This window comes from Amycolatopsis sp. lyj-346, assembly GCF_046548975.1.
Classification (GTDB): Bacteria; Actinomycetota; Actinomycetes; order Mycobacteriales; family Pseudonocardiaceae; genus Amycolatopsis.
The window spans coordinates 55,477-111,015 of sequence record NZ_JAJPWT010000004.1 but is presented as its reverse complement, the minus strand read 5'-3'; the positions used below and the strand labels follow the sequence as shown (position 1 = coordinate 111,015).

At 70.9% G+C, this 55,539-nt stretch carries 57 protein-coding genes (2 of these 57 cut by a window edge); 31 read left to right on the top strand and 26 right to left on the bottom strand.

From position 1 onward, the window contains the following. From ACLJQE_RS15505 to ACLJQE_RS15490, 4 genes are all read left to right on the top strand, one after another. Positions 1–29: the final stretch of a methyltransferase gene (locus ACLJQE_RS15505; protein ID WP_410639911.1), read on the top strand. Its footprint begins 1,474 nt before the window's first position; 29 of the gene's 1,503 nt are visible here — the last part of the coding sequence; its start codon lies off the left edge, out of view; it ends in the stop codon at positions 27–29. Next, complete coding sequence (dtd, locus tag ACLJQE_RS15500) at positions 26–451, top strand: D-aminoacyl-tRNA deacylase (RefSeq protein WP_410639910.1); 426 nt, start codon at positions 26–28, stop codon at positions 449–451. The genes ACLJQE_RS15505 and dtd overlap by 4 nt, the downstream gene beginning before the upstream one ends. Positions 452–738: 287 nt before the next feature. Further along, on the top strand, positions 739–1,776 hold the full coding sequence (locus ACLJQE_RS15495) for a sigma-70 family RNA polymerase sigma factor (protein WP_410639909.1): 1,038 nt from the start codon (positions 739–741) through the stop codon (positions 1,774–1,776). 819 nt (positions 1,777–2,595) lie between these two features. Then, a complete protein-coding gene (locus ACLJQE_RS15490; protein WP_410639908.1) occupies positions 2,596–4,248 on the top strand; it encodes a fumarate hydratase in 1,653 nt (550 codons plus the stop codon). A 49-nt stretch (positions 4,249–4,297) separates the two neighbouring features. Here ACLJQE_RS15490 and ACLJQE_RS15485 read toward each other — a convergent pair whose 3' ends face one another. The 5 genes from ACLJQE_RS15485 to ACLJQE_RS15465 form a co-directional block, all read right to left on the bottom strand. Next, a complete protein-coding gene (locus ACLJQE_RS15485; protein ID WP_410639907.1) occupies positions 4,298–4,954 on the bottom strand; it encodes a hypothetical protein in 657 nt (218 codons plus the stop codon). Positions 4,955–5,152: 198 nt separating this feature from the next. Continuing rightward, positions 5,153–5,710, bottom strand: a complete 558-nt coding sequence (locus ACLJQE_RS15480; RefSeq protein WP_410639906.1) for a hypothetical protein — start codon at positions 5,708–5,710, stop codon at positions 5,153–5,155. Between the two features lie 112 nt (positions 5,711–5,822). Beyond that, complete coding sequence (locus ACLJQE_RS15475; RefSeq protein WP_410639905.1) at positions 5,823–6,338, bottom strand: hypothetical protein; 516 nt, start codon at positions 6,336–6,338, stop codon at positions 5,823–5,825. Between the two features lie 55 nt (positions 6,339–6,393). After that, positions 6,394–6,774 (bottom strand): DoxX family protein, encoded by a 381-nt coding sequence (locus tag ACLJQE_RS15470; RefSeq protein WP_410639904.1) that lies wholly within the window; start codon positions 6,772–6,774, stop codon positions 6,394–6,396. A gap of 65 nt (positions 6,775–6,839) precedes the next feature. Continuing rightward, a complete protein-coding gene (locus ACLJQE_RS15465) occupies positions 6,840–7,613 on the bottom strand; it encodes a GntR family transcriptional regulator (RefSeq protein WP_410639903.1) in 774 nt (257 codons plus the stop codon). Positions 7,614–7,693: 80 nt separating this feature from the next. Here ACLJQE_RS15465 and ACLJQE_RS15460 point away from each other — a divergent pair, with 80 nt between their 5' ends. Both ACLJQE_RS15460 and ACLJQE_RS15455 read left to right on the top strand, forming a co-directional pair. Continuing rightward, a complete protein-coding gene (locus ACLJQE_RS15460; RefSeq protein ID WP_410639902.1) occupies positions 7,694–8,911 on the top strand; it encodes an APC family permease in 1,218 nt (405 codons plus the stop codon). A 125-nt stretch (positions 8,912–9,036) separates the two neighbouring features. Beyond that, complete coding sequence (locus ACLJQE_RS15455; protein WP_410639901.1) at positions 9,037–9,843, top strand: S1 family peptidase; 807 nt, start codon at positions 9,037–9,039, stop codon at positions 9,841–9,843. 51 nt (positions 9,844–9,894) lie between these two features. On the opposite strand, the gene ACLJQE_RS15450 is transcribed toward ACLJQE_RS15455, so the two are convergent. Continuing rightward, entirely contained in the window at positions 9,895–10,995 is a 1,101-nt protein-coding gene (locus tag ACLJQE_RS15450; protein ID WP_410639900.1) for an NAD(P)H-dependent flavin oxidoreductase, read from the bottom strand. 12 nt (positions 10,996–11,007) lie between these two features. After that, positions 11,008–12,627: an acyl-CoA synthetase gene (locus ACLJQE_RS15445; RefSeq protein ID WP_410639899.1), complete on the bottom strand. Its 1,620-nt coding sequence runs from the start codon at positions 12,625–12,627 to the stop codon at positions 11,008–11,010. A gap of 62 nt (positions 12,628–12,689) precedes the next feature. Between ACLJQE_RS15445 and ACLJQE_RS15440 the strand changes: the two genes are divergently transcribed. From ACLJQE_RS15440 to ACLJQE_RS15425, 4 genes are all read left to right on the top strand, one after another. Further along, complete coding sequence (locus ACLJQE_RS15440; protein ID WP_410639898.1) at positions 12,690–13,478, top strand: crotonase/enoyl-CoA hydratase family protein; 789 nt, start codon at positions 12,690–12,692, stop codon at positions 13,476–13,478. 81 nt (positions 13,479–13,559) lie between these two features. Further along, positions 13,560–14,537 carry a Zn-ribbon domain-containing OB-fold protein gene (locus ACLJQE_RS15435; protein ID WP_410639897.1) on the top strand — a complete coding sequence of 326 codons (978 nt, stop codon included), beginning with the start codon at positions 13,560–13,562 and terminating at the stop codon, positions 14,535–14,537. Between the two features lie 7 nt (positions 14,538–14,544). Next, positions 14,545–15,558, top strand: coding sequence for a thiolase domain-containing protein (locus ACLJQE_RS15430; RefSeq protein WP_410639896.1), 1,014 nt, complete (start codon positions 14,545–14,547; stop codon positions 15,556–15,558). Continuing rightward, entirely contained in the window at positions 15,555–16,718 is a 1,164-nt protein-coding gene (locus tag ACLJQE_RS15425) for a thiolase domain-containing protein (protein ID WP_410639895.1), read from the top strand. Before ACLJQE_RS15430 ends, ACLJQE_RS15425 begins: the two co-directional genes overlap by 4 nt. Before the next feature lie 93 nt (positions 16,719–16,811). On the opposite strand, the gene ACLJQE_RS15420 is transcribed toward ACLJQE_RS15425, so the two are convergent. From ACLJQE_RS15420 to ACLJQE_RS15410, 3 genes are all read right to left on the bottom strand, one after another. Continuing rightward, positions 16,812–17,831: a YhjD/YihY/BrkB family envelope integrity protein gene (locus tag ACLJQE_RS15420; RefSeq protein WP_410639894.1), complete on the bottom strand. Its 1,020-nt coding sequence runs from the start codon at positions 17,829–17,831 to the stop codon at positions 16,812–16,814. Positions 17,832–17,880: 49 nt separating this feature from the next. Continuing rightward, positions 17,881–18,672, bottom strand: a complete 792-nt coding sequence (locus ACLJQE_RS15415) for a transglutaminase-like domain-containing protein (protein WP_410639893.1) — start codon at positions 18,670–18,672, stop codon at positions 17,881–17,883. Positions 18,673–18,821: 149 nt separating this feature from the next. Further along, the gene (locus tag ACLJQE_RS15410; protein WP_410639892.1) at positions 18,822–20,048 is read right to left on the bottom strand and encodes a cytochrome P450; all 1,227 of its coding nucleotides are present in this window, start codon (positions 20,046–20,048) and stop codon (positions 18,822–18,824) included. A gap of 231 nt (positions 20,049–20,279) precedes the next feature. On the opposite strand from ACLJQE_RS15410, the gene ACLJQE_RS15405 reads away from it, so the two are divergent. Continuing rightward, positions 20,280–21,437, top strand: a complete 1,158-nt coding sequence (locus tag ACLJQE_RS15405) for a steroid 3-ketoacyl-CoA thiolase (protein ID WP_410639891.1) — start codon at positions 20,280–20,282, stop codon at positions 21,435–21,437. On the opposite strand, the gene ACLJQE_RS15400 is transcribed toward ACLJQE_RS15405, so the two are convergent. Continuing rightward, positions 21,434–21,820, bottom strand: coding sequence for a RidA family protein (locus tag ACLJQE_RS15400; RefSeq protein WP_410639890.1), 387 nt, complete (start codon positions 21,818–21,820; stop codon positions 21,434–21,436). The two genes, ACLJQE_RS15405 and ACLJQE_RS15400, sit on opposite strands and share 4 nt — an antisense overlap. Positions 21,821–21,884: 64 nt before the next feature. Between ACLJQE_RS15400 and ACLJQE_RS15395 the strand changes: the two genes are divergently transcribed. Then, positions 21,885–22,682, top strand: a complete 798-nt coding sequence (locus tag ACLJQE_RS15395) for an alpha/beta fold hydrolase (protein WP_410639889.1) — start codon at positions 21,885–21,887, stop codon at positions 22,680–22,682. A 14-nt stretch (positions 22,683–22,696) separates the two neighbouring features. On the opposite strand, the gene ACLJQE_RS15390 is transcribed toward ACLJQE_RS15395, so the two are convergent. Next, positions 22,697–23,899, bottom strand: coding sequence for an amidohydrolase family protein (locus ACLJQE_RS15390; protein ID WP_410639888.1), 1,203 nt, complete (start codon positions 23,897–23,899; stop codon positions 22,697–22,699). A 73-nt stretch (positions 23,900–23,972) separates the two neighbouring features. Next, positions 23,973–25,166, bottom strand: a complete 1,194-nt coding sequence (locus tag ACLJQE_RS15385) for a M20 metallopeptidase family protein (protein ID WP_410639887.1) — start codon at positions 25,164–25,166, stop codon at positions 23,973–23,975. Between the two features lie 68 nt (positions 25,167–25,234). Here ACLJQE_RS15385 and ACLJQE_RS15380 point away from each other — a divergent pair, with 68 nt between their 5' ends. Further along, positions 25,235–26,299, top strand: coding sequence for an Lrp/AsnC family transcriptional regulator (locus ACLJQE_RS15380; protein WP_410639886.1), 1,065 nt, complete (start codon positions 25,235–25,237; stop codon positions 26,297–26,299). A gap of 936 nt (positions 26,300–27,235) precedes the next feature. Here the strand turns inward: ACLJQE_RS15380 and ACLJQE_RS15375 are convergent. The 4 genes from ACLJQE_RS15375 to ACLJQE_RS15360 form a co-directional block, all read right to left on the bottom strand. Then, the gene (locus ACLJQE_RS15375; RefSeq protein WP_410639885.1) at positions 27,236–28,162 is read right to left on the bottom strand and encodes an SCO0930 family lipoprotein; all 927 of its coding nucleotides are present in this window, start codon (positions 28,160–28,162) and stop codon (positions 27,236–27,238) included. Between the two features lie 40 nt (positions 28,163–28,202). Then, positions 28,203–29,663, bottom strand: a complete 1,461-nt coding sequence (locus tag ACLJQE_RS15370; protein ID WP_410639884.1) for a DUF1996 domain-containing protein — start codon at positions 29,661–29,663, stop codon at positions 28,203–28,205. A 275-nt stretch (positions 29,664–29,938) separates the two neighbouring features. Then, a complete protein-coding gene (locus ACLJQE_RS15365; RefSeq protein WP_410639883.1) occupies positions 29,939–30,727 on the bottom strand; it encodes a zf-HC2 domain-containing protein in 789 nt (262 codons plus the stop codon). 7 nt (positions 30,728–30,734) lie between these two features. Next, a complete protein-coding gene (locus ACLJQE_RS15360; protein WP_410639882.1) occupies positions 30,735–31,295 on the bottom strand; it encodes a sigma-70 family RNA polymerase sigma factor in 561 nt (186 codons plus the stop codon). A 240-nt stretch (positions 31,296–31,535) separates the two neighbouring features. Here ACLJQE_RS15360 and ACLJQE_RS15355 point away from each other — a divergent pair, with 240 nt between their 5' ends. The 12 genes from ACLJQE_RS15355 to ACLJQE_RS15300 all read left to right on the top strand — a co-directional run bounded on the left by ACLJQE_RS15355 (position 31,536) and on the right by ACLJQE_RS15300 (position 41,765). Beyond that, positions 31,536–32,120 (top strand): hypothetical protein, encoded by a 585-nt coding sequence (locus ACLJQE_RS15355; RefSeq protein ID WP_410639881.1) that lies wholly within the window; start codon positions 31,536–31,538, stop codon positions 32,118–32,120. Next, positions 32,104–32,895 (top strand): DUF4142 domain-containing protein, encoded by a 792-nt coding sequence (locus ACLJQE_RS15350; RefSeq protein WP_410639880.1) that lies wholly within the window; start codon positions 32,104–32,106, stop codon positions 32,893–32,895. Before ACLJQE_RS15355 ends, ACLJQE_RS15350 begins: the two co-directional genes overlap by 17 nt. Next, the gene (locus tag ACLJQE_RS15345) at positions 32,888–33,505 is read left to right on the top strand and encodes a ferric reductase-like transmembrane domain-containing protein (protein WP_410639879.1); all 618 of its coding nucleotides are present in this window, start codon (positions 32,888–32,890) and stop codon (positions 33,503–33,505) included. Before ACLJQE_RS15350 ends, ACLJQE_RS15345 begins: the two co-directional genes overlap by 8 nt. A 1-nt stretch (position 33,506) precedes the next feature. Next, the gene (locus ACLJQE_RS15340) at positions 33,507–33,737 is read left to right on the top strand and encodes a ferredoxin (protein ID WP_013224408.1); all 231 of its coding nucleotides are present in this window, start codon (positions 33,507–33,509) and stop codon (positions 33,735–33,737) included. Continuing rightward, a complete protein-coding gene (locus tag ACLJQE_RS15335; protein ID WP_410639878.1) occupies positions 33,730–35,163 on the top strand; it encodes an NAD(P)/FAD-dependent oxidoreductase in 1,434 nt (477 codons plus the stop codon). Before ACLJQE_RS15340 ends, ACLJQE_RS15335 begins: the two co-directional genes overlap by 8 nt. Positions 35,164–35,478: 315 nt before the next feature. Further along, positions 35,479–35,922: a helix-turn-helix transcriptional regulator gene (locus ACLJQE_RS15330; RefSeq protein WP_410639877.1), complete on the top strand. Its 444-nt coding sequence runs from the start codon at positions 35,479–35,481 to the stop codon at positions 35,920–35,922. A gap of 10 nt (positions 35,923–35,932) precedes the next feature. Continuing rightward, entirely contained in the window at positions 35,933–36,343 is a 411-nt protein-coding gene (locus tag ACLJQE_RS15325) for a VOC family protein (RefSeq protein ID WP_410639876.1), read from the top strand. A gap of 82 nt (positions 36,344–36,425) precedes the next feature. Further along, positions 36,426–36,683 (top strand): AraC family transcriptional regulator, encoded by a 258-nt coding sequence (locus ACLJQE_RS15320; RefSeq protein ID WP_410639875.1) that lies wholly within the window; start codon positions 36,426–36,428, stop codon positions 36,681–36,683. A gap of 5 nt (positions 36,684–36,688) precedes the next feature. Next, positions 36,689–37,102, top strand: coding sequence for a VOC family protein (locus ACLJQE_RS15315; RefSeq protein WP_410639874.1), 414 nt, complete (start codon positions 36,689–36,691; stop codon positions 37,100–37,102). 24 nt (positions 37,103–37,126) lie between these two features. Next, positions 37,127–39,508 (top strand): ATP-binding cassette domain-containing protein, encoded by a 2,382-nt coding sequence (locus tag ACLJQE_RS15310; RefSeq protein WP_410639873.1) that lies wholly within the window; start codon positions 37,127–37,129, stop codon positions 39,506–39,508. A gap of 169 nt (positions 39,509–39,677) precedes the next feature. Beyond that, positions 39,678–40,694 carry a fatty acid desaturase family protein gene (locus ACLJQE_RS15305; protein WP_410639872.1) on the top strand — a complete coding sequence of 339 codons (1,017 nt, stop codon included), beginning with the start codon at positions 39,678–39,680 and terminating at the stop codon, positions 40,692–40,694. Between the two features lie 9 nt (positions 40,695–40,703). Then, entirely contained in the window at positions 40,704–41,765 is a 1,062-nt protein-coding gene (locus ACLJQE_RS15300; RefSeq protein WP_410639871.1) for an MBL fold metallo-hydrolase, read from the top strand. A 158-nt stretch (positions 41,766–41,923) separates the two neighbouring features. Here ACLJQE_RS15300 and ACLJQE_RS15295 read toward each other — a convergent pair whose 3' ends face one another. From ACLJQE_RS15295 to ACLJQE_RS15270, 6 genes are all read right to left on the bottom strand, one after another. After that, the gene (locus ACLJQE_RS15295; protein ID WP_410639870.1) at positions 41,924–42,523 is read right to left on the bottom strand and encodes a hypothetical protein; all 600 of its coding nucleotides are present in this window, start codon (positions 42,521–42,523) and stop codon (positions 41,924–41,926) included. A 141-nt stretch (positions 42,524–42,664) separates the two neighbouring features. Beyond that, the gene (gene hsaB / locus ACLJQE_RS15290) at positions 42,665–43,204 is read right to left on the bottom strand and encodes a 3-hydroxy-9,10-secoandrosta-1,3,5(10)-triene-9,17-dione monooxygenase reductase subunit (RefSeq protein WP_410639869.1); all 540 of its coding nucleotides are present in this window, start codon (positions 43,202–43,204) and stop codon (positions 42,665–42,667) included. Beyond that, positions 43,201–44,112 carry an iron-dependent extradiol dioxygenase HsaC gene (gene hsaC / locus ACLJQE_RS15285; protein ID WP_410639868.1) on the bottom strand — a complete coding sequence of 304 codons (912 nt, stop codon included), beginning with the start codon at positions 44,110–44,112 and terminating at the stop codon, positions 43,201–43,203. The genes hsaB and hsaC overlap by 4 nt, the downstream gene beginning before the upstream one ends. Further along, positions 44,112–44,957, bottom strand: coding sequence for a 4,5:9,10-diseco-3-hydroxy-5,9,17-trioxoandrosta-1(10),2-diene-4-oate hydrolase (hsaD, locus tag ACLJQE_RS15280; RefSeq protein ID WP_410639867.1), 846 nt, complete (start codon positions 44,955–44,957; stop codon positions 44,112–44,114). The genes hsaC and hsaD overlap by 1 nt, the downstream gene beginning before the upstream one ends. Then, complete coding sequence (gene hsaA / locus ACLJQE_RS15275; protein ID WP_410639866.1) at positions 44,957–46,120, bottom strand: 3-hydroxy-9,10-secoandrosta-1,3,5(10)-triene-9,17-dione monooxygenase oxygenase subunit; 1,164 nt, start codon at positions 46,118–46,120, stop codon at positions 44,957–44,959. Before hsaA ends, hsaD begins: the two co-directional genes overlap by 1 nt. A gap of 33 nt (positions 46,121–46,153) precedes the next feature. Beyond that, entirely contained in the window at positions 46,154–47,755 is a 1,602-nt protein-coding gene (locus ACLJQE_RS15270; RefSeq protein ID WP_410639865.1) for an FAD-binding protein, read from the bottom strand. A gap of 123 nt (positions 47,756–47,878) precedes the next feature. On the opposite strand from ACLJQE_RS15270, the gene kstD reads away from it, so the two are divergent. From kstD to ACLJQE_RS15240, 6 genes are read left to right on the top strand one after another with little or no spacing between them, the layout of a single operon-like run. Further along, complete coding sequence (gene kstD / locus ACLJQE_RS15265; protein WP_410639864.1) at positions 47,879–49,543, top strand: 3-oxosteroid 1-dehydrogenase; 1,665 nt, start codon at positions 47,879–47,881, stop codon at positions 49,541–49,543. Next, on the top strand, positions 49,540–50,676 hold the full coding sequence (locus ACLJQE_RS15260) for a Rieske 2Fe-2S domain-containing protein (protein ID WP_410639863.1): 1,137 nt from the start codon (positions 49,540–49,542) through the stop codon (positions 50,674–50,676). The genes kstD and ACLJQE_RS15260 overlap by 4 nt, the downstream gene beginning before the upstream one ends. Continuing rightward, entirely contained in the window at positions 50,673–50,930 is a 258-nt protein-coding gene (locus ACLJQE_RS15255) for a hypothetical protein (protein WP_410639862.1), read from the top strand. Before ACLJQE_RS15260 ends, ACLJQE_RS15255 begins: the two co-directional genes overlap by 4 nt. Beyond that, positions 50,923–51,954: a 2Fe-2S iron-sulfur cluster-binding protein gene (locus tag ACLJQE_RS15250; RefSeq protein WP_410639861.1), complete on the top strand. Its 1,032-nt coding sequence runs from the start codon at positions 50,923–50,925 to the stop codon at positions 51,952–51,954. The genes ACLJQE_RS15255 and ACLJQE_RS15250 overlap by 8 nt, the downstream gene beginning before the upstream one ends. A gap of 9 nt (positions 51,955–51,963) precedes the next feature. Further along, complete coding sequence (locus tag ACLJQE_RS15245) at positions 51,964–52,812, top strand: MaoC/PaaZ C-terminal domain-containing protein (protein WP_410639860.1); 849 nt, start codon at positions 51,964–51,966, stop codon at positions 52,810–52,812. 56 nt (positions 52,813–52,868) lie between these two features. Further along, positions 52,869–53,321, top strand: coding sequence for a riboflavin kinase (locus ACLJQE_RS15240; protein ID WP_410639859.1), 453 nt, complete (start codon positions 52,869–52,871; stop codon positions 53,319–53,321). A 304-nt stretch (positions 53,322–53,625) separates the two neighbouring features. Here the strand turns inward: ACLJQE_RS15240 and ACLJQE_RS15235 are convergent, their stop codons facing one another. The 3 genes from ACLJQE_RS15235 to ACLJQE_RS15225 all read right to left on the bottom strand — a co-directional run. Continuing rightward, a complete protein-coding gene (locus ACLJQE_RS15235; RefSeq protein WP_410639858.1) occupies positions 53,626–54,174 on the bottom strand; it encodes a DUF5134 domain-containing protein in 549 nt (182 codons plus the stop codon). An 88-nt stretch (positions 54,175–54,262) separates the two neighbouring features. Beyond that, complete coding sequence (locus ACLJQE_RS15230) at positions 54,263–55,432, bottom strand: lipid-transfer protein (RefSeq protein ID WP_410639857.1); 1,170 nt, start codon at positions 55,430–55,432, stop codon at positions 54,263–54,265. Further along, on the bottom strand, positions 55,429–55,539 hold the final stretch of the coding sequence (locus tag ACLJQE_RS15225) for a MaoC family dehydratase (protein ID WP_410639856.1). 276 nt of this gene lie beyond the right edge of the window; 111 of the gene's 387 nt are visible here — the last part of the coding sequence; the start codon falls outside the window, past its right edge; it ends in the stop codon at positions 55,429–55,431. The genes ACLJQE_RS15230 and ACLJQE_RS15225 overlap by 4 nt, the downstream gene beginning before the upstream one ends.

The following is a 55,539-nucleotide window of genomic DNA, read 5'->3' as shown; positions in this document are numbered from 1 at the left end:
ACGGCATGCTCGTCCCGGCGGACCGGTGAGGGCCGTCGCGGCCCGCGTCACGCGGGCGGACGTCACCGTCGACGGCGAAGTCGTCGGCGCGATCGACGAGCCGGGTTTGCTTGTACTGCTGGGAATTCACGTCGACGACGACACCGCGAAGGCCGTCACGATGGCTCGCAAACTGCACGAACTGCGCGTGCTGCACGACGAGGAATCATGCGCCAGCGCGAATGCGCCACTGCTCGTGGTGAGCCAGTTCACGCTCTACGGCGACACGAAGAAAGGACGGCGGCCGTCGTGGACGCAGGCGGCCCGGCCGGAGGTCGCCGAACCGTTGGTGGACGCCGTCGTGGCCGAGCTGCGCGGCCGCGGCGCCACTGTGGCCACCGGCCGGTTCGGCGCGATGATGGCGGTCTCCAGCGTCAACGACGGTCCGTTCACGATTGTCGTAGAGGTCTAGACCATCCCGTCCGGTTCACTTCCTGACCGGATTCATATGGGATTCTCAGGTTTCCCCGTCACGGAACGTTCTCAGCAAAAGCTCAGCAATGGTTCAGCAACCGGATCGCTCCCGCAGCCGTCTTCTTCTATGACGAGCCGGGAACGTTTTGGGAACCCGGAGCGTTGTGCCAGATGTCCAGCCAAGCCGGCCGGACCGGCGTACCGGGATCCACAGGCCCCGGTCCGCGGGTACGCACCCGGTGGACGACCGCAGCAGCACGTTCAGCCCGTGACCGGGGAGGCAGAATGTCAGTCCAGACTCTCGAACGCGAGTCACGCGGGATTCGCGAGCGCATCCCGGCTCAGACGGTGTCGTCGCCAGAGGAGCCGCTGAGCGTGGGGACGCTCACCGACGCCGACCTCGACGCCCAGAGCCCCGCCGCCGACCTCGTCCGCGTCTACCTCAACGGCATCGGCAAGACGGCGCTGCTGTCCGCGGCCGACGAGGTCGAGCTGGCCAAGCGCATCGAAGCCGGCGTGTTCGCCCAGCACATGCTGGACACCGCCGAGCAGCTCACGGCCAAGCGCCGCACCGAGCTGGCCGCGCTGGTCCGCGACGGCCACGTCGCCAAAAACCACCTGCTGGAGGCCAACCTCCGCCTGGTGGTCTCGCTGGCCAAGCGCTACACCGGCCGGGGGATGCCGCTGCTCGACCTGATCCAGGAGGGGAACCTGGGCCTGATCCGCGCGGTGGAGAAGTTCGACTACTCCAAGGGGTTCAAGTTCTCGACCTACGCCACTTGGTGGATCCGGCAGGCCATCACCCGGGGGATGGCCGACCAGGGCCGCACCATCCGGCTGCCCGTCCACCTGGTGGAACAGGTGAACAAGCTGGCCCGCATCAAGCGCGACCTGCACCAGCAGCTCGGCCGCGACGCGACGCACGAGGAGCTGGCCGCCGAGTCCGGCATCCCGGCGCACAAGATTTCGGACCTGCTGGACCACTCGCGTGACCCGGTAAGCCTGGACATGCCGGTCGGCGCCGAGGAGGACGCCCCGCTGGGCGACTTCATCGAGGACTCCGAGGCGACTGACGCCGAGAGCGCCGTGATTTCGGGCCTGCTCCAGGACGACCTGCGCCGGGTGCTGGCCACGCTGGACGACCGCGAGCAGCACGTGATCCGCCTGCGCTACGGCCTCGACGACGGCCAGCCGCGCACGCTCGACCAGATCGGCAAGCACTTCGGGCTGTCCCGCGAGCGCGTCCGCCAGATCGAGCGCGAGGTCATGTCGAAGCTGCGCCAGGGCGAGCGCGCGGACCGGCTTCGCGCGTACGCCAGCTGATCGGTTCCACGTTTCTCGTCCGAGGGCGGGTGCACATCGTGCACCCGCCCTCGGTCATTTCGGCACGGCGCTGACCAGGCATTCGGCCGGGCGTGAAAATTTTCCACGAAAGCCGGGTTTCGTCGCCGACAAGCCTGGGTAGCAAACCTCCGCCAGCACCCATTCGGCGGCGTTGACTTATGACCTGCGTCACGACAGCCTCGATTGAGGCGGCCACCGAGCGATCAGTGCCGGCGCAGGCCTCGCGACCGGGTGTGCACGCATCCGGGAGCTTTCCCCGGGAGGTCGGGTCCGTCGGGGTGGACCCGGCCTCCCGACCAGCTTCCGCGGCGCACCCGGCCGGTCAAGTCCGGTACCCGGACGGTTGGCTCGCGCACTCAGAGGGTCGGCTCACGTGCCCGGCCAGTCGGCTCGCGTACCCAGACGGTCGGCTCACGTACCCAGAGGGTCGGCTCGCGCACTCAGAGGGTCGGCTCACGCACCCAGAGGGTCGGCTTACGTACCCAAACCGGTCGGCTCACGCATCCAGGCCGCCAGGCCGCACTCACGGGGGCGGGCCGCGTACCCAGGCAGTCGGGCTGCGTACTCAGAGGGTCGGACGGTCGGGTCATCGCGCGTTGTCCACAACTTGGCGGTCTTGTGGACCGGCAAGCGCCGATCGCCGTTTTCCCGGCTTTCCCGTCGGGCGGCGCCGATACGCTGGACCCGGGGGGCGCCCCCGGCGGGTGGGGTGGCCCACAGTGACCGGGTGCTTCTGTCCGGTGCCCGCCTCGCCTGCGTAGGGTGGACCGATCCCGGAGCTGGCAAAGGAGCCTGGCAGTGCCGTCCACCACGTTTCAGCACACCGAAGTCCTGCCGCTGGGCAAGGACACCACCACCGAATACCGGCTGGTCACCGACGAGGGCGTCGAGACCGTCGAAGCCGCCGGGCGGACCTTCCTGAAGATCGACCCGGAAGCGCTCACCACGCTGGCCCGCACCGCCATCACCGACATCCAGCACCTGTTGCGCACGTCACACCTGCAGCAGCTGCGGGCCATCGTCGACGATCCCGAAGCGAGTGGCAACGACCGGTTCGTCGCCATGGACCTGCTGCGCAACGCCGCCATCTCGGCCGGGGGTGTCCTTCCCATGTGCCAGGACACCGGGACCGCCATCGTCATCGGCAAGCGCGGCGAAGGCGTCCTCACCGGCGGTGACGACGAGCGTGCCCTCTCACAGGGGATCTTCGACGCCTACCAGCAGCTGAACCTGCGGTACTCGCAGATGGCGCCGGTCAGCTTCTGGGACGAGCGCAACACCGGCACCAACCTGCCCGCGCAGATCGAGCTGTACCACAAGGAAGGGGACCCGTCCTACGAGTTCCTCTTCATGGCCAAGGGCGGCGGCAGCGCCAACAAGACGTTCCTCTACCAGGAAACCAAGGCCATCCTGAACCCGAAGCGGCTCGCGCGGTTCCTCGACGAAAAGCTGCGCAGCCTCGGCACCGCCGCCTGCCCGCCCTACCACCTCGCGATCGTCGTCGGCGGGATGTCCGCGGAGTTCAACCTCAAGGTCGCGAAGCTCGCCTCCGCGCGCTACCTCGACAACCTGCCGCAGGAGGGCTCCGAACTCGGCCACGCCTTCCGCGACCCGGACCTCGAGCAGCAGGTGCTGGAGATGACCCGGCAGTTCGGCATCGGCGCGCAGTTCGGCGGGAAGTACTTCTGCCACGACGTCCGCGTCATCCGGCTGCCGCGCCACGGGGCGAGCTGCCCCGTCGGCATCGCCGTCTCGTGCTCGGCCGACCGGCAGGCCAAGGCCAAGATCACCGCCGACGGCGTGTTCATCGAACAGCTCGAGCGCGATCCGGCCCGCTTCCTGCCCGACGTCACCGAGGAAGACCTCTCCGACGACGTCGTCGCCGTCGACCTCACCCGGCCGATGGCCGAGATCCGCGCCCAGCTTTCGCAGCTGCCGGTCAAGACGCGGCTTTCGCTCACCGGGCCGCTGGTCGTCGCGCGGGACATCGCGCACGCCAAGATCGCCGAGCGCCTCGAGGCCGGCGAGGAGATGCCGGGCTACCTGAAGGACCACCCGGTCTACTACGCGGGCCCGGCGAAGACGCCCGAGGGCTACGCGTCCGGTTCGTTCGGCCCGACCACGGCCGGGCGGATGGACTCCTACGTCGAGCAGTTCCAGGCCGCCGGCGGCTCACTCGTCATGCTGGCCAAGGGAAACCGCTCGAAGCAGGTGACGAACGCGTGCCAGGCGCACGGCGGGTTCTACCTCGGCTCCATCGGCGGCCCGGCCGCGCGGCTCGCGCAGGACTGCATCAAGAAGGTCGACGTCCTCGAGTACGCCGAGCTCGGCATGGAAGCCGTCTGGAAGATCGAGGTCGAGGACTTCCCGGCGTTCGTCGTGATCGACGACAAGGGCAACGACTTCTTCGCCAGCACCGGGGATCCGGTGCTGCAGATCAGCTTCCGTTAGCCCACCGGGAAAGGGGACACCGGCCCGCCGCCGGTGTCCCCTTCCTCCCTCAGCCGACGCGCTCGATCCGCGCGCGCCGGATGAGGAACTTCCCGGGTTCCCGGACCTGTTCGAAGGCCGCGTTGTTGAGCAGCGTGCAGCTGCCCGACACCGACGTCACCTCCACCGTCGTGGCCTTCGAGTTGTCCAGGTTGGTCACCTTCAGCTTCGTCCCGGCCGGGAACTGGTTGCTCGACGCGGCCGGCGCGCCGCCCTCGCCCGAGAGCGTCACGGTCGAACCGGGGCACACGACCTCGCCCACCGCCGCACCCGCGTCGGCAGCCGGCTGCTCCTGCGGCCCGGGCGCCTGGTCCTGGCCCGGTGCGTTGCCGGCCGGCGCCGGGGCCGCCTGGCCGTTGCCCGCCGCGACGTTCGCCGTGCAGCCCGCCACTTGCCGCCGCTGCTGGATCAGGTCCACCACCGCCTGCCGGTTGGCGATCCGCGCGGCCGACTGCGCGTCCGGGTTCGCCTGCTGGCCCGCGATGAAGTTCAGGTTGTTCTGCAGTGCGGTGTCGAGTCCCCCGCAGTTCTCCTTGGGCGCTTCGGCCGCGTTGCCCGCGGGACTGCTCAGCGCGATGGCGGTCGCGGTGACGGCGGAAACACCCAGCAACGCGGCCAGTCCGACGGTCGCCTGCTTGCGGTGCCTGCCACTGCTCAACCGGGGCATGGGCCCCTCCTCTCTGATCGCCACCTCACCGGGGGACACGGCCCGGTCACGACGGCGGTTCAGCGGGAGCCCTGACAATTTTCGACAACTTCGACGAAGCGGACCACGGGCAGCCCGTGGTCCGGACCACCGGACGGCGACCGTCCACTGCGGACAGCACGCGGCCCCCGGGGAGCTTCCCCGGGGGCCGCGCGGCGCTTACTTCGGCGGCGTGCTCTTCAGCACCACCGTGCGCTGGTCCAGCGGCGCGGCCAGCGCCACGGAGATCACCGGGTACCGGATGTCCATCGTGCACATCTGATTGGTCTGGGCCTTCGTCTCGGTCAGGTTGACGACCACGCGGTCACCCGCCTGCTCGGCCGCCTCGCCGAGCGCGTGGCCGCAGCCGCCTTCCTGGGCGCGGATGTTGAGGACGGTGCCGCCGTTGGCCGTCCACACCTCGCGCGGGAACCCGGCGGGCAGCGCGGTCGCGTCGATCTTGGCCGCCGGCACCGGGGTGCTGCCTTCGGGCACGGTCAGCCGGGGCTTGCCCGGCGGGTTGGCCGTCGGCGGGGCCGGCTGCACCGATTCGCTCGGCGACGGCGACGGCGACGGCGACGGCGACGGCGACGGCGACGGCGTTTCCGGTGCGGGTGCGGGTGCCGACACGCTGCCGGTCGAACCCGCGGGCTGGCTGGTGGGCATGCTTCGGTCGGCGCAGGCCGTCACCATCAGCAGGAGCGCGCCTGTCCCGACCACCTTCGCTGAGTACCTCATGTCCCCAAGACGGAACGGGGACGGTCCGGGGTTGCATCGATCGAGCCCCGGACATGGTCTGGGAGGGCCACCCCCGGGCATCCCGGGGTGGCCCTCCCAGCGTCCGTGGCGGTCAGCCCTGGCGGAGGACGACCGTGCGCGTGCCCAGTGGTGCCGCGAGGGCGAGGGGCAGCTTGATCTCCCTGAGGTAGTCCGGGCACATCCGGCCCTTGGGGGCGGGCTGCACGGCGATCAGCACGACCACCTGCTGCGCGGTCTGCTCGCCGACGTGGGCCGAGATGCGGCGGCAGCCACCCTCCTCGGCCTGCAGGACCAGGGTCTGCCCGTCGAGGCTCCGGGTGAGGCTGCGCGGGTAGCCCTCGGGCAGCTCGCGGGCGTCGACCTGCGTCTCGGCGATGACGTCGTCGCCGGGCGCGATGCCCTGCGTCGGCCGTCCGACCGTCTGCGACGGCGGCGGGCCGAGCGTGGGCGTCACGGTCCCCGGCACGCTCGCCGACGTGGTAGGCGCCGTGGGCGTCTCGGGCGCCGAGCCGGTGCCCGCCGGGGCCCCGGCGCCGGAGTTCGCGGCGCAGGCCGTCGCCGCGAGCAGCAGCAGGCCCGCGCCCAGCAGTTTCACCGTGGTACGCATACCTGCCAGACGGCAGCGCACCCGCGCCGGGTTGCACCGGGGCCGCAACGCGTCCTCAGAGCCGGCCCGCGGCGACGAAGACGCACACGGCCAGCAGCACGACGTTGACCCCGACGTTGCGCCACTCGGCCGCCTTGTGCTGCACGATCGCCAGCCTGCCGTGCATCGCCATCGCCCCCACCATCACCACGGCCAGCCCGACGGCCGCCCAGCCGGTCAGGACCGGGGCGATGCCCAGCAGCAGCGGCAGGATCAGGCCGGCCGCGGCGAGGATTTCGCAGATCGCGGCGAACCGGACCACGGGCAGCGGGTACGCCGCCGCTCCGGTCTGGCCGGTTTCGAGCATCCGCTGCTGCGACATCGTCGACTTGAGCGCGCCCGACACGGCGAAGATGACGGCCAGCAGTACCTGTCCGGTCCACAGTGCGATGTTCATTTCGTTCCTCCCAGTTCGCTTGGTCGCGGAAGGAACGAGGACGGCACGCAAAACGTGACAGCTCCTCAGCCGCCGGATCGCCCGAGCCTCGTCGTGAAGCTCAGCCGGTCGCCGCGGTAGAGCGACCGCACCCGCGAGAACGGCGCCCCGTCCGTGCCCCACGAGACGCGGTGGGTCAGCAGCATCGGCAGTGCCGGGTTCGTCCCGATCAGCAGCGCCTCACGCGGGGTGGCCAGCACCGTCTCGACCCGCTCCTCCGCCCCGTCGAACACCGCGCCGAGCTTCTCGGTGAGGCACGCGTACAGCGACTGCCCGGGGCCGAACACGGCGAGGAGGTCCGGGAACCGCGACGCCAGGAGATAGGTCGACTCGAGCCCGACGCGTTCCTCGTCGGCCAGCAGGACGCGCTCGAGGTGGAACACTTCGGCGTCCGACGTCACCTGCAGGTCGGCCGCCAGCGCGCTGCCCGCCGGGCGCCGCTCCAGGGTGATCGGGGTGCGGCCCGGCCGGACGCACTGGCGTCCCTCCGCGTCACTCGCCTGAGCCAGCGGCTGGACGAGCTTCGGGCCGGCGATGTAGGTGCCGCTCCCCTGGCGGCGGCTGAGCCTGCCCTCGAGGACCAGCTCCGCGACCGCTTGCCGTACGGTCGCCCTCGACACTTCGAACCGTTCGCACAATTCCCGTTCCGTGGGCAGTACCGCACCTTCGCCGAGTTCCGCGATCACCGCCAGCAGTTCGACCTTGACCGCGTAGTAACGCGGGACACGGCCGTGTTCCGGAATCCCGTCGAGGACGGGACCGTCGGCGGACAGGCGGTAATGGCGCGAAGGGGCAGGCACGGAATCGACCCTATTCGGTTCCTCCTGCGCCGTGGTTCGCTGTGGCACGCAACACGGTCTACGCCTGGAGGATCACCCGGATGCCCTCGACTTCCCTCAACCGCCGCCTCGGCCTCGCCGACGCCGTTTTCCTGGGCCTGGGCTCGATGATCGGGGCCGGCGTGTTCGCCGCGTTCGCCCCGGCGGCGCGCGCCGCCGGGGCCGGATTGCTCATCGCACTGGTCCTCGCGGCCGCGGTCGCCTACTGCAATGCGATGTCTTCGGCGCGGCTCGCCGCGATTCATCCCGAATCCGGCGGCACCTACGTATACGGCCGGGAAAGGCTCGGTGAATTCTGGGGATACCTCGCCGGGTGGGGATTCGTCACCGGGAAGACGGCCAGTTGCGCCGCAATGGCGCTGACCGTCGTCGCCTACGCCGCGCCCGGGCTCGGGCAGCCGTGGCGGAGCCTCCTCGCCGTCGCGGTGGTCGCCGCACTGACCGCCGTCAACTACTTCGGCGTGCACCGGTCGGCGCTCGCCACCCGGGTGATCGTGTCGGGCACCCTGCTCGTGCTCACCGCCGCGGCGGTGGCGATGGCCACCGGGCCCTCCGGCGGCGGCCCGCTCGTCGCCTGGACCGGTGGCGCAGGCGTGCTCGAAGCGGCCGGGCTGCTCTTCTTCGCCTTCGCCGGGTACGCGCGGCTCGCCACTCTCGGTGAGGAGGTCCGGGACCCGGCCCGCACCATTCCCCGCGCCATCCCGCTCGCCCTCGGCATCACCCTCGTGGTCTACGCCGCACTGGCGGTGCTGCTGCTCGTCCGGCTCGGCCCGGCCGCGCTCGCCGCGAGCCCGGACCCGATCGCCGCGGCCGTCCCGGGGTGGCTCGCCCCGGTCGTCCGGGTGGGCGCGGCCGTCGCCGCCCTCGGCTCGCTGCTCGCCCTCGTCCTCGGCGTCTCGCGCACGACGCTGGCGATGAGCCGCGACGGTCACCTCCCCCGCTTCCTCGCCGCCGTGCACCCGCGTTACCAGGTGCCGCACCGCGCCGAGCTCGCCGTCGGGCTCGTCGTCGCCGTGCTCGCGGCGTCGATCGACCTGCGCGCCGCGATCGGCTTCTCCTCCTTCGCCGTCCTGGCGTACTACGCGATCGCCAACGCCGCGGCGTTCACGCTGCGCGGGAAGGCCCGGCCGATCGCCGTGCTCGGGCTGGCCGGGTGCGTGGTACTGGCCTTCAGCCTGCCGCTGCCGTCGGTGCTGGCCGGCTGCGGAGCGCTGTTGCTGGGCGGTTTGGCCTACGGCGTTCGTCGGATCCGCCGGTGAGATATCACCCAACCGCCCGAAAGATCCGAAGAAAGTCGGTTGTCCGGGTGTGCGTGCACCTGGTGTAGTCGTGGGGCCGCTCACGGCAACCACTTCCACTGTGGACACTGGAAGGACTGATCCCCTTGGCCCCCAAGCGCTGGTTCACCCTGCTCAGAAACGCCACCACCACGCTCGCCGCGGTCGCCGCGGCCGCGTCGTTCGCCACCCCGGCGATCGCCACCGCCGCCCAGCCGCCGTCCACCGACGTCGTCGGCGGAACCCGGGCGGCGCAGGGCGAATTCCCCTTCATGGTCCGGCTTTCCATGGGCTGCGGCGGGGCGCTGTACACCAAGCAGATCGTGCTGACCGCGGCGCACTGCGTCAGCCGGACCGGGTCGAACACCTCGATCACGGCGACCGTCGGCGTGGTCGACCTGCAGAGCACCAGCGCGCAGAAAATCCGGTCGACCTACGTCTACCGGTCCCCCACCTACGGCACCTCGACCGGCGGCGACTGGGCGCTGATCAAGCTCGCCAGCCCGGTGACCGGCCTCTCGACAATGCCGATCGCGACGACCACGGCGTACAACTCCGGCACGTTCACCGTGGCGGGCTGGGGTGCGGCGACCGAGGGCGGTTCGCAGCAGCGCTACCTGCTCAAGGCGACCGTTCCGTTCGTCGCCGACTCGACCTGCGCCGCGCAGGGCGGGAGCTACCCCGACCTGATCCCGAGCGCCGAGATCTGCGCGGGCAACCTCGCCTCCGGCGGCGTCGACACCTGCCAGGGCGACTCCGGCGGCCCGATGTTCCGCCGCGACGCCAACAACGCGTGGATCCAGGTCGGCATCGTCAGCTGGGGTGACGGCTGCGCCCGGGCGCACGCTCCCGGCGTCTACACCGAGGTGAGCACGTTCGCGTCGAAGATCGCCGCGGCGGCCGCCACGCTGTAACCGCTTACGCACGCAAGAAGGGCCCCGCCGCGGCGGGGCCCTTCTTGCGGTTCAGCGGGTCTTGTCCAAGCGGGACAACGCTTCCTCGTAGCCGCTCACCAGCTCCGCGACGACGTCGGCCACCGGCCGGACCGCGTTCATCCGGCCGACGATCTGGCCGACCGGCATCGACACCACGCTGGGGTCGTTCGCCGCGTGGATCCGGTTGTGGGCCGGGGAAACCAGCAGGTTCTGCAGCGGCATCGGCAACGGCTCGGGTGCGCCCGGCGCCGCCCACGCCTCGGTCCAGCGGGTCTTCAGCAGCCGGGCCGGCTTGCCCGTGTAGATCCGCGTCCGCACGGTGTCCGACGACGAAGCCGCGACGAGCGCCTGCTGCATCGCCACCGATTCACCCATCGTCTGCAGGTACTCCTCGGTGGCCAGCCACATCGACCCCATCCAGACGCCGGACGCGCCGAGGGCGAGCGCCGCGGCCATCTGGCGGCCGGACCCGATCCCGCCCGCGGCGAGCACCGGCACGTCGACGGCGTCGACGATCTCCGGCACCAGCACCATGGACGCGATCTCGCCGGTGTGCCCGCCGGCTTCGTAGCCCTGCGCCACCACGAAGTCGACACCGTTCTCGACGTGCCGCACCGCGTGCTCGGCCTTCCCGGCGAGCGCGGCGACCGGGACACCCTTGTCGTGGCACTGGGCGATGACGTCCACCGGCGGCGAGCCGAGCGCGTTGGCGATCAGCTTGATCGGGTGGTTCAGCGCGACCTCGACGTGCGACCGGGCGACCGAGTGCAGCCAGCCGAGCACCCCCGCCCGCTCGTCGGTGTCGTCCGGCAGCGGCGGCACCGAGAGCTCCTTCAGCACGCGGTCGACGAACGCGCGGTGCCCGTCCGGGATGAGCTTCGCCAGGTCGACCTGCGTGCCCTCGGCGGGCACCTTCGCCGGCATGACGATGTCGACGCCGTACGGTTTTCCGCCGGTGTTCTCGTCCATCCAGGTGAGCACCCGGTCGAGTTCGGCGGCGTCGTTGAACCGCACGCAGCCGAGCACGCCGAGCCCGCCGGCGCGGCTGAGTGCCGCGGCGACGTGCTCCGACGGGGTGAACCCGATGATCGGCAGGTCGATGCCGAGCCGGTCGCACAGGGGTGTCCGCACGTGGTGTCCTCCTCAGACGGGCTGGGCCGTGGCCGGTTCGTGCTCGGCGGCGTAGCGCTCGGCCCACGGGTAGTCCGGCTTGCCGCTGGGCGAGCGGCCGATCTCGCCGGCCAGCCAGATCGTCCGCGGCACCTTGTACCCGGCGATCTCGCCGCGGACGTGCTCTTCGAGCCCGGCGAGGTCCCCTTCGGCGCCCTCGCGGAGCTGGACGACGGCGGCGACGCGCTGGCCGAGCCGCTCGTCCGGGACCCCGATGACGAGCGCGTCGAAGACGTCGGGGTGCGACTTGAGCGCCCCTTCGACCTCCTCCGGGTAGACCTTCTCGCCGCCGGTGTTGACGCACTGCGAGCCGCGGCCGAGCAGCGTGACGGTGCCGTCGTCCTCGTAGCGGGCGTAGTCGCCCGGGACGACGTACCGGACGCCGTCGACCTCGACGAAGATCTTCTTGCTCTTCTCGGGGTCGTTGTAGTAGCCGAGCGGGACGTGCCCGCGGCGGCCGATCAGCCCGACCGCACCGGGCTTCTTGTCCACGATGTTGCCGTCTTCGTCCAGCAGGACGGCGTCCTGGCCGAAGTTCACCCGCGGGCCGGCGCTGTGGTCGGCGCCCTTGGCCACCGCGCCGATCCCGGTGAAGCCGCTCTCCGACGCGCCGATCGCGTCGGTGACCAGCGCGTGGGGCGGCACGAGCTCGACGAACTGCTGTTTCACCGACTGCGAGAACAGCGCGGCGTGGCTCGACACCGCAACGATCGACGAAGCGTCGTAGCCGCCCTCGTGGTAGGCCTCGATGAGCGGCCGGGCCATCGCGTCGCCGACGATCGTGAGGACCTGGACCTTGTGCTTCTGCACGGCCTTCCAGATCTCGTGGGCGTCGAAGCGGGGCACGAACACCACGGGGCTGCCGGTGAACAGGGCGCCGAACGCGGCCCACTGCGCGGCGCCGTGGATCAGGGGCGCGCAGGGCAGCCGGCTCAGGCTCCCGGCCTTGCCCTGTTCGGCGAGCGTCCACTCGTCCGGGACGTACTCGCCGGTGACGAAGTTGATCCCGCCGCCGAGTGCGCGCCAGACGTCCTCCTGCCGCCAGAGCACGCCCTTCGGGTAGCCCGTGGTGCCGCCGGTGTAGAGGATGTAGAGGTCGTCGCCGCTGCGCTCCCCGAAGTCCCGCTCGGGGCTTTGCGCTTCGAGGGCGGCTTCGTATTCGACGCCGCCGTAGCGTTCGTAGTCGCCGTCACTGCCGTCGTCGATCACGACAACGTGTTTCAGTTTCGGCGCCTCGGGCAGCACCGCGGCGACCTTGTCCGCGTAGCTGCGTTCGTGCACCAGCGCGACGATCTCGGCGTCGTTGAAGAGGTAGACGAGTTCGCCGTGCACGTAGCGGTAGTTGACGTTGACGGCGATCGCGCGCAGCTTGTACGCCGCGATCATCGCCTCCAAGGCCTCGATCGAATTGCGGGAGTAGACCCCGATGTGGGATCCGCGTCCCACGCCGTGCCCGGCGAGGTGGTGGGCGAGCCGGTTGGCACGCGCCTCCAGTTCGGCAAAGGTGACTTGCCGGTCGCCGCACACGACCGCGACGCGCTCCGGCACGGCGTCGACGGCGTGCTCCAGAAGATCCGCGATGTTGAGTGCCACGCCCTCAAAGTAGAACATGTTATCGTTCCGGGCAATGGCACTGCTCCTTCAGGAGGTCTTCCGTGGGTGAACCGCACGCGCTGGTGACACAGGAGGGCCAGACCCTCGTCGTCACGATGAACCGGCCCGAGGCGCGCAACGCGATCACCGGCGAGATGATGTCGATCATGGTCGACGCCTGGGACCGCGTCGACGGCGACGACTCGATCCGCAGCTGCATCCTCACCGGCGCGGGCGGCGCGTTCTGCGCGGGCGCGGACCTGAAGTCGATGTCCCGGAACTCCCCGTCGAAGTCGTTCGCCTCGGGCAAGTTCGACCCTTCGCACATCCCCGGCCTGCTGAAGGGGCGCCGCTTGACGAAGCCGCTGATCGCGGCGGTCGAAGGCCCGGCGATCGCGGGCGGGACCGAGATCCTCCAGGGCACGGACATCCGGGTGGCGGGTTCTTCCGCGCGCTTCGGGGTGTCGGAGGCGCGCTGGGGGCTGTTCCCGATGGGCGGATCGGCGGTGCGGCTGCCGCGTCAGATCCCGTACACGGTGGCGGCGGACATCCTGCTGACCGGACGTCATCTGTCCGCTTCCGAAGCCTTGGCCATCGGCTTGATCGGCCACGTCGTCCCGGACGGGACCGCGTTGTCGAAGGCACTGGAGCTGGCTTCACTGGTGAACGCGAACGGGCCCCTGGCGGTGCGGGCCATCCTCCGGACGATGCGCGACACGGAGGGGTTGCACGAGGAAGAGGCTTTCAAGCTCGACTCGCAGTACGGCATCGAGGTCTTCGCGTCGGAAGACGCCAAGGAGGGGCCGCGAGCCTTCTCGGAGAAGCGGAAGCCGGACTTCCAAGGCCACTGACCAAGAACACGTTCTATACACACTTAATCGCCTGGCGGAGGAAACTTGTCGGCAGAACGAGAACGTGTTTCACTCAAGGACGTGACCGAGACACCGCTAGCGGCACCGCTGAACGTCGGCTTCGACTACACCCGCTCGACCGGGCCCGTCCTCGGCCGGTTCGTCAACGCGCTGCGTGATCACCGCATCGAAGGCATCCGCGGCAGCGACGGGCGCGTGCACGTGCCGCCGGTCGAGTACGACCCCGTGACCGCCGAACAGCTCAGCGAGTTCGTCCCGGTGAGCGAAGAGGGCACGGTCGTCTCGTGGTCGTGGTGCCCCGAACCTCTCGACGGCCAGCCGCTGAGCCGGCCGTTCGCGTGGGCGCTCGTGCGGCTCGACGGCGCCGACACCGCGATGCTGCACGCCGTCGACGCCGGCTCGCCCGACAAGATCCACAGTGGACAGCGGGTGCGCGTGCGCTGGGCCGACGAAGCCGTCGGCCACATCCGCGACATCGCCTACTTCCTGCCCGTGGACGCCGAGGACACCACGCCCACCGAGCCCGCTCCCCCGGTCGCCGAACGCGAAGAGGGCGCGCCGGTCAGCATCGTCATCACGCCGGTGCACCTGCGCTACATGCACTCCGCCTCGCCCGAGGAGAGCATTTACCTGCGCGGGCTCGCCGAAGGGAAGCTGATCGGCCAGCGCTGCCCGGCGTGCGAAAAGGTCTACATCCCGCCGCGAGGGGCCTGCCCGACCGACGGCGTGCCGACCACCGAAGCGGTCGAACTGCCCGACACCGGCATCGTCACGACGTTCTGCATCGTCAACGTCCCGTTCCTCGGCCAGCGGATCAAGCCGCCGTACGTCGCCGCGTACATCCTGCTCGACGGCGCCGACATCGCGTTCCTGCACCTCGTCCTCGGCTGCGCCGCCGAAGACGTCAAGATGGGCATGCGCGTGCGCGCCGCGTGGAAACCGCGCGATCAGTGGTGGACGTCGCTGGAGAACATCAGCCACTTCGAGCCGACCGGCGAGCCGGACGCGGCTTACGAAACCTTCGCCCACCACCTGTGAGGTCCTGATGCCAGACGTCGCGATCGCGGGCTTCGCGAAGGCCCCCAACGTCCGCGAAACGCCGGGTACCACCAACGGCGTGGAGATGCTCGTCCCGATCTTCGCCGAGGTCTTCGCCCGAACCGGACTGTCCAAACGGGACATCGGGTTCTGGTGCTCCGGCTCGTCGGACTACCTGGCCGGCCGCGCGTTCTCCTTCATCGCCGCCGTCGACGCGATCGGCGCGTTCCCCCCGATCCACGAGTCGCACGTCGAGATGGACGCCGCCTGGGCGCTGTACGAAGCCTGGCTGAAGATCAAGATGGGCGAGGTCGAAACCGCGCTCGTCTACGGCTTCGGCAAGTCCAGCGCCGGGCAGCTGCGCCGGGTGCTCGCCCTGCAGCTCGACCCGTACGTCGTCACGCCGCTGTGGCCGGACTCGATCTCGATCGCCGGGATCCAGGCCCGGCTGGGCCTGGAGGCCGGGCTCTGGTCCGAAAAGGACCTCGCCGAGGTCGCTGCGCGGGGCACCACCCAAGACGTGGCGGAACTCCTCGACACGCCGTACTTCGCCGATCCGTTGCGCAAGCACGACATCGCCCCGATCACCGACGGCGCCGCCGTGATCATTCTGTCCACTGTGGAGCGGGCGCGGGAGATCGTCGAGCACCCGGCGGTGATCACCGGCATCGAGCACCGCGTCGACTCCCCCGTGCTCGGCGCCCGCGACCTGACCCGCTCGCCGTCCACCGAAGCGGCGGCCAAGGCACTGGACCTCGACGGCGTCGACCTCGCCGAGCTGCACGCGCCCTTCACGCACCAGGAGCTCATCCTGCGGACCGCGCTCGGACTCGGCGACGGCGTGCAGCTCAACCCCTCCGGCGGGGCGCTGGCCGCGAACCCGATGTTCTCGGCCGGTCTCGCCCGGATCGGCGAAGCGGCGGTCCGGATCCACCGCGGCGAATCCCGCAAGGCCGTGGCGCACGCGACGAGCGGGCCTGCCCTGCAACAGAACCTGGTGACCGTGCTGGAGGCCCGATGACCAAGCAGCTCACCGCCGTGCTCGGCACCGGCCAGACCCACCACCGCGCCAAGCGCGCCGACGTCTCGATGCCGGGCCTGCTGCGCGAGGCGATCGACCGCGCGATGACCGACGCCCAGGTGGCGTGGGCCGACATCGACGCCGTCGTGCTCGGCAAGGCCCCGGACCTGTTCGAGGGCGTGATGATGCCCGAGCTGTTCCTCGCCGACTCGCTGGGCGCGACCGGGAAACCACTGCTGCGCGTGCACACCGCCGGGTCGGTGGGCGGCTCGACGGCGCTGGTGGCGGCGTCGCTCATCCAGGCGGGCGTGCACCGGCGCGTGCTCACGGTGGCCTACGAGAAGCAGTCCGAGTCGAACGCGATGTGGGGGCTGTCGATCCTGCCGCCGTTCCAGATGCCGGTCGGCGCCGGCGCGGGCGGCTACTTCGCGCCGCACGTGCGTTCCTACATCCGCCGCTCGGGCGCGCCCGAGCACGTCGGGGCGATCGTCGCGGCGAAGGACCGGCGCAACGGTGCCCTCAACCCCTACGCGCACCTGCGGCAGCCGGACATCACCGTGGAGTCGGTGCGCGCGTCGCAGATGCTGTGGGACCCGATCCGGTACGACGAGACGTGCCCGTCGTCCGACGGCGCGTGCGCGATGGTGCTCGGCGACGAGGCCGCCGGGGACGCGGTCGAAGGCGGCGCGGCGTGGATCCACGCGACGGCGATGCGCACGGAGCCGACCACGTTCGCCGGCCGCGACCAGGTGAACCCGCGGGCCGGGCGCGAGGCCGCGGCCGCGCTGTGGGCCGAGGCGGGCATCACCGACCCGATGTCCGAAGTGGACGTCGCGGAGATCTACGTGCCGTTCTCGTGGTTCGAGCCGATGTGGCTGGAGAACCTGGGTTTCGCCCCCGAGGGCGAGGGCTGGAAGGTCACCGAGAAGGGCGAGACGGCGATCGGCGGACGGCTGCCGTGCAACCCCTCCGGCGGGGTGCTCTCCTCCAACCCGATCGGCGCGTCCGGCATGCTGCGGTTCTCCGAGGCGGCGAAGCAGGTCATGGGCCGGGCCGGGGACTACCAGGTGGACGGCGCGCGCCGCGCGCTCGGCCACGCCTACGGCGGCGGCTCCCAGTACTTCTCGATGTGGCTGGTGGGGTCGGAGAAGCCCACCTGACAGCGCCCCAATGTGGCCTTGGGTGCGCTCAACGCACCGAAGGCCACCTTGGGTGCGTTCAACGCACCGAAGGCCACATTGGGGCGCTTGTCGTCAGCGGCGGGTGCGGCGCCAGCGGAGGGCGAGCAGGGTGCCGAGCACGCCGGTGACCACGCCGACCGTGGCGGGCACGGCCATCGGCGGGTCCACCACGACCACCGGCTTCAGCACCACCGGCGCCGGTGGCTGGACCGGCTTCGGGGGTGCGTCGGAGCCGGTCGCCGTCCACGCCGCGGCGTAGACGAGCAGCCGCGCGACGAGCGAGATGAAGAAGATGAGACCGATGATCGAGCCGAACGCGATCCCGGTCGGCGAGTCGCCGATGAGCCGGAGGTAGATCCCCCCGGCCAGCTTCAGCAGCTCGAACCCGACGGCCAGGGCGATCGCGCCGCGGACCGCGCTGCGCACGCCGACCTTCTGCCGCGGCAGCCGGGTGAGCACCCAGAGGAACACCAGCCAGTCGGCGGCCAGCGACAGCGGCACCGACGACGCCGACACGAGCTGGTGCCCCCAGCTCGTGTCGTCGAGGCCGGCCAGCCGCAGCAAGTAGCTGCCGAGGGCGGTGCCGGAGATGGTGAGCGCGAACGACACGAGCAGCGCCGCGGTCAGGCCGAGCAGGGCGAGCAGGTCGACGGCGATCAGCCGCAGCAGCGACTGGTCCGACCGGTTCTGCCCCCACAGCGCCGTCAGCGAGTCCCGCAGCGCGTTCATCCAGTTCCAGCCGGAGTAGAGGCCGATGGCCAGACCGACCACCCCGACGCTGGTCCGCTGCTCGACGAAGCCGGTGAGCAGTTCGGTGGCCTTGTCGCCGAGCCCGCCGGGCAGCGTGTTGACGATCGCGTGCACCATCGTGTCGAGCAGGTGCGGCTGGGTGGCCAGCACGAACCCGGCGACCGACGAGGCGACCATCAGCAGCGGCACCAGCGACAGCAGGCTGAAGTAGGTGATCGAGGCGACGTAGTGGTAGCCGCCGGACTCGATGTAGCGGTTGGTCGCACGGGCGATGTGGTCCAGCCACCGGTACCGGGCGCGTGCCCGGGCCCACCGGCTCGGCGCCTTGGGGGAACTCTTCACGAGGACTGTCTACCCAGCCGGGGCCGTCTTTGCGCAGGCAACACGCGGGTCAGCCCAGAACGACCAACGCGGACCCGTCGTCGACGGGCAGCGCGGCGTCCGTCGTCGCGAACACGGTGCTGCCGAGGAAGTCGAGGTCGCCGCCGAGCGTGGCGAGGAAGGCGGTGTCGGCGGCGTCGCGGCCGGTGGAGATCCGGAGCATGGTCTGGCGGGGGGCGAGCCGGGTGGCGTCGAAGACGTACCAGTGGCCCTCGACCGCGGCTTCGAAGACGGCGTGGAAGTCCATCGGCGCGAGCCCGGGCGCGTAGACGCCGACGTAGCGCGCGGGGATGTCGAGGAAGCGGCAGAGCGTGATGCAGACGTGCGCGAAGTCGCGGCAGACGCCTTCCCCGGCCAGGAGGGTGTCGAGCGCGTCGTCGGTGGACCGGCTCGAACCGACCACATAGGACAGACGCCGGTGGACGTGCCGGACCACGGCGCCCACCTGTTCCGCGGCCCCGTTGAGCTCGAACAGTTCCGGCGGCACGAGCCCGGCGACGCGGTCCGACGGGCAGTACCGGCTCGGCCGGGTGAACACGGCGGCGTCGGCGAGCGTGACCGGCTCGGGTTCGGGCTCGGTCAGCGCACGCTCGGCGTGGTAGGTGACGCGGTGCTCCCCGGCGGGGAGGTCGAAGATCTCGGCGCGGGTGCCGTGCTCGAACTCGACGGGCCTGCTGTTCCCGTGCCAGGACACGGTCAGTTCTTCGGTGTCTGCGTGCGCCGCGGCGATCGAGATCGCCGCGGGCCCGGGTCCGGTGACGCGGATCGCGAACTCGACGTCCACGGTCGCTCGCACTGCCATCGGACCATCATGTCATCCTCCGGCGGACTCGCCGGACGGCCGGTCCGGTGCCGATGCCCAGGGGGGTGCCCCGACCCGGGCATCGGCCACTTCTCCACCGACGCGGACGGCCACGACGCACCCGCGGCCGAGCGCACCGGGAAACTTCCTCAGGCGTACTTCACCGGGTAGTGCTTGATGCCGTTCAGCCAGCTCGACCGCAGCCGGACCGGGGGCGCGACCTCGGTGATGTTCGGCATCACGTCGGCGATGGCGTTGAAGATCAGGTCGATCTGCAGCCGGGCCAGGTTCGCCCCGATGCAGTAGTGCGATCCGGTGCCACCGAACCCGACGTGCGGGTTGTCCTCGCGGAGGACGTCGAACTTCTCCGGGTCCTGGAACACCTCGTGGTCGAAGTTGGCGGAGCTGTAGAACATGCCGACGCGGTCGCCCTTGCGGATGTGCGCGCCGCCGAGCTCGGTGTCCCGGGTGGCGGTGCGCTGGAAGGCGATCACCGGGGTGGCCCAGCGGACGATCTCGTCGGGCGCGGTCTTCGGCCGCTGTTCCTTGAAGACCTCCCACTGGTCCGGGTGGTCCAGGAGCGCCTTCATGCCGTGGGTGATGGAGTTGCGCGTGGTCTCGTTGCCGGCGACGGCGAGCAGGATGACGAAGAAGCCGAACTCGTCGGAGCCGAGCTCTTCGCCGTCGACGTCGGCCTGGATCAGCTTCGTGACGATGTCGTCCATCGGGCACCTACGGCGGTCCTCGGCCATGTTCCAGGCGTAGCCGATGAGCTGGGTCGACGCCTCCAGGGGCTCGACCTCGTACTCGGGGTCGTCGTAGGCGACCATCTGGTTGGACCAGTCGAAGATCTTCAGCCGGTCCTCCTGCGGGATGCCGATCAGCTCGGCGATCGCCTGCAGCGGGAGCTCGCACGCGACGTCGGTGACGAAGTCGCCCGACCCCTTCTTCCGCGCCTCGGAAACGATCCGTTCGGCGCGGTCCCGCAGCGTGTCCTCGAGCTTCGAGATGGAACGCGGGGTGAAGCCCTTCGACACGATCCGCCGCAGCTTCGTGTGCTGCGGGGCGTCCATGTTGAGCAGCACCAGGCGGTTGGCCTCGAGGTTGTCCTCGGTCATGTTCTCGTCGAACCGGATGATGGCGGTCTTTTCCCGCGACGAGTAGAGGGTGCTGTCGCGCGAGACCTCCTTGACGTCCGCGTGGCGCGAGACGACCCAGTACCCGTCGTCGCGGAAGCCCGCGGTGTTGTGCTTCTGGGGGTTCCACCACACCGGGGCGGTCCGCCGCAGTTCGGCGAACTCGGCGACGGGAAGTCGCTCTGCCAAGAGATCGGGATCGGTGAAGTCGAACCCGGCGGGGATGAGCGGAGCGGCCACGTTGCCTCCCACGGTTCGGCTTGGAACACGTTCTAGGTTGGATTGAAGCATACGGCGTTAACCAACGGAAGACCGTGAGTGAAACCCGTTTACTTAACCGATGAGGCCAGGTGAGCACGCGCTCACCTGACGGAGATCAACAAGGCGTCAAACCTGCGCAGACTTGCAGAAAACGATAACTTGTTCTAGTTTTTCCGGCAGTGAACAGTGTTTCCCGACGAAAGGGACGACATGGGCGTGCCGGTCATCGTCGAAGCCGTGCGGACCCCGATCGGCAAGCGGAACGGGCTGCTGGCCGGCCTGCACGCGGCCGAACTGCTGGGCGCCGCGCAGCTCGCCCTGCTGGACCGCGCCGGGCTCGACCCGGCCCTCGTCGAACAGCTCATCGGCGGCTGCGTCACGCAGGCCGGTGAGCAGTCCAACAACGTCACGCGCACGGCGTGGCTGCACGCGGGCCTCCCGGAAACGGCGGGCGCGACGACGATCGACGCCCAGTGCGGCTCGGCGCAGCAGGCCACCCACCTCATCGCCGGCCTGATCGCCGCGGACGCCATCGAGGCCGGCGTTTCGTGCGGGGTCGAGGCGATGAGCCGGGTGCCGCTGGGCACCAACCGCGCCGGCGCGTCCCCGCGGCCGTCGTCGTGGTCGATCGACCTGCCCAACCAGTACGGTGCGGCCGAGCGGATCGCGGTCCGCCGCGGGCTGACCCGGGAAGACGTCGACGCGTTCGGCGCCGCGTCCCAGCACAAGGCGGCGGCCGCCTGGGCGGCCGGCCACTTCGACCGCGAAGTGGTGCCGGTGAAGGCGCCGGTCCTGTCCGGAACCGGGGAGCCGACCGGCGAAACCCGCCTGGTCACCCGGGACCAGGGCCTGCGCGAGACGACGGCCGAAGGCCTCGCCCGGCTCAAGCCGGTGGTCGAGGACGGCATCCACACGGCGGGCACGTCCTCCCAGATCTCCGACGGCGCGGCGGCCCTGCTCCTGCTGGACGCCGGCCGCGCGAAGGCGCTGGGCCTGCGTCAGCGGGCCCGGATCGTCGCGCAGGCACTGGTCGGCGCCGAGCCGTACTACCACCTCGACGGCCCGATCCGCGCCACGGAACGCGTGCTCTCCCGGGCCGGGATGACCGTGGGCGACGTGGACCTGTTCGAGGTCAACGAGGCGTTCGCTTCGGTCGCCTTGTCCTGGCAGCAGGTGGTTTCCCCGGACCCGTCCCGGGTCAACGTCAACGGCGGCGCGATCGCCCTCGGCCACCCGGTGGGCAGCACGGGAGCCCGGCTGCTGACGACGGCGTTGCACGAACTGGAGCGCCGGGACGCCTCGACGGCACTGGTGACGATGTGCGCGGGCGGCGCACTGGCCACCGCGTCGATCATCGAACGGCTCTAGCCCGGCAGGTGGGCGTCCACCTCGATCTCGATCTTCATGCGCGGGTCCGCCAGGCCGCACTCCAGCATCGTCGCGGCCGGGCGGACGTCCGCGAACGCCTTGCGCAGCACCGGCCAGCACGGCTCGAAGTCTTCGCGCGAGGGCAGCAGGTAACGGACGCGGACCACGTCCGCGAACGTGCAGCCCGCCTCGGCGAGCGCCGCCTCGATGGTGCGCAGGCACTGGGCCGCCTGCTCGACGACGTCGTCGGAAATCGTCATCGCCCGGTAGTCGAAACCCGTGGTGCCCGAGACGTACACGCGGTCGCCGTCCACCACGGCCCGGGCGTAGCCGATCCGCTCTTCGAAGGTCGATCCGCTGAGGATCGCTCGCCGTTCTGCCATGCCGTGCACGGTAGGGATCGACCACCGCGCCGTCCACTTCATTGTCTGTGCTTCACTTCGGGGCATGATCTCGGAAAGCCGTTGCCCGGTGGAGGACGGTGAGCTCCTCGTCCGCCGTGACGGCGAGGGCCCGGCACTGCTGCTGATCGCGGGCGGCACCGGATCGGGCGACGCCTACCGCGCGCTGGCGAAGCAGCTGTACGCGGACTACACCGTGATCACCTACGACCGCCGCGGCCACTTCGGCAGCACGGACACGACGACGGGCCCGGTCCCGGTGGCGCGGCAGGCGGACGACGCGCTGGCGGTCCTGGACCACGCGGCGGACGGCCCGGCGCGGGTGTTCGGCTCGAGCGCGGGTGCCCTGATCGGCCTCGACCTCGTCGCCCGGCACCCGGACCGCGTCACGACGCTGGTCGCGCACGAACCCCCGGCGGTCCACCTGATGCCGGACGCGGGCGGCTGGCTCGAAGCGGCGGCGGAACAGGTCCGGCTGGCCCGCTCGGGTGACCTGATGGCCGCCGTGACGCGGTTCGCGGAGGCGATCGCGGGCGCGGCCCTGCCGAACCTGCCGAACCTCCGCCTCCCCCACGAAGCCGAGTGGATCCGGCTGTTCGACCGCGAGCTGACGGAGTTCTTCGACTACCTCCCGGACCTGCGGGCGCTGCGGAAGGCGAGCACGGAGATCTTCCCGGTGGCGGGTGAGGGCAGCCGGGGCCGCTACCACTACCAGCCGGCGAAGATCCTGGCTCTGGAGCTGGGCTTGCCGTTCACCGAGGTGCCGGGCGCGCACCTGGCGCCGCAGCGGAACCCGGCGAAGTTCGCCGCGGCGCTGAAAGACCTGCTGAACCCCGAACTCTGACCGGCGACACGGCCTCAAACGACCCGGATGCCGTCCTTCCAGACCTCGCGGATGTTCGACGCCAGGGCCGGGAAGTCGTACGGATCGCCGTCCACCACCACGACGTCCGCCCGCAGTCCCGGCGCCAGCCTGCCCAGCTCGCCGTCCAGGCCCATCAGGCGCGCCGCCGACGACGTCGTCGCCTCCAGGACGTCTCCCGGCGTCATCCCGCACGCCGCCATCAGGGCCAGTTCCTCGAGGTTCGTTCCGTGCGGTCCCACACCGCTGTCGGTGCCCATCGCGATCCGGACCCCCGCCGCGTACGCGCGCCGGAGCGAATCCCGGTGGGCTTCCACCACTTCACGCGCCTTCGCCACCACCGCCGCGGGGAGGTCGACGCCCGCGTCGGCCGCCCGGACCACGTTGACCGGCGCGATCAGCGTCGGCACCAGCCAGGTTCCGTGGCCGAGCATCAGCTCGATCGCTTCGTCGTCGAGGTATATCCCGTGCTCGATCGAACGCGCCCCCGCGCGGACCGCGTTCTTGATGCCCGCCGCGCCCTGGGCGTGCGCCATCACCGGGCGGCCCTGCATCGCCGCCTCCGTGACCAGGACGTCCAGTTCCTCCGGGGTGAACTGCGAATGCCGCGGGTCGTCGCGCGGGGACAGCACGCCGCCGGTCGTGCACACCTTGAGCACGTCCGCCCCCGCCCGCAGCAGCGTCCTGGCCACCCGGCGCATTTCGTCGGGACCGTCGGCCGTGGTCTCCGGCCGGCCCGGGTGCGGGACCATCAACGGCACGCACAGCCCCGACGGGTGCCACGCGTCGCCGTGGCCGCCGGTCGGGCTGATCAGGCCGATGGAGATCTGCAGCCGCGGCCCCGGGATCAGGCCGTCGTCCACCGCCTGCTTGATGCCGAGGTCCGCGCCCGCGGCGTCGCGGACCGTCGTGATGCCCAGCCCGAGCGTCGCCCACAGGTTCCGCGCGGCTTCGTAGAACTGGTAGGAGAACGGCTTCTGCACCCGGGCCAGCAGCCCGATGTCCGACACCGTCACGTGCACGTGGCAGTCGAACAGCCCGGGCAGCAGCACCGTGCCGGCGCAGTCGACGCTCTCGTCGCCGTCGAGGTCCGTTCCCACGTCGACGATCCGGCCGTGCTCGACGACGACGTCGGCCGGTGCCGGGTCCGCGCCGGTGCCGTCGAACACCGAGCCGCCGGTGAACACCGTGCGCGTCACGCCGCCTCCCGAGAAGGTTCCGGAACCGCCGGGTCGACCGTACCGCCCGGGTGGCGTTCCGGGAGCACGGCCGTCACCCGGCCAGGAGCGCGAGACGGCGGACGGCGAGCTCGGCCAGCAGCGCGGCGCCGTCGCCGAGCACCTGATCGTCGAAGCGGGCACGCGGCGAATGGTTGTCCGGGGCGGTCGCCGGGTCCGCCGGGCACGCGCCGAGGAAGAGGTACGCGCCGGGAACCCGTTCCAGGACACGGGAAAAGTCCTCCGAACCGGTGATCGGATCGGCCATCTCGGTGAAGCGCTCCTCGCCGAAGACGTCGCGGACCGTGGCGGCCACGAAGTCGTAGGCGCCGGCGTCGTTGACCGTCGCCGGGTACTCGGGTTCGTAGGTGACTTCGATGCCGAGACCGTGTGCTTGGGCGATCCCGCGGCAGACCTGCACCGCGCGCTCGCCGACCCGCGCCGCGACTTCCGGCGAGAACGACCGCAGCGTCGCCTCGAACACCGCGTCGTCCGGGATGATGTTGCGCCGGGTGCCGGCGTGGAACGAGCCGACGGTGATCACGACCGGGTCGAAGACGTCGAAGGTGCGCGTGACCATCGTCTGCAGGGCGGTCACCATCTCGCAGGCCGCCGGGATGGGGTCGCGGGCGTCGTGCGGGGACGAGCCGTGGCCGCCGTCGCCCAGCACGCGGACCGCGAGGGCCCCCGACGCCGCCATCAGCGTGCCCGGCCGGGCGGCGAACTGGCCCTTGGCGTAGCTCGCGGCCGAAACGTGCAGGCCGTAGGCGGCGTCGACGTGCTTGCCGGACGCCGTCAGCACGCCTTCGTCGATCATGCGGCCGGCGCCGTCCCAGCCCTCTTCGCCGGGCTGGAACATGAAGACGACGTCGCCGGGAAGATCCTCTTTGCGGGCGGCGAGCAGCCGGGCCGCGCCGACGAGTCCCGCCGTGTGGAGGTCGTGGCCGCAGGCGTGCATGGCGCCGTCGAGGGTCGAGGTGAACTCCTCGCCGCTGGCCTCGGTGACCGGGAGCGCGTCCATGTCGCCGCGCAGGAGGACGGTGCCGCCGGGCTTGCCCCCGCGGAGCACGGCGGTGATCGACGACAGGTTCTTGCCGAGGGTGATTTCGAGGGGCAGGCCGTCCAGCGCGGCGAGCACCCGGTCCTGGGTGCGCGGCAGGTGCAAACCGATTTCGGGGATGCGGTGCAGGTCACGGCGCAGGGCGACCAGTTCGTCGAGCAGGGCGGCGGCGTCGGAGCGCAGGGTCATCTGCCGATCATGCGAGAGTCGAGCACAATGGCCGGGGAAAATCGCCGAAACCACCGTTTCGAGGGCTGATGAGCGAAGAATCCGCCATGTTGGCCGAGCAGGACCTCAAACTGGCCGACGCGCTCCAGGCGGCGCCGCGGGCGTCGTGGTCGACGCTCGGGGACGCGCTCGGCCTGGGCGCGGTGACCGTAGCCCGCCGCTGGGACGCGCTCGTGGAGCGCGGGGACGCCTGGCTCACCGCCTACGCGGGCGGCGAGCTGCTCGAGCGGCTGGTGCCGGCTTTCGTCGAGATCGACTGCGAGCCCGGTGCGGCGCTCGACGTCGCGTTCGCGCTGGCGGCGGACGTGCACGTGGCGACGGTCGAGTACGTGGCCGGGCCCTGCGACCTGCTGGCCCACGTGGTCGCGCCGTCCGTGCGGGAACTGGGAGCGCACGTGGCGGGCCGGGTGGCGGCGGTGCCCGGCGTGGCGCGGGTGCGGACGACGCTGTCCCCGCGGGTCTTCACCGAGGGCAGCCGCTGGCGGGTGCGGGCGATTTCGCCGGGTCAGCGGAAGGCGCTGTCGGCCAAGCCGGCTCGCCACCGCACGCCACTGCGGTTCGACGCGGCGGACCGGGCCCTGATCCTGGCGCTGGGCGCGGACGCCCGGGCATCGGCGGCGGCGCTGGCGGCCGAGCTGGGAGTCGGGGCGACCACGGTCCGCCGCCGCCTGGACGGCCTGCTCGGCCGCGGCGCGATCCGCGTGCGGTGCGAAATCGCGCGGTCGGTGTCACCGGCGCCGGTGACGGAGACGTTGTGGCTGCGGGTGCCGCCGGACAAGCTCGAGTCGACGGCCCGGTCGCTGGCGGTGGTGCCGGAGGTCCGCATGTGCGCGGCCCTGACCGGGGCGGCGAACCTGATGCTGGTGCTGTGGCTGGCTTCTCCGCACGACGGGCTTTCGGTGGAGGCGCGGCTGGCGGCGAAACTGCCGTGGCTGGAGGTCACCGGCCGGGCGGTGACGGTGCGGAGCGTGAAGCTGATGGGCCGGTCGCTCGACTCCGCGGGCCGCGGAACGGGCCGGGTGCCGCTGGACTTCTGGGCCACGGTCCCCGTGCCGGAGCACGGGGACCGCAGCGTTCACCGGTCCGGAGGATGAGGGGGGTGAGGTGGAGGGAAGCATCCTCCGGGACCGGAGTTCACGGGCCCGCGAAGCCGGCCGTCCCGGTAGCCGAGGGGCGGCCACCGGCGGGGCTTCGAGCGGGTTCGCGGGGATCGGGGCCGGGCTCGCGTGATCCGGGCCGTGCTGGCGTCAATCGGGCCGGGCTCGCGTGATCCGGCACGGGACTCGCGTGATTCAGGGCGGAACTCGCGTGATTTGGGGCGGAACTCGCGTGGTTGGGGGCGGGGTCTGCGTAGCTTGGGCGGGCTCGCGTGGATGGGGGCGGGACTCGCGTGGCTTGGGCGGGCTCGCGTGATCCGGGGGGGGCTCGCGTGATTGGGGGCGGAAGTCGTGTGATCAGCCACGGATCTGGCGTGATTGGGGCCGGATCTCACGTGGCGGGAAGGGTTCCGGCCGGTGGACTGGGGGGTGAGGTGGAGGGAAGTGTCCACCGGGCCGGAACTCGCGGGCGGGAGCGGCTCCCGCCTTCTCCTCCTTCGCTGATCCGGCTGGGCCGGATCGTGGGGTGAAGAATCCCGGCCCGGCGGACTGGGGGGGGTGAGGTGGAGGGAAGCGTCCACCGGACCGGGGCTCGGGGTGCGGGACGAAATCCCGCTATTCGGGGGGTGCGGGAGGAAGGTCCCGCGGTTTCCTGCAGTGAAGCAACCGGTCCGGTGGACTTGGGGGGTGAGGTGGAGGGAAAGCGCCCACCGGACCGGGACTCAAGACGCGAGACAAAGCCCCGCGATTTCCTGCGGTAAAACAACCGGCCCGATGAACTCGGGGGGTGAGGTGGAGGGAAAGCGTCCACCAGGCCGGGACTCGAGGTGCGGGAGGGATTCCCGCGACTTTCAGGGGTGGTGCAACCGGCCCGGCGGACTGGGGGGGTGAGGTGGAGGGAAGTGTCCGCCGGGCCGGGGTTCGAGGGGCGGGTCAATACCCGCCGGGGGATGTTGTCGATGCCTGCCTGACCGGGGGACTTTGCACCGGTTCTGCCTTGCAGCCGTTGGGCTCCAGTGCGTACCAGGTGCCGCCCGCGCCGTGGCCGGTGGCCTCGCCCGGTGCGCTGTCCGACGTGTGCGTGTACACCGGCCAGCCGCCGACCGTCAGCTGGCTCGTGCCGTCCGCGCGGCCGATGCGGCCGACCAGTCCGGCGTCGATGCCGTCGGCGACCGTGGTGCGGGCGTCCGCCGGGACCGGTGGCCACTTCCGCGCGCAGGCCGCGTCGCAAGTGGACTTGCCGGAACCCTTGCCGTCCTGGGTGAACAGGTACAGCGTGCGGCCGTCCGCGTCGGTGAGGACGGACCCGAGGCCGCCGATCTCCGCGGTGCCGACGGTGGCCGGCTCGGTGCCCGCCTTCTCGCCCGCCGGGGTGATCGCCGCCCAGTCCGCGGCGGCCGCGCGGCCGAGCGCGATGCCCGGCCCCGTGTCCTTCGCGTACCGGTAGACCGGCCAGCCGGCGACCGTCACCTGCTTGCGGCCGTCGGGCCGGGTGACCAGGCCGACCAACCCGCTGTCGACCCCGGCGGCGAGCACCGGGACGTCGGAGACCAGCGGCGGCCACGTCATCGCGCACGGACCGGCGCAGGTCGCCTTCGACGGCTTGGCCGCGTCCTTCGCGTAACGGTAGAGCGTGTGCCCTTCTGCATCGGCCAGCACCGTGCCCAGCCCGTCCACTGTGGACGATATCAGCTGGACCGCGGCGCCGGCCGGAACCGCGCTCGCCGGCTGCTGCTGCACCCCGAGCACCACCGGCTGGACGGCACCGGAAGTGGCGTACGGGTTGGTCCCGCAGGCCGCGACCAGCGCGAGTCCGGCAAGGGCGATCGGCGCGGCAACGGCCGGGCGAGCACGGTTCATCGGAAGTTCTCCCTTCTGCTTTCGAAGTGACCGGGTGACGTTATTCGGCGCAGACCTTGCCGGAGTTGATGCAGTCGACCAGGCGGCCCATGATCTGCTTGCTCATCACGTTCGCGAAGTCGTCGTGGTCGGAAGCCGGGTCGTGCTCTTCCTGGGCGAACGCGTCCACTTTGTACTGCTTGTTCTGCTGGACGTCCTGCGGGATGTCGTACACCAGCGTCACCTGCAGCTGCGGCACGTTCTTGAACCCCTGGGGGCAGTTGCCCTGCTGGTCGGCGAACACGATGTGCGTGCGGTGGTTCTCGCTGTCGGTGTTCTGGCCGTCCCAGCAGTTCGGGAAGGCGTGGATGCGCTCGACCTTGCTGCCCGCCGGGCAGATCGGGTACTTGTCGGTCAGCCGGTCTTCGAACCCGGTGCAGGTCCAGCTGGGCCGGGCGTTCGCCGGGCCGTTGGTGCTCTGCTTGGCGTCACCGTAGAGGATCTTCAGGCCGAGCGGCATCGCCGTGACCTGCTCGGCCCCGCCGCCGATGAACTTCAGCTCCGCGGACTCCGGCTCGATGATCTCGCCGTCGTTGTCGCCGACCTCTTCGTTCTCGCCCTGCGGACCGCCGAGCTCTTCTTCCTGCTGCTGCCCCTGGTCCTGGTTCTGCTCCTGCTGGTTCTGCTGATCCTGCTGGTTGTTCTGGTTGTTCTGGTCCTGCTGGTTCTGCTGGTTCTGCTGCTGGTCCTGCTGGTTGTTCTGATCCTGCTGCTGGTTCTGGTTCTGCTCGTTCTGGTTCTGGTCCTGCTGCTGGTTGTTCTGCTCCTGGTCGCGCTGACGGCGCTGGCGGTCCTGCTGCTGACCGTCGTTCTGGTCGCCCTGCTGCTGGGCGCTCAGCCCGGTCCGGCCGCCGCCCTGCCCTTGGCGCTCGCGCCGGTTCTGGTCCTGCGCGTCCTTGGCGTCCTGGGCGCTCTTGTCCTCTTGGACGTCGCCCGTCTTGCCCTGTTGTTCCTGCTGGGCCTGCTGGTTCTTGCTCTTGTCGACCGCTTCGTCTTCGCGGTCGATGCGGATGACGGGCCAGAAGTACGCCGACTGGTCACCGTTCTTGCAGGTGGTGTCGCCGGCGAGCAGGCTCTTGAGGCTCGAATCGGCGTCGGTCGTCACGTTGCCGACGTAGTCGTGCAGGTGCTGGGCGCCGTTCTTGATCCCGGGCTGCGCGATGAAGTTGTCCGGGTTGTGGTGCGCACCGTCCGCGTTCGTTCCACAGTCGACGGTGAAGGAACCCTGGGTGCCCTTCTGCTTCACGGCCGCGTTCACGTTGGTGCCGGCGGCAACCTTGGTGATGTCGACGAAGAACGACGGGTCCGCGGAGTCCGCGCTGGCTTCGCCCGTGCGGCCCGTCGTGACCGCGACGGCGAGTGCACCGACGGCGATCGACAGGCCGATCGCACCCATCGCGATCTTGGTTCGGCGGGCAACGCGGTGCTTGCCCGTCACGGGGGACCGAGAATTCCGGGCCATAGACTAGTTCACCTCGTTCGTTTTTCCGGGCGCGCACTTCGACAGCGCGGCGGCCCGGGCAAGAACTACCGTTGATTGAGCTCGAGATCGCACGGAACCCGGTGGGGATGCTTGCGGTTCCGGCTGTCGGGATGCATCGGGGGATGCATTGGGGGATACGGACCTGAGTGCCCCGAGGTTCAAAAGCGACCGGCCCGTTATCTGTTCGTTATCTACCGGAACGCAACCGGACAGCATTAACCCAGGTCACGGCGTTTCACCGAAAAGAAAGAGATTCAGCGCTGGACGACAACGAGGACGGTGCCGTCCTCGCCGCGCACCTCGAACCGGCTGATCTGGTCCATCGCCAGGGAGACCGAACCCTGCAGCCGCAACGGTTCGGGTGAGCCGGGGATGCCGAACCCCTTGGGCGGCACCGACCAGCTGGAGACGACGCGCTCGGTACCGGTCGCCGGGATGGCGACCAGCTGGCACTTCACCGGCCCGACGATCCCGCGCAGCTCGAGCTCGACGCGGCTGCCCCACTCCACCGGCGAAACGGTGACGAGGGCGCTGACGGCGGACCCGCCGCTGCCGCGGCCGTAGGTCTGGCCGCCGCCGGGCTGGCCCTGGGCGCCCGCGGGCGGCGGGGTGGACGTCGCCGGGACGCTCGTGGCCGGCGGCGGCTGCTTGTTGCCCGGGGCGGCGAGCGACGCGGGCGGGACGGCGTCGGCCGGCCGGACCGCGAGGGTCACCAGCGGGCCGGCGATCACGGCCGCCGCGGCCGCGGCCCCGGCGAGGATGCCGATCCGGCGACGGCGGCGGCGCTTGACGGCGGCCTCTTCCATCAGGCCGCGCAGCACCCGGGGGCCCGGGGAAAGCGTGCGCGGGCTGGGCGCGGGCATCGGGGGCTCCGGCCAGCTGCGCTTCACCAGGTCGAGGACGTCCGGCAGCTGGTAGAGCTCGATCAGGTCGAGCTGGCAGTGCGGGCAGTTCATCAGGTGGGCTTCGAACTGGGTGTTCTCGGCCTCGCTGAGGACGCCGAGCACGTAGGCGGCGACGTCGGTGTGTGCGGATCCGGCCACGCTCAGTTCACCCCCGCTCGCGCAGGGCCCGGCGCAGCGCGCGGACGGCGTGGTGGATGCGGGACTTCACGGTGCCCGGGGGGACGCCCAGGGTCGCCGCGACCTCGTTCACGGTTCGATCACGCAGGTAGGTCTGCTGGATGGCCTCCCGCTGCTCGGGCGAAAGGCCCTGCAGCGCCTCGTAAACGATCATCGCGGCGAGCGTCCGGTCCGATTCGTCGGACACCGCGATCGCGTCGGATTCGATCTCCTCGAGCTCCTGGGGCCGGACGCTGCGGCTGCGCCAGCCGTCGATGACGATCCGGCGGGCCACCGTGAACAACCAGGCACGCAGCATCTCCGGCTGGCGGTCGAGCTTGTCGGCGTTCCGCCACGCCTTGATCAGGGTTTCCTGGACGACGTCTTCGGCCCACTGCCGGTCGTGGCCGGTCAGCCGCAGCGCGAACGCCATCAGCGACCCGCCGAACTCCTGGTAGAGCGCCTTCGCCAGATCATCGTGGCCGTCGCCGGGCTCGACGACGGCTTCCTGATCTCCGACGGATCTCAGCGCTCGGGTGTGCCGTCCCACGCGGGACATCCTGGTGGGCCGGACGGCCTACGTCCAGTACTTCGGGCAGGCAAACCGGGAGCAAAACTTTTTTGAACCGTTTCCGGACCGTGTCCGTATCCCCTACCGAAGACCCCGACCAGGCGTTGTCCCCCGCAACGCTCCGCATCCACTCCGGACCGAATGTCCACTGTGGATCTTTCGCGCCCTTTTCCGTTGCACTACCGGCAACAGCGCGTAGTCATGCCCCACGGAGGAGCAGTGATCCGCATTCCCCGCCCGGTGGTCCCCGCCGCCGTGTGCCTCACCGCACTCGCCCTTCTCACCGCCTGTACCGCCGGCGCGGCCACCCCGGCCGGTGGCGCCGCCGGCATGCAGATGCCCGGCATGCAGCAGGGCCAGGTCGTCCTGCCGATGCCGCAGGGCATCACCGCCGACCCGAACAACCCGGCGAAGAGCCAGCTCAGGGGAGCGAAGACGTTCGACCTCGGGCTCCTGCTCGTCGACGGGACCGGGTACACGATCTACCGGTACGACCGGGACACCCCCAACCCCTCGCGGTCGAACTGCACCGGCGCGTGCGCGGCCAAGTGGATCCCGGTCAAGGCCGGCGGCAACCTGCCGGCGATCGACGTCGACCAGTCGCTGATCGGCGAACTCACCCGCGACGACGGCAGCCAGCAGCTCACCCTCGCCGGCTGGCCCCTGTACCACTTCACCGGCGACACCGAACCGGCCGACACCTCCGGTCAGGGCCTCGACCAGGCGTGGTACCCGATCGCGCCGGACGGCAACAAGATCACGTTGACCCAGGACGAGTGGAGGCAAAATGCGTTCGGCGTCTGAGCTCGCCGGGTTCGACTTCGAACCCTCGTCCGTCCTCGAGCGGTCCCGGCCGCTGGTCCGGATCCTCTTCGTCGTGGCCCTGGTGCTGGCGCTGCTCGCGCCGGGCTCGGCCTCCCTCGCCCAGACGAACGCGATTTCCGACACCGACGCGGTGCTGCTGACCAAGGTCCGCCAGGCCGGTCTGTGGGAGATGCCCTCCGGCATGATGGCCATGGAGAAGGGCAGCCCGATCGTCCAGAAGGTCGGCTTCGCGATCATGATGGACCACGGCCGCCTCGACGTGGCGACCCGCGCGCTTTCGCGGAAGCTGAACTCGCCGGTCCCCGACCAGCCCTCCGAAGAACAGCGCGGCTGGCTCGCCGAACAGATGGCCGCCTCCCCCGGGCCGGAGTTCGACCGCGTCTTCGCCAACCGGCTGCGCGCGGCGCACGGCTCGGTGTTCGCCGTCCTCGCGCAGCTGCGGGCCGGCACCCGCAACGCCGACGTGCGGGCCTTCGCGACCGTCGGCAACCAGGCCGTGATGCGGCACATGTCGATCCTCGAGAGCACCGGGATGGTCGACTACACCGCGCTGCCCGCCCCGGCCGTCTCCACGACCGCGGCGCCCTCCGGGATCCAGCTCGGCCTCGACACGTCCCAGATCGCCGTGGTGGGGGCCCTGTTCCTGCTGGTCGGTGGCGGCCTGTTCTACGTGCTGCGGCAGATCAAGAGCAACCGTGGCCGCGGCCGGACGGCACGGCCGGCCACCGCGAGAACCGGGGGCAGCCATGGTTGAGACGTGGCACGAAGCGACGCTCTTCCTCACCCAGGAGTTCCAGCCGAAGACCGACCCGGCCGCCCGCGGCCTGGCGGCCTTCGCCGCCCGGACGTCGTACGGGGCCGCGATGCTGACGCTCACCTGGGGCGTGCTCACCGCAACCGGCTGGATCCGCTCGGTCACCGGCCGGAAGGGCCTGCGCAGCACCCACATGGTCCTGGCCACCGCGACGCTCATCTTCGGCGCCATCCACGCGCTGGGCTTCACCTACCTGACGGTCGCCCCGTACAGCTTCACCTACATGTTCATCCCGTTCGGCTCCGGACAGGAGGGGCGCCACCTCGCCGGCATCGTCGGCTTCGAGGTCATGGTGGCCATCTTCCTGACCGCGGGCCTGCAGCGCTTCACGTCCTACCGGCGCTGGCTGTGGCTGCACCGCTGCGCGTACCCGGCCGTGGGCCTGATCGCGATCCACTCCTGGTTCGGCGCGATCGCGAACGGCCACCTCTCGGTCACCTGGCTGGGCGGCATCACGCTGCTCGTCCCGGCCGTGACGGTGTCGATGCTGCGGTTCATGCCGGCCCGCACGCTCGAACGCATCGGGCTCGTGGAAGAACAGGTGGCTTGAAATGCCCTTCCGTTTGCCCGGCGGCGGTCCCCGGATCAGCGTCGACAACGACCGGTGCGAGCTCTACGGCATCTGCGCCATGGAGGCGCCGGACGTGTTCGACCTCGGCCAGGACGGCCGCCTGCGCTTCCACACGAGGCTGCTCGACGAAACCACCATTGAACAGGCGAAGATGGCCGCCCGCTGCTGCCCGATGCAGGCGGTCGTGATGAGAGGGGACCTCGATGGCTGACGGCGACCGGATCGTCATCGTCGGTGCGGGCGTCGCCGGGCTGCGTGCCGCGGAACGCCTGAGGGAACAGAAGTTCGACGGAGAGATCGTCCTGATCGGCGACGAGGCCCGGCGGCCCTACCACCGGCCGATGGTCTCCAAGGCGCTGGTGATGGGGACCGAACGGCCCAGCGACGTGGGCCTTTCGCACTACCTGCCGGACCTCGACGTGCACTGGCGGCTCGGCGCGCGGGTCACGCACCTGGACACCACCGAGCGGGTCGTGCACCTGCCCGGCGGCGAGTCCCTCTGGTACGACGGCCTGATCGCCGCCACCGGCGTCTACCCGCGGCACCTGCCCGGGGCGCCGCGGCACGACCCGCGGGTGCGGATCCTGCGCACGGTCGAGGATTCGATGGCGGTGCGGCGCTGCCTCAACGCCAGCAAGAAGCCGGCCGTCGTGATCGGCGCCGGCCTGATCGGCAACGAGTTCGCCGCGAGCATGCGGCACATCGGCCGGGACGTCACCCTGATCGGGCACGCGAAGGCGCCGCTGCACCGCTTCGGCGACCGCGTCTCCAGCGGCGTCGTCGAGGCGCACCACGAGCACCGCGCGAACCTGGCCATGCGGAGCGAAGTCCGGCACTGGATCAGCACGAAGGACACCGTCGGGCTGCACCTGACGAACAACCAGCTGCTGGTCGCCAGCGTCGTCGTGCTCGCCATCGGCAGCGTCCCGTCGGTGGACTGGATGCGCGGCTCCGGCCTCGACATCAGCGACGGCGTCCTCTGCGACTCCAAGCTGTTCGCCGAGGGCGCCTCCGACGTCGTCATCGCCGGCGACATCGCGCGCTGGCCGAACCTGCGCTTCGACGAGACCCCGCGGCGGGTCGAGCACTGGATCAACGCCGTCGAGTCGGCCCGGCACGCGGCGGACAACCTGCTGATGGGCCACTCCAGCGCCGTGCCGTTCACCCCGCTCCCCCGCGCCTGGTCGACGCTGTACGACACGCGTCTGCAGATGTGCGGGATGCCGTCGCTGGCCGAGGACACCGTGTCGCTGGCCGACGGCATCACCGGCTTCGTCCGCGACGGGCAGCTCGTCGGCATCTCCTGCTGGGACAAGCCACGGGCGATGCTCGACTGGATGGCCGAACTGAACCGCCGGCTGCCCGCGCCCGACTACGTGCCCGAGCCGGAGCCCGCGCCCGCCGCGGAAGTCCCCCAGGTGCCCACGGTCGAACCGTCGCTGGCGGCGCTGGCGGCCGAGGTGCCGCCGGAGTTCGACAGCGGCTTCGACCACCAGGCCTTCGAGCGCGAGTTCGAAAGCGAGTTCGCCAACGACATCCCGACGACGGCGTTCCCCGCGCAGGCCCCGCCCACCACGGCGTTCGCCGCGCAGCCCGGGGCGGCACTGCCGACCATGGCCATCCCGATGGGGAGGTAGAAGCCGGGACGGAGCTGCGCGCGGCGGCCTCCGTCCCTCGCCGGCCACCACACCCCCTCCGCGGCTGGGCGGTGTGGTGGCCGGCCCCAGCGTCCCCCCTGCCCGCCTCGCGTCCGGACTCCCGAAACGGGGTGGACCCGAGCGCCCGGCGGGCCGGGAGAAGGCCATCCCGAGGGAACCCGACGCCCCCGGGGTGGCCTTCTCCCGGCGCACCGGTGTACGGCCGATGTGCCTGCCGTCATGAAAGAGTCGTTCAGGACGTCCGGGCCCCGCGAAACCGGTTACCGGCGCCGTCTCGTATGGCAGGATCCAGGGGTGACCAGCACCGCCGCCACGGCTCAGTACCTGCGCGACCTCGCGCTGCTGCGCCGGGTCCGGGACCGGATCGACCGCGAGTACGCCCAGCCCCTCGACGTCGACGCGCTGGCCCGTGGCGTGAACATGTCGGCCGGGCACCTCAGCCGGCAGTTCCGGCGAGCGTACGGAGAGTCACCGTATTCGTACCTCATGACGCGGCGGATCGAGCGGGCGATGGCCCTGCTGCGCAAGGGGGAACTGAGCGTCACCGAGGTCTGCTTCACCGTCGGCTTCTCGTCGCTGGGCACCTTCAGCACGCGGTTCGCCGAGCTGGTCGGCATGCCCCCGAGCGTCTACCGCGAACAGCAGGCCGAGGCCACCGTCGGGATGCCGCCGTGCGTCGCCAAGCAGGTCACCAGGCCGATCAGGAATCGAGAAGCGCGGCCATCGGCGGCCACCTAGGGTGACCACCATGGACGTCACCATTCACTCGAGCTTCCTGCCCCACACCGACCCGGAAGCCTCGCTCGCGTTCTACCGCGACCTCCTCGGCTTCGAGGTCCGCCAGAACGTCAAGTACGGCGACCTGCACTGGATCACCGTCGGCCCACCGAACCAGCCGGACACCGCGATCGTGCTGACGCCGGTGGCCGCGACGCCCGGCCTGACCGACGACGAGCGCCGCATGATCAACGAGATGATGGCCAAGGGCACCTACGCCAGCGTCAACCTCGCCACCAAGGACCTCGACGCGCTCTTCGCGAAGCTCGAAGCCGGGAACGCCGAGGTCGTCCAGGAGCCGGTCGACCAGCCCTACGGCATCCGCGACTGCTCGTTCCGCGACCCGGCGGGCAACCTCCTGCGCATCCAGGAGCTGCGCTGACCGGTGGCCGCTGCCCCGGCCCGAAAGCTCCGCCACCCGGCCCCCGAGCGGTGCTCGGGCGCATTCCGGAAGGAAATCCGACATGTGCCTCGGCCTGAAGGTCGCCGCGCAGAACCACCTGCGCGAACTGGTGCTGCTGCGCCGCGTCCGCGACCGGATCGACACCGAATGCGCGCGACCGCTGGACATCGAGGCGCTGGCGTGCACAGTGGACTTGCCCGCCGCGCAGTTCGTCCGCCGGTTCCGGGACGCCTACGGCCTTTCGCCGCACGATTACCGGCGAGCCGCCGAAGCGATCAGGAATCGAGAAGCTCCGGCCGCGGGCCCGAAAGTAGCGTGATTCCCATGAACCTCACCATTCACCAGACCTTCCTCCCCCACCACGACCACGAGGCTTCGCTGGCCTTCTACCGCGACACCCTCGGTTTCGAGGTGCGCAACGACGTCGACCACGGCGGCCGGCACTGGCTCACGATCGGCCTGCCCGGCCAGCCCGACACGTCGCTCGTGCTGCAGCCGGCGGGCGCCGCGTACGCGGACCTGTCCGACGAGGAACGCCGGACCATCACGGAAATGATGGCCAAGGGCACCTTCGCCGCGGTCAACCTGGCCACCGACGACCTGGACGGCACCTTCGAGCGGGTGCAGGCCGGCGACGCCGAGGTCGTCCAGGAACCGACCGACCAGCCGTGGGGCATCCGCGACTGCTCCTTCCGCGACCCCGCCGGAAACCTCGTCCGCATCCAACAGCCGCGCTGACCCGAACGAACGCTGGAGACCCCGATGAGCAAGCCCACGAGGAAGAACGCACCGCACGCGGCCGACAGCCACGACCTGATCCGCGTCCACGGCGCGCGCGTGAACAACCTCAAGGACGTCAGCGTCGAGCTGCCCAAGCGGCGGCTGACGGTGTTCACCGGGGTCTCCGGCTCGGGCAAGAGCTCCCTGGTGTTCAGCACCATCGCCGCCGAGTCGCAGCGGCTGATCAACGAGACCTACAGCACCTTCGTGCAGGGGTTCATGCCGACGCTGGCGAGACCCGACGTCGACGTCCTCGACGGGATCACCACCGCGATCATCGTCGACCAGGAGCGGATGGGGGCCAACCCGCACTCCACCGTCGGCACCGCCACCGACGCCAACGCGATGCTGCGCATCCTGTTCAGCAGGCTCGGGACCCCGCACATCGGCTCACCGCAGGCGTTCTCGTTCAACGTGGCGTCGATCAGCGGCGCCGGCGCGGTCACCGTCGAAAAGGGCGGCCGGCAGATCAAGGAGCGGCGCAGCTTCAGCATCACCGGCGGCATGTGCCCGCGCTGCGAGGGCCGCGGCAAGGTCAACGACATCGACCTGACCGCGCTGTTCGACGAGAACAAGTCGCTCAACGAGGGTGCGATCACGATCCCGGGCTACAGCATGGAGGGCTGGTACGGCCGCATCTTCCGCGGCTCCGGCTTCTTCGACCCGGACAAGCCGATCAAGAAGTACACCAAGAAGCAGTTCGACGACCTGGTCTACAAGGAACCGACGAAGATCAAGGTCGACGGCATCAACCTGACCTACTCCGGGCTCGTGCCGGCGATCCAGAAGTCGATGCTGTCCAAGGACGTCGACTCGATGCAGCCGCACATCCGCGCGTTCGTCGAGCGGGCGGTGACGTTCCAGACCTGCCCGGACTGCGACGGCACGCGGCTTTCCGCCGAGGCGCGGTCGTCGAAGATCGGGGGGATCAGCATCGCCGACGCGTGCGCGATGCAGATCAGCGACCTCGCCGCGTGGGTGGCGAAGCTGTCCGAGCCGTCGGTGGCGCCGCTGCTGGACGCGCTGAAGCACACGCTCCACTCGTTCGTCGAGATCGGCCTCGGCTACCTCTCGCTCGACCGTCCTTCCGGGACGCTCTCGGGCGGGGAAGCCCAGCGCACCAAGATGATCCGCCACCTCGGGTCGTCGCTCACCGACGTCACCTACGTCTTCGACGAGCCGACGATCGGCCTGCACCCGCACGACATCCGGCGGATGAACGACCTGCTGCTGCAGCTGCGGGACAAGGGCAACACGGTGCTGGTCGTCGAGCACAAGCCGGAGGCGATCACGATCGCCGACCACGTCGTCGACCTCGGGCCGCGCGCCGGCACCGAGGGCGGCGAGATCGTCTTCGAGGGCACTGTGGACGGTCTGCGCTCCAGTGGCACGCTGACCGGGCGGCACCTGGACGACCGCGCGTCGCTGAAGCCGTCGGTGCGCACGCCCTCGGGGGTCCTGGAGGTCCGCGGCGCTTCGACGCACAACCTGCAGGACGTCGACGTCGACATCCCGCTCGGCGTGCTGGTGGTCGTCACCGGGGTCGCGGGGTCGGGCAAGAGCTCGCTGATCCACGGCTCGGTGTCCGGCGGCGAGGGCGTGGTGACGGTCGACCAGACCGGCATCCGCGGCTCGCGCCGGAGCAACCCGGCGACGTACACCGGTCTGCTGGAGCCGATCCGCAAGGCGTTCGCCAAGGCCAACGGCGTGAAGCCGGCCCTGTTCAGCGCCAACTCCGAAGGCGCGTGCCCGAACTGCAACGGCGCGGGCGTGGTCTACACGGACCTGGGGATCATGGCCGGCACCGCGACGCCGTGCGAGGTGTGCGAGGGCAAGCGGTTCAACGCCGAGGTGCTGGAGTACACCTTCGGCGGCCGCGACATCAGCGAGGTGCTCGGGATGCCGGTGACCGAGGCACGCGAGTTCTTCGCTTCCGGCGACGCCGCGCTGCCGGCGGCGTACAAGATCCTGACGCACCTGTCCGACGTCGGCCTCGGCTACCTGACCCTCGGCCAGCCCTTGACGACGCTGTCGGGCGGCGAGCGGCAGCGGATCAAGCTGGCGACGCACATGGCCGAGCAGGGCGGGGTGTACGTCCTCGACGAGCCGACGGCGGGCCTGCACCTGGCGGACGTCGAGCAGCTGCTGGGCCTGCTGGACCGCCTGGTGGACGCGGGCAAGTCGGTGATCGTCATCGAGCACCACCAGGCGGTGATGGCCCACGCGGACTGGCTCATCGACCTCGGCCCGGGCGCGGGTCACGACGGCGGGCGGATCGTGTTCGAGGGCACGCCGGCGGAGCTGGTGAAGGCGCGGAAGAAGACGCTGACGGGCAAGCACCTCGCCGAGTACATCGCCTCCTGACCCAAAGCGCCCCAATGTGGCCTTGGTTGCGTTCAACGCACCGAAGGCCACCTTGGGTGCGTTGAACGCACCGAAGGCCACATTGGGGCGCTTGGTAGGGCTGGCCCCCGCAAAGCGGCTGGGGTGCGCAGGATTCCGGGAGGGGCGGCGGTGCCGAAGACTCGGGTGGGTGACGACCACTGAGAACCTCGCCGGGAGCGACTTCGCCCGGCTGAGCCACCGCGTCTCCGCCGCCGGACTGATGAACCGCCGTCCCGGCTACTACACCGCCCGGATCGCCGTCGTCGCCGGGTTGTTCGGCGCCGGCTGGGTGGCCTTCGCCCTGCTGGGGAACTCCTGGTGGCAGCTCGCCGTCGCCGTCTTCATGGCGGTGCTGTTCGGGCAGATCGCGTTGCTCTCCCACGATCTCGCGCACAAGCAGGTGTTCCGGCGACGGCGGCCCACCGAAATCGCCGGGATGCTCGCCGGGAACCTCGGCATCGGGATGAGCTACGGCTGGTGGATGGACAAGCACACCCGCCACCACGCCAACCCCAACCACGAAGAGCTCGATCCCGACGTCGACCCGGACATCCTCGTCTGGTCGAAGGACCAGGCCCGCGCCAGCGGCGGGGTGCCCCGGTTCATCGGGCGGTACCAGGCCTTCCTGTTCTTCCCGCTGCTCACCCTCGAAGGGCTGAACCTGCACTGGTCCGGCATTCGCGCGGTCCGCAGGCCGGGGCTGCGGCGGCGTGGCCTCGAAGCCGCGTTGCTCGCCGCGCACTTCGTCCTCTACTTCAGCGCGCTGCTGACGGTGCTGAGCCCGGGGATGGCGCTGCTGTTCTTCGCCGTCCACCAGGGACTGTGGGGTGTCTACATGGGATCGATCTTCGCGCCCAACCACAAGGGCATGCCGACGCTGACCGGGCGCACCGAGCTCGACTTCCTCCGCAAGCAGGTGCTGACCTCGCGCAACGTCCGCGGCGGCGTCGTCACCGACGTCGCGCTCGGCGGGCTCAACTACCAGATCGAGCACCACCTGTTCCCGAGCATGCCGTCGCCGCACCTGCGGCGGGCGCAGCCGATCGTCCAGGCCTACTGCGCCGAGCTGGGCATCCCCTACCTGCAGACGAGCCTGGCCGAGTCCTACCGGCAGGCCCTCACCCACCTGCATGAAGCTGGGGCCCCTCTCAGGAAGCGTTCGTAGACTCGGGGCATGAGGAAGAAGATCGCGGCCCTGCGGGACCTGCCGGCGGCGTTCGGCGGGAAGGCCACCGGCGCCCGGGCCGAGCGGGTCCGCTCCTCGCCGCAGTTCGACGGCAAGGTGTTCCGCAACGTCGCGCCGCGGCACCCGATGACCGCGGCGGCGATGCGCACCATCTTCCGCGAGATGTTCTTCGGCGAACACCGCGAGCTGCGCAAACCGGCCGGTGCGGTGCCGCTGGTCGCGGCGGAGCCGGTGCTCTCGGCGGACGGCCTGCACCTGACCTGGTACGGCCACGCGTCCACGCTGGTCGAGCTCGACGGCGCCCGCGTGCTGCTCGACCCCGTGTGGAGCGACCGCGTCTCCCCCGCGGCGTTCGCCGGCCCGCGGCGGCTGCACGGGCCGCCGGTGCCGCTGTCCGGGCTCGGCCGGATCGACGCCGTGGTGATCTCGCACGACCACTACGACCACCTCGACCTGGCCACGGTCCGTGAGCTGGTCCGCTCCTCCGACGCACCCTTCCTCGTGCCGCTCGGGGTGGGGGCGCACCTGGAACGCTGGCACGTCCCGGCGGCGCGGATCATCGAACTCGACTGGCACGAAGAGGCGACGGTGGCGGACGTCCGTTTCGTGGCGACGCCGGCCCAGCACTTCTCCGGCCGCGGCATCACGAACGACGACACGCTGTGGACGTCGTGGGCGCTGCTGGGCCCGGAGCACCGCGTGTTCTACAGCGGCGACACGGGTTATTTCGCCGGGTTCGCGGCGATCGGCGCGGAGCACGGCCCGTTCGACGCGGCCCTGATCCAGATCGGCGCGTACGCCCCGCACTGGCCGGACATCCACATGACCCCGGAGGAAGGCGTCGCGGCGGGCCTCGACGTCCGGGCGAAGCTGCTGGTCCCGGTGCACTGGGCGACGTTCCAGCTGGCCATGCACCCGTGGGGCGAGCCGGCCGACCGCGTGTGGACCGAGGCCAAGGAGGCCGACCTCCCGCTGGCGATCCCCCGCCCGGGCGAGCGCATCGACGCCACCGCACCCCCACCGGTCGACGGCTGGTGGCAGGCACTGTGATCCCGGAGCCGACACGCGTGATCAGGAAGCCGACACGCGTGATCCTGGCGACGACACGGCCCCGCACCGCCGTGTCGACGCGTCAATCACGGGTGTCGACCCTCGGATCACGCGTGTCGACCGTTCCGGCACGGCGTGCCGTACGGCTGGAAGTGGGGTCAGAACCGGCTGTCGTGGCGGGCTTCGGACCAGGCTCGGTCCCACGCCGCCGCGTGGAGGCGGGTCAGCGCGAAGCGGGCGATGCCGTACATGCCCGCCAAGGCGCCGGTGATCGCGGTCCACAGCAGGAGGGCCGCGAACACGCCGTCCGCCGCCGAGGTGGACGTCGACAGGGGCTCGCCCGCCAGCTCGCCGTGCTGGTCCAGCCAGATCGGCACGCGGGTGCCCGCCGGGGTGCCCGGGTCGGCGAGGACTTCGCCGGTGTGGCGGGCGGCGCGGGCGTCGAACCAGGCCGCCGGGACCGTGGCCTGGGCGGCCGGGGCGCCGGCGCCGTCGGTGCTGTACGGCTGGCCGGCCGCCGCCGCGAGCGAGACCGCCGTGGCCGGGTGACGGGTGGCGCGCTCCTGCGCCGCGCGGGCCGTCTGCGCCGCGTACGTCTCGGAGCCGAACGCCGCCGCGAACGGGATCGCGAGGAACGCGCCGGCGATGGCCAGGAGCAGCAGGAGGGCTTCGACGCGGTCGCCCGTCCGGGCCAGTGGGTTGCGGCCGGGGTGCACCCGCCGGCCGAACCGGGCGATCCGTCCGCTGGGCCCACGCATGCGCAGCTCACTCCTCCCGGGAAGGTGTCTTCTCGGTAACAGTGTGCGCGCCGGGGCTCGGCTTCTCTCGCGAATGGGACGCGGCCCACCTGTGAACCCGTGCACAACCACCCGGTCGCGCCAACCCGGCGCGAAGGGTGGTTACAGCCAGTCGTCGGGGCGGGGCCAGGGCATCAGGGCCGCAAGCGGGTCCCGGACCGGCTCGGTGACCGCGTACCGGCCGCGGTGGAACAGCAGCGGGCGGGCCTCGGACGGCGCACCCAGCGCGGTCACCCGGCCGATGACGACGTAGTGGTCACCCGCCTCGTGGACGGCCTCCAAGGCGCAGTCGATCCAGGTCAGCGCGCCGTCGAGCAGGGGCGCGCCGGACGGCGCGGGTGTCCAGCCGAACCGGGCGAACTTGTCCTCGCCGCGGGCGCCGAACACCGCGCTGACCTCCTGCTGGTCCTCGGCCAGCACGTTGACCGCGAACCGGCCCGCCGCGGCCAGCACCGGCCACGTCCGCGACGTCCGGGCCGGGCAGAACAGCACCAGCGGCGGGTCGAGCGACAGCGCCGCGAACGACTGGCAGGCGAACCCGGCGAGGGTGTCGCCGTCGCGGCCGGTGACGACCGTGACGCCCGTGCAGAAGTGCCCGAGCACGCTGCGGAACCCGGTCTGGTCGACCGCCACGGACGTCATGCGCCCGGAGGCCGCGCGCCGACCGAGAAGTCGTGGCCCCACAGCGAGACCGCGGTGCTCTCGCGCGCGATCCAGTTGTCGTCGTCGACCTGCCGCCCTTCGCAGCCGAACTCGACGTCGAAGCCGCCCGGGGTCTTCATGTAGAACGACAGCATCAGGTCGTTGACGTGCCGGCCGAGGGTGGCCGACATCGGCACCTTCCGCCGGATCGCGCGGTCGAGGCAGAGGCCGACGTCGTCGGTGTTCTCCACCTCGACCATCAGGTGCACGATCCCGCTCGGCGTCGGCATCGGCAGGAACGCCAGGCTGTGGTGACGCGGGTTGCAGCCGAAGAACCGCAGCCACGCGGGTGGCCCGTCGGCGGGCCGGCCGACCATCTGCGGCGGCAGGCGCATCGAGTCGCGCAGCCGGAAGCCGAGGACGTCGCGGTAGAAGCGCAGCGACGCCTCGTCGTCCTTCGTGGACAAGACGACGTGGCCGAGGCCCTGCTCCCCGGTGACGAACCTGTGCCCGTACGGGCTCACCACCCGCCGGTGCTGCAGCGCGACGCCGTGGAACACCTCCTGGGTGTTGCCGGACGGGTCGTCGAAGCTGATCAGCTCGTCGACGCGGCGGTCGGCCAGTTCCTCCGGCGTGCCCTCCTTGTACGGCACCGACGCACTGTCCAACCGGGACCGCAGCTCGGCCAGCTCGCCCGCGTGAGCGACCTCCCAGCCGGTGACGGCCAGCCGGTCGGCGGCACCGGGCGAGATGACCAGCCGCGCCGGGAAGTCGTCCATGCGCAGGTACAGCGCGTCGGGGTTTTCGCCCTTGCCCTCCACCATGCCGAGCACCTTGAGCCCGTACTCGCGCCACGCCGCCATGTCGGTGGCTTCGATGCGGAGGTAGCCCAGAGACCGGATGCCCATCAGGAACTCCCGAGGAAGTCGAGGGCCAGCCGGTTGAACTCGTCGAACTTCTCCAGCTGGGCCCAGTGCCCGCAGCCGCCGAACACGTGCAGCTGCGCGCGCGGAATCGTCTTCAGTGCCAGCAAGGCGCCGTCCAGGGGGTTGACGCGGTCCTCGCGTCCCCAGATCAGGAGCACGCGCTGGCGGAGGCGGTGGGCTTCACGCCAGAGCATGCCTTCTTCGTAGGTGTCCGGCTGCGCGAACGACATCCCCATCGCGCGCATCGCGGCCAGGGACTCCGGGGTGTTCGCGGCGGCGAAGCGTTCGTCGATCAGCTCGTCGGTGACGAGTGCCTGGTCGTGGACCATGATGCGCAAGAAGGCTGCCATGCGCTCGCGCGACGGCTTGGCCGCGAACCGCCCGAGGTTCTTGACGCCTTCGGTCGGGTCGGGTGCGAACAGGTTGACGCTCAGCCCGCCCGGCCCCATCAGGACCAGCCGCCCGGCGCGCTTCCCGTGGTTCAGCGCGAGCCGGACCGCGGCGCCGCCGCCGAGGGAGTTGCCGACGAAGTGGGCGCGCTCGATGCCGAGCGCGTCCATCAGGCCCACGACGGCGTCGGCGCTGTGGCGGAAGTACTGCGGGTGCTCGGCCGGCTTGTCCGACCGCCCGAAGCCGGGCTGGTCGACGGCGATCGTCCGGTAGTGCTTGGCGAATTCCGGCAGGTTGCGGCCGAAGTTGCTCCACGCCGACGCGCCGGGCCCGCCGCCGTGCAGCAGGATCACGGTCTCGGCGTGCTCCGCGCCGGCTTCGTGGTAGTGCAGCTTGAGCGAGCCCGCCTGGACGTACTTTCCTTCGGGCGCGGCCATCAGTACATCGCGTTCTCGACGGGGAGCCCGAAGGCACCGGTGCCGAACATGACGTAGGCGCGCTCGGCGTCGTTGGCCGCGTGGACGCGGCCCGCGTGCGCGTCGCGCCAGAAGCGCTGGATCGGCGTGCCGCGCTGGATCGCCCGGCCGCCGGAGTTCTCGAAGAGCCGGTCGATCGCGGTGATCGCGCGTTCGGTGCCGCGCACCTGGTCGCGCCGGACGCGCAGCCGCAGGTCCGACGGCAGCCGTTCCTCCCGCTTGGCGAGTTCGTACAGCTCCTCGATGTTGCGGGTCAGCTGCAGCCAGGCGGCGTCGATTTCGCTGGCCGCCTCGGCGATCCGCACCTTCGTGAACGGGTCCTCTTTGGACTGCTCACCGGCGTACGCGGCCCGCACGCGCTTGCGCTGGTGCTCGACGTGCGCGTCGTAGGCACCCTGCGCCATGCCGATGATCGGCGCGGTGATCGTCGTCGGGTGCACCGAGCCGTACGGGAGCCGGTACAGCGGACCGGGGTTGACGGCCTGGCCCGGCACCTTGCACTTCGACGTCGCGATGAAGCTCAGCGCCCGGTGCCGCGGCACGAACACGTCCTCGACGACGACGTCGTTCGAGCCGGTGCCGCGCAGGCCGATCGTGTCCCAGACGTCCACGATGGAGTAGTCGGCGATGGGCAGCAGGTAGGTGCAGAAGTCGACCGGCTTGCCATCCTTGAACGCGGGTCCCCCGAGCAGCACCCACGTGCAGTGGTCGCAGCCGGAGGAGAAGCTCCAGCGGCCTGAGAGGCGGTAGCCGCCCTCGACGACCTCGGCCTTGCCCATCGGCGCGTACGACGAGGAGATCCGCACGTCCTGGTCCTCGCCCCAGACCTCCTGCTGCGCCTGCGCGTCGAACAGGGCCACGTGCCACGGGTGGACGCCGAGGATGGAGGCGACCCAGCCGGTGGACCCGCACGCGCTCGCGATCAGCTTGACCGCGGTGTAGAAGCTCACCGGGTCGGCTTCGAGGCCCCCGTGGAGCTTCGGCTGCAGCAGCTTGAAGAACCCGGTCTCCTGCAGGGCCTTGACGGACTCCTCGGGGACGCAGCGCGCGTCCTCGGTGTCCTGGGCCCGTTCCCGCAGGACCGGCAGGAGGTCCCGGACCCCGGCGATCACCTGCTCGCTCATGCGCACCTCTCTCGTTTCCACTTCCCGAGAAGACTAGAACACGTTCTCGTTTTTGTCGAGAACGCCCTGCGCCAAGGCACTGTTGATCCCCGCTCTGCGGCCGGAAAACACGCAGTCGGCCAGCGACAGGCCGCTCACGTAGGACCTGGAACAGATTCCCACGGCCGTGCGACCGGCGGCGTACAGCCCCGGGATCGGCGCCCCCGCCGTGCTCCGCACCGCGCCGGTGTCCTCGTCGACGACCAGGCCGCCGAGCGTGAGCATCGGCGTCGGGTACCCGAGGTTCGGCCGCACCGAGATGTCGATGAGCGAGTACGGCGGGTTGTCCAGGCGCCGCACGAACTCCGTCGGCTTGCCGGCGGGGTCCCGGTCGCCGTGGTAGGCCTCGACGCTCGCGCGCAGCCCCTGCGGATCGACGCCGGCCTTGCGCGCCACCTCTTCGACCGTCGCCCCGACGACCCGGCCGCGGCGCAGCAGGTACCGCAGCTGGAGCCACTGGAACCACTGGCTTTGCTTGCGGCCGTCCCGGCGCGCTTCGGCCACGATCGGCGCGTCGACGAGCAGCCAGCCCTTGCTCTCGTGCTCCTCGATGAGCTTCTCGCCGACCGCGGCACCGTAGCGGGACTCGTCGATGACCCGCCGGCCCCCGGCGTCGACGATGATCCCGCCGAGGAACGCGCTGGGCGGGGTGACGAACCGCCACGCGGAAATCCGGCCCAGCTCGCCGGTCGCGCCGCCGGCCTCGACACCCATCCGGATGCCCGAACCGTCGTCGGCGGACGTGCCGAGCGGCAGCCCGCCGCGGTAGGCCGGCGCGTGTTCGCGCACCATCTCGCGGTCGGCGATGAAACCACCGGCGGCGAGCACGACCCCGCGCCGGGCGGAAATCCGCAGCTCACGGCCGTGCGCCCGTTCGAAGCGCTCGACCCGGCGGTGCAGTGACTTGCGCAGGGACGGTACGTAGATCCCGGGCTTCGCCGCGTATTGCGCGAAGCGCTGGTGCCGTGCGCGCACCGCCGCGGGAGCGTCGGCCAGGGTGTCGACGACGAGCCCGGTGACGCGGCCGGCGTCGTCGCGGATCAGGGTGCGGGCGGTCGTCTGCGTCAGCACGCGGATGCCGCGGGCCCGCACGGCCGCCTTGAGCCGCGCCATCAGCATCTTGCCCGAGGTCCCCGGCCCCTTGACGCGGTGGCCGCGCGGAGCCGGCTTCGCGGCGTCGCGGAAGCCTCCGGCCGCCTCGCTGCCGGAGTAGTAGAGGTAGTGCTCGTCGCTCGGGTACGACGTCTTGTACGGGCAGAGGCTGCCTTCGAACGGCACGCCGTTGCCCTCCAGCCAGGTGATCATCTCGCGGCTGCCCTCGCAGAACCGCCGCAGCGTCCGCTCCGAGACGACCTCCCCGGTTTCCAGCCTCAGGTAGGCGTACATCGCGTCGACGGAGTCGTCGACGCCCGCGTCGAGCTGCTGGCCGGTCCCCCCGCCGGCGTAGACGACGCCACCGCTGACCGCGCTGGCTCCTCCGCCGGCGAAGCGCTCGACGATGACCACGTCGGCGCCCGCGTCGGCCGCTTCGAGGGCGGCACAGGCGCCGGCCGCCCCGAACCCCACGATGACCACGTCCGCGACGAGTGCGTCCATGGTCACCACCCTAGAACTGAAACACGTTCTCGTCTATCGTGGCCGAAAGCGGCTCTCAACTGGAGACTCGTCCTATGGAACACGTTACAAGTGTTCTGCAGAACGCCTTACAAGTGAGGTGGCATGACGGAGCAGTTCGACGTCGTCGTGGTCGGCAGCGGTGCCGCCGGGATGACCGCCGCGCTGGCCGCGGCTCACCACGGCCTGAGCGTCGTCGTCCTGGAGAAGGCGCCCTGCTTCGGCGGCTCGACCGCGCGCTCCGGCGGCGGCGTCTGGATTCCCGGCAACCACGCCCTGCGGGCCTCCGGGATCGACGAACCACCCGAGCGGGCGCGCGAGTACCTGGCCTCGATCGTCGGCGACGTCGTCCCGGCCGTCCGGCGCGACACGTTCCTCGCGCACGGCCCCGAGGTGCTGCGGTTCGTCTGCGACCACACGCCGCTGGAGTTCCGGTGGGTCCGCGACTACAGCGACTACCACCCCGAAGCCCCCGGCGGGCGCCCCGGCGGCCGGTCCGTCGAGCCGGTCGCCCTCGACGGCAAGCTGCTCGGCGCCGAGCTGGCCCACCTCGAACCGCCCTACAGCGCTCCCCCGCTCGGTGTCCCGATCACCCAGGCGGACTACCGCTGGCTGAGTCTCCTCGCGAGGCACCCGCGCGGGGCCGTCCGGCTGCTGTCGCTGGGCGCGCAGTGGCTCGCCGGCAAACTCCGCGGGCAGCAGCTGCTGAGCATGGGGCAAGCGCTTGCGGCGGGCCTGCGGGTGGGCCTGGCCAAGGCCGGTGTCGAAGTCCGGCTGAGCACGCCCCTGGTCGACCTGCAGGTCGAAGGCGACCGCGTCACCGGGGTCGTCACCGCGCGAGGTGCCGTCGAGGCCCGGCGCGGGGTGATCCTCGCCAGCGGCGGCTTCGAGCGGAACCTCGAGATGCGCGAGAAGTACCAGCGGGCGCCGATCGGCACCGACTGGACCGTCGGCGCGGCCGCCAACACCGGCGACGGCATCACCGCCGGTCTCAAGCTGGGCGCGGCACTCGACCTGATGGACGACGCCTGGTGGGGGCCGACGCTGCCACTCACCGGCGGGCCGTGGTTCGCGCTGGCCGAGCGGTCGCGGCCGCGCTGCATCATGGTCGACGCGCGCGGCGAGCGGTTCGTCAACGAGTCGGCGCCGTACGTCGAGGCCGTGCACGCGATGTACGGCGAAGGTGACGGGCCGGGCGAGCACATCCCGACCTGGCTGGTGTTCGACCAGCGCTACAAGGACCGGTACATGTTCACCGGCATCGGGCCGCGCCAGCCGCTGCCCGGCCGGTGGTTCAAGGCCGGGATCGCCGCGAAGTCGTCCTCGCTGGCCGGGCTGGCGGCGAAGATCGAGGTCCCGGCCGACGCCCTCGAAGCCACGGTGACGCGCTTCAACGGCTTCGCGCGCCGGGGTGCCGACGAGGACTTCCACCGCGGGGTCAGCAAGTACGACCACTACTACGGCGACCCGCGCAACAAGCCGAATCCCAGCCTCGGGCCGCTGGACGAAGCGCCGTTCTACGCGGTGAAGATCGTGCCGGGCGACCTCGGCACCAAGGGCGGGCTGCGCACCGACGAGCACGCGCAGGTGCTGCGCGAAGACGGCTCGGTCGTACCGGGGCTGTTCGCGGCGGGCAACACCAGCGCGGCCGTGATGGGCCGGACGTACGCCGGGCCCGGCGCGACCATCGGTCCCGCCATGGTGTTCGGCTACCTTGCGGCGACGCGGCTGGCGCACGAAGATCGAGGGACCACGGGAGGGCAGCGATGACGCAGGATTCGGTACGCACCATCTACGCCGGTGAGCCGCCGACCCGGTTCGCCCGCGGCTGGCACTGCCTGGGGCTGGCGGACAACTTCCGCGACGGGAAACCGCACGCCATCACCGCGTTCGGCACGAAGCTCGTGGTGTGGGCGGACTCGGCCGGGCAGCTGCACGTGCTCGACGGCTACTGCCGGCACATGGGCGGCGACCTCACCCAGGGCAGCGTCAAGGGCGACGAGGTGGCCTGCCCGTTCCACGACTGGCGCTGGAACGGCAAGGGCAAGTGCGTCTCGATCCCCTACGCCAAGCGGGTTCCGCTGCGCGCGCGGACGCGGTCGTGGACGACGGAGGAGCGCAACGGCCAGTTGCTGCTGTGGCACGACCCGGAGGGCAACCCGCCCGCCGACGAGCTGGCGATCCCCCGGATCGAGGCCGCCGACAGCGCCGAGTGGAGCAACTGGACCTGGGACGAGATCTTCATCGACGGCTCCAACTGCCGGGAGATCATCGACAACGTCGTGGACATGGCGCATTTCTTCTACATTCACTACGCCTACCCGACGTACTTCAAGAACGTGTTCGAAGGCCACATCGCCACGCAGTACCTCAACACCAAGGGCCGCCCGGACATGGGCATGGCGTCGAACTACGGCGGCGAGGAGAACCTGCTGCGGTCGGAGGCGTCGTACTTCGGGCCGTCGTACATGATCAACAAGCTGGTGAACTCGTTCCAGGGCTACGAGATCGAAAGCGTGCTCATCAACTGCCACTACCCCGTCACGCCGACGTCGTTCGTGCTGCAGTACGGGATGAAGGTGCGGAAGCCGCCGGGGATCTCCGACGAGCACGCGGACAAGATCGCCGCGAAGCTGGCCCGCGGGATCGGGGCCGGGTTCCTGCAGGACGTCGAGATCTGGAAGCACAAGACGCAGATCGACAACCCGCTGCTGTGCGAAGAGGACGGTCCGGTCTACCAGCTTCGCCGGTGGTACCAGCAGTTCTACGTCGACGCCGCCGACGTCACCGAGGACATGACCCGGCGCTTCGAGTTCGAAGTGGACACTTCCAAGGCGAACGAGGCGTGGGCGGCGGAGGTCGCGGAGAACCTGGCGCGGCAGAAGACCGAGGCGGAAGTGTGACCACCGCCGAGCAGACCGAGTTCCTGTCGGGCGGGCTGCGGCCGCACGAGTGCCGCAGCTGCGGGACGTGCGTGCTGGTGAAGAAGAACAGCATCCAGCACACGAGCATCCAGTGGACGTCCCGCCCCGCCGACACCTGCCCGGTGTTCGCGGACGCGGACGGTCCGTCGGCGTTGCTCGACACCTGCCCGAAGCTGGCCGACAGCATCTCCGACGCGGTCCGCGAGGGCACCCTGGGGGTGGCCGATGGCTGAGCGGGTCTACACGCTGACCGTCGCCGACGTCGTCGTCGAAACGCCGGACGCGCGGTCGGTCGTCTTCGAGATCCCGGCCGAGCACGCGCCGGCGTTCACCTACGCGGCCGGGCAGTTCCTGACCTTGAAGATCCCCAGCGACCGGACCGGTTCGGTGGCGCGGTGCTATTCGCTCTCGAGCGCACCGCACGAAAACCGCGTGCAGGTGACGGTCAAGCGGACCGACGGCGGGTACGGCTCCGGCTGGATCTGCTCGTCCTTGAAGCCGGGGATGCAGGTCGACGTGCTGGCGCCGGCCGGGGTGTTCTGCCCGGCGTCGGCGGACGAGGACTTCCTGCTGTTCGCCGGCGGCAGCGGCATCACGCCGGTGATGGCCATCCTGAAGACGGCCTTGGAGCAGGGGTCGGGGCGGGTCGTGCTGGTGTACGCGAACCGCGACGAGCGCTCGGTGATCTTCGCCGGCGAGCTGGCGTCGCTGGCGAAGCGGTACGGAGACCGCCTGGTCGTCATCCACTGGCTGGAGAGCGTCCAGGGGCTGCCGGACGTCTCGCAGCTGCGCGGGCTGGCTTCGGCGTACACCTCGCACGAGGCGTTCCTGTGCGGGCCGGCGCCGTTCATGGCGGCCGTGCGGGAGGCGCTCGGCCAGCTCGGGGTGCCGCGTGACCGGGTGCACGTCGAGAAGTTCACGTCGCTGACCGGGAACCCGTTCGAGGACGTCGCCGCCGAGGAGGAACCCGCTTCGGACGAGGCCCCGGCGTCGCTGACCGTGTCGCTGGACGGCTCGACGCGGACGCTGACCTGGCCGCGGCAGCGGAAGCTCCTGGACCGGCTGCTGGAGGCGGGGATGGACGCGCCGTACTCGTGCCGCGAGGGACAATGCAGTGCGTGCGCGTGCCGGGTGGTCTCGGGCGAGGTGAAGATGCTGCACAACGAAGTCCTCGACGCCGAGGACATGGCGGACGGCATCGTGCTGGCCTGCCAGTCGCTGCCGGTCACCGACGAGGTCTCGATCAGCTACGAATAGGAGTCCGGCGTGCCCATCGACCCCACGGTCGCCATCGGTGCCGAGATCGGCGAGGTGAGCTTCGGCTGGACGTCGTCGGACGTGCTGCTGTACCACCTGGCGCTGGGCGCCGGCCCGGACGAGCTGCGCTACACCTACGAACAGGACCTGGTGGTGCTGCCGACGTTCGCGACGGTGGCGGCCAACCTGCGCGTGTTCGACCCGCCGGCGGTGTCGTTCCCCGGGGTGGAGATCGACCTGGCGAAGGTGCTGCACGGCAAGCAGGAGATCACGCTGCACCAGCCGATCCCGACGGCCGGGAAGGCGGTGGCGCGCTCGCGGATCGCCGACGTCTTCGACAAGGGCAAGGCCGCGGTGGTGGTCCAGGAGGTCGCCGTCACCTCGTCGACCGGAGATCCACTGTGGACGGCGCGTTCGAGCATCTTCGCCCGCGGGGAAGGCGGTTTCGGCGGCTCACGCGGGCCTTCGGACCGGATCGAATGGCCGACGCGTGAACCGGACTTTGTTTTCGACACACCGACGCTGCCGCAGCAGGCGCTGCTGTACCGGCTGTGCGGCGACCGGAACCCGCTGCACGCGGATCCGGCGTTCGCGCACGCGGCGGGGTTCGACCGGCCGATCCTGCACGGGCTGTGCACGTACGGGATCGTCGCGCGGGTGCTGGTGAACGAGTTCCTGGACGGCGCCCCGGCCCGGGTGGCGTCGTTCGCGGCGAAGTTCGCCGGCGTGGTGTTCCCGGGCGAGACGCTGCGCATCCGGGTGTGGCGCGACGAGGACCGGCTGCTGGTGACGACGTCGGCCGTCGAACGGGACGACGCGCCGGTGCTGGCCGACACGGTGCTGGTGCCCACTTCCTGAGCTGTTCCGTCCAGTGCGGCTACCGTGTGAGGGAGACCTCGGGAGGACGGAAGACGATGCCGGAGTACTTCGTGGTGCGGGGAATGGTCGAATCGGGCGACAAGCGCGGCCGCGAGCTGGGCTTTCCCACGGCGAACATCGCCCTGCGCGATCAGGACGGCTCCCTGGGCGACGGGGTGTGGGCGGGCTGGATCGGCCGCCCGGACGGCACCCGCCTGCCGGCGGCGATCTCGGTCGGCCGCCGCCCGACGTACTACGGCGCGGACGGGTACCGCCTGCTGGAGGCCCACGTCCTGGAGTTTTCGGGCGACCTGTACGGCGAGACGCTGCTGGTGTGGCTCGGCTCGCACCTGCGGGAGCAGCAGAAGTACGCCTCGGCGGAGGACCTGATCACGGCACTGAAGAACGACATCGCGGCGGCCACCCAGTGGACGGCGGAGCACCCGGCCGCTTCGCTGCCGCCCGCCGGGGAGAGCCCGCTCGGCGAGGTCCGCCGGCTCACCGCCTGAAGCCGGCTCACCGCCTGAAGTCTCTGCGCACGCCTGAGCCGGCTCACCGCCCGAAGTCTGCGCACGCCTGAAGTCTGCGCACGCCTGAAGTCTGCGCACGCCTGAAGCCGGCTCACCGGCTGAAGTCTGCCGCGGCCCGGACCGTTCGCGCGGCGAACCCGCTGGTGGGCCGATCGCCCCCGCCTCACCGCCCGGAATTGTCGGTGGTCTCCGGTAACGTGAAATCCGGGGGCCCCCAGGCCGGGGACCTCTCTGGGGCGTGCTCACAGGGCTGTGCTCACAGGCCGTGCCCACAAGACCGCCCTCACAGGGCCGAGGCAAGCAGCATGTAGCCCATCCCGGCACCCATCGCCGCCCGGCACACCGCCCGTGACGCGTGGCCTGAATCCCGCCCCACGACCGGCGAGCCCCGCACCACCCGCACGCCGGACCACGCGGCATCGGCCACGAAATACCCCGCCGCCACCACCGCTATCAGCGGCAACGCCAGCCGCGCCTCCATGGCGGACATCGTCAGCCACGGCCCGTGGTCCGCGCCGCCGTGGGGCATCGCCGTCACCATGTACAGCATCGCCGCCGCCGACAGCGCGTGGTGGGCGCAGGTCCGGCTCCGCCACCAGGCCACCGCGAACCAGCCCGTGGTCAGCACCAGCACCGCCTGCCAGCCCGCCGCCGGGATCGGGCCGCCGACCGGGGACAGCATCGCCACCATGGCCACCACCAGCAGCAGCTCCGCCAGGTCGCCGTGGCGGACGCCGTGGCCCAGCCGCGCGTAATCGAGGCGGACCAGGCGGAGCACGCACGGCAGCACCAGCGCCGCGAACACCGCCGTGAGCGCCCAGTCGACCGCCATCGCCAGTCGGCCTCACTCTCCGTCGTGGGGTGGTGGCTCCACCGTGACACCCACGCCGGCCGGGCACCAGCCGTCATTGAGGTGACACTCAGTCACCCGTCAGGATGAGTCCGCTGGTCGGCACGCCCGTTCCCGCCGTGACCAGCACCCGGGCCGCGCCCGCGACCTGGTTGGCCGCCGTGCCGCGGATCTGCCGGACACCTTCCGCGATGCCGTTCATGCCGTGGATGTACGCCTCGCCGAGCTGGCCCCCGTGCGGGTTGAGCGGCAACGCGCCGTCGAGCTCCAACGCGCCGTCCGCGATGAAGTCCTTCGCCTCGCCGCGGCCGCAGAAACCCAGCTCCTCCAGCTGCATCAGCACGTAGGGGGTGAAGTGGTCATACAGCACGGCAACGTCCACATCGGACGGACTGAGACCCGACTGGCCCCACAGCTGCCTGCCCACGACCCCCATTTCGGGCAGCGCGGCCAGGTCGTCGCGGTAGTAGCTGGTCATCACGTACTGGTCCGGCCCGCTCCCCTGCGCCGCCGCCGCGATCACCGCCGGCGGGCGTGCCAGGTCGCGTGCCCGCGCAACGCTCGTGACGACCAGCGCGACCCCGCCGTCGCTCTCCTGGCAGCAGTCGAGCAGGTGCAGCGGCTCGGCCACCCAGCGCGACGCCTGATGCTCCTCGAGGGTGATGGGCCGCCCGTGGAACCACGCGTCCGGGTTGGTCGCCGCGTGCTTCCGGTCGATGACCGCGACGCGCCCGAAGTCCTCGCTCGTCGCGCCGTAGTCGTGCAAGTAGCGCCGGGCCACCATGGCCACCGTCGCCGCCGGGGTCGCGAGGCCCATCGGGTAGTGGAACGCGTTGTCCACGCCCGAGGAGTTGACCTGCCCGGCCGCCGCGGACGACACCTGGCCGAAGCGGTGCCCCGACCGCTCGTTGAACGCCCGGTAGGCGACGACGACGTCCGCGACGCCGGTCGCCACCGCCATCGCGGCCTGCTGCACGGTCGCCGCCGCGGCCCCGCCGCCGTAGTGGATGCGGCTGAAGAACTTCAGTTCGGGAATCCCCAGCTCCCGGGCGACCGCGATCTCCGCGTTGCCGTCCATGGTGAAGGACACCAGACCGTCCACATCGGACGGCGCCAGCCCCGCGTCGGCCAGTGCGTGGGAGATGCATTCGGCCGCCAGCCGCAGTTCGCTGCGCCCGGAGTCCTTGGAGAACTCCGTCGCGCCGATCCCGGCGATCGCCGCCTTGCCCGGGAGCGTCACGGCAGGGTCACCTCGACCGTGCCGGCGACGTGCTCGCCGAGGCTGTCCACACCGGACACCGAAACCACGACGTCGTTGCCGTCACGGGAGAGCACCCGGCCGCTGAA

What these genes read in the sequence shown, in the direction of transcription:
- ACLJQE_RS15470 (WP_410639904.1), bottom strand. Translation starts at nt 6,774, where the DNA reads ATGAACATCGCACTGTGGACCGGACAGGTACTGCTGGCCGTCATCTTC.
- ACLJQE_RS15380 (WP_410639886.1), top strand. Translation starts at nt 25,235, where the DNA reads ATGAGCGAAGAATCCGCCATGTTGGCCGAGCAGGACCTCAAACTGGCC.
- ACLJQE_RS15260 (WP_410639863.1), top strand. Translation starts at nt 49,540, where the DNA reads ATGACGCAGGATTCGGTACGCACCATCTACGCCGGTGAGCCGCCGACC.
- ACLJQE_RS15250 (WP_410639861.1), top strand. Translation starts at nt 50,923, where the DNA reads ATGGCTGAGCGGGTCTACACGCTGACCGTCGCCGACGTCGTCGTCGAA.
- hsaB (WP_410639869.1), bottom strand. Translation starts at nt 43,204, where the DNA reads ATGACGTCCGTGGCGGTCGACCAGACCGGGTTCCGCAGCGTGCTCGGG.
- ACLJQE_RS15350 (WP_410639880.1), top strand. Translation starts at nt 32,104, where the DNA reads ATGCGTTCGGCGTCTGAGCTCGCCGGGTTCGACTTCGAACCCTCGTCC.
- ACLJQE_RS15270 (WP_410639865.1), bottom strand. Translation starts at nt 47,755, where the DNA reads ATGGACGCACTCGTCGCGGACGTGGTCATCGTGGGGTTCGGGGCGGCC.
- ACLJQE_RS15240 (WP_410639859.1), top strand. Translation starts at nt 52,869, where the DNA reads ATGCCGGAGTACTTCGTGGTGCGGGGAATGGTCGAATCGGGCGACAAG.
- ACLJQE_RS15310 (WP_410639873.1), top strand. Translation starts at nt 37,127, where the DNA reads ATGAGCAAGCCCACGAGGAAGAACGCACCGCACGCGGCCGACAGCCAC.
- hsaC (WP_410639868.1), bottom strand. Translation starts at nt 44,112, where the DNA reads ATGGGCATCCGGTCTCTGGGCTACCTCCGCATCGAAGCCACCGACATG.
- ACLJQE_RS15475 (WP_410639905.1), bottom strand. Translation starts at nt 6,338, where the DNA reads ATGCGTACCACGGTGAAACTGCTGGGCGCGGGCCTGCTGCTGCTCGCG.
- ACLJQE_RS15325 (WP_410639876.1), top strand. Translation starts at nt 35,933, where the DNA reads ATGGACGTCACCATTCACTCGAGCTTCCTGCCCCACACCGACCCGGAA.
- ACLJQE_RS15370 (WP_410639884.1), bottom strand. Translation starts at nt 29,663, where the DNA reads ATGGCCCGGAATTCTCGGTCCCCCGTGACGGGCAAGCACCGCGTTGCC.
- hsaD (WP_410639867.1), bottom strand. Translation starts at nt 44,957, where the DNA reads ATGGCCGCGCCCGAAGGAAAGTACGTCCAGGCGGGCTCGCTCAAGCTG.
- ACLJQE_RS15405 (WP_410639891.1), top strand. Translation starts at nt 20,280, where the DNA reads ATGGGCGTGCCGGTCATCGTCGAAGCCGTGCGGACCCCGATCGGCAAG.
- ACLJQE_RS15485 (WP_410639907.1), bottom strand. Translation starts at nt 4,954, where the DNA reads ATGCCCCGGTTGAGCAGTGGCAGGCACCGCAAGCAGGCGACCGTCGGA.
- ACLJQE_RS15415 (WP_410639893.1), bottom strand. Translation starts at nt 18,672, where the DNA reads ATGGCAGTGCGAGCGACCGTGGACGTCGAGTTCGCGATCCGCGTCACC.
- hsaA (WP_410639866.1), bottom strand. Translation starts at nt 46,120, where the DNA reads ATGAGCGAGCAGGTGATCGCCGGGGTCCGGGACCTCCTGCCGGTCCTG.
- kstD (WP_410639864.1), top strand. Translation starts at nt 47,879, where the DNA reads ATGACGGAGCAGTTCGACGTCGTCGTGGTCGGCAGCGGTGCCGCCGGG.
- ACLJQE_RS15395 (WP_410639889.1), top strand. Translation starts at nt 21,885, where the DNA reads ATGATCTCGGAAAGCCGTTGCCCGGTGGAGGACGGTGAGCTCCTCGTC.
- ACLJQE_RS15235 (WP_410639858.1), bottom strand. Translation starts at nt 54,174, where the DNA reads ATGGCGGTCGACTGGGCGCTCACGGCGGTGTTCGCGGCGCTGGTGCTG.
- ACLJQE_RS15315 (WP_410639874.1), top strand. Translation starts at nt 36,689, where the DNA reads ATGAACCTCACCATTCACCAGACCTTCCTCCCCCACCACGACCACGAG.
- ACLJQE_RS15300 (WP_410639871.1), top strand. Translation starts at nt 40,704, where the DNA reads ATGAGGAAGAAGATCGCGGCCCTGCGGGACCTGCCGGCGGCGTTCGGC.
- ACLJQE_RS15400 (WP_410639890.1), bottom strand. Translation starts at nt 21,820, where the DNA reads ATGGCAGAACGGCGAGCGATCCTCAGCGGATCGACCTTCGAAGAGCGG.
- ACLJQE_RS15430 (WP_410639896.1), top strand. Translation starts at nt 14,545, where the DNA reads ATGCCAGACGTCGCGATCGCGGGCTTCGCGAAGGCCCCCAACGTCCGC.
- ACLJQE_RS15335 (WP_410639878.1), top strand. Translation starts at nt 33,730, where the DNA reads ATGGCTGACGGCGACCGGATCGTCATCGTCGGTGCGGGCGTCGCCGGG.
- ACLJQE_RS15295 (WP_410639870.1), bottom strand. Translation starts at nt 42,523, where the DNA reads ATGCGTGGGCCCAGCGGACGGATCGCCCGGTTCGGCCGGCGGGTGCAC.
- ACLJQE_RS15385 (WP_410639887.1), bottom strand. Translation starts at nt 25,166, where the DNA reads ATGACCCTGCGCTCCGACGCCGCCGCCCTGCTCGACGAACTGGTCGCC.
- ACLJQE_RS15340 (WP_013224408.1), top strand. Translation starts at nt 33,507, where the DNA reads ATGCCCTTCCGTTTGCCCGGCGGCGGTCCCCGGATCAGCGTCGACAAC.
- ACLJQE_RS15345 (WP_410639879.1), top strand. Translation starts at nt 32,888, where the DNA reads ATGGTTGAGACGTGGCACGAAGCGACGCTCTTCCTCACCCAGGAGTTC.
- ACLJQE_RS15495 (WP_410639909.1), top strand. Translation starts at nt 739, where the DNA reads ATGTCAGTCCAGACTCTCGAACGCGAGTCACGCGGGATTCGCGAGCGC.
- ACLJQE_RS15460 (WP_410639902.1), top strand. Translation starts at nt 7,694, where the DNA reads ATGCCCTCGACTTCCCTCAACCGCCGCCTCGGCCTCGCCGACGCCGTT.
- ACLJQE_RS15375 (WP_410639885.1), bottom strand. Translation starts at nt 28,162, where the DNA reads ATGAACCGTGCTCGCCCGGCCGTTGCCGCGCCGATCGCCCTTGCCGGA.
- ACLJQE_RS15425 (WP_410639895.1), top strand. Translation starts at nt 15,555, where the DNA reads ATGACCAAGCAGCTCACCGCCGTGCTCGGCACCGGCCAGACCCACCAC.
- ACLJQE_RS15320 (WP_410639875.1), top strand. Translation starts at nt 36,426, where the DNA reads ATGTGCCTCGGCCTGAAGGTCGCCGCGCAGAACCACCTGCGCGAACTG.
- ACLJQE_RS15480 (WP_410639906.1), bottom strand. Translation starts at nt 5,710, where the DNA reads ATGAGGTACTCAGCGAAGGTGGTCGGGACAGGCGCGCTCCTGCTGATG.